Source organism: Micromonospora sp. DT228, assembly GCF_049841595.1.
Lineage (GTDB): Bacteria > Actinomycetota > Actinomycetes > Mycobacteriales > Micromonosporaceae > Micromonospora.
Genome location: NZ_JBNCKO010000010.1, coordinates 166,480 through 223,181 on the forward strand (window position 1 = coordinate 166,480; position 56,702 = coordinate 223,181).

The 56,702-nt window shown below is 71.4% G+C and carries 48 protein-coding genes and 1 pseudogene (1 of these 49 running past the window's edge); 29 read left to right on the forward strand and 20 right to left on the reverse strand.

Annotated features, from left to right (window positions below; translation table 11 throughout):
• On the forward strand, positions 1-20 hold the final stretch of the coding sequence (locus ACLQ29_RS21305; RefSeq protein WP_425773247.1) for an MFS transporter. 1,270 nt of this gene lie to the left of the window's left edge; the window shows 20 of its 1,290 coding nt (coding positions 1,271-1,290); the start codon falls outside the window, past its left edge; the stop codon is at positions 18-20.
• Between the two features lie 29 nt (positions 21-49).
• Here ACLQ29_RS21305 and ACLQ29_RS21310 read toward each other — a convergent pair whose 3' ends face one another.
• Positions 50-955, reverse strand: coding sequence for a S41 family peptidase (locus ACLQ29_RS21310; RefSeq protein ID WP_425773248.1), 906 nt, complete (start codon positions 953-955; stop codon positions 50-52).
• A gap of 333 nt (positions 956-1,288) precedes the next feature.
• On the opposite strand from ACLQ29_RS21310, the gene ACLQ29_RS21315 reads away from it, so the two are divergent.
• Both ACLQ29_RS21315 and ACLQ29_RS21320 read left to right on the forward strand, forming a co-directional pair.
• Positions 1,289-1,798 carry a hypothetical protein gene (locus ACLQ29_RS21315; protein ID WP_425773249.1) on the forward strand — a complete coding sequence of 170 codons (510 nt, stop codon included), beginning with the start codon at positions 1,289-1,291 and terminating at the stop codon, positions 1,796-1,798.
• 212 nt (positions 1,799-2,010) lie between these two features.
• On the forward strand, positions 2,011-3,003 hold the full coding sequence (locus ACLQ29_RS21320; RefSeq protein ID WP_425773250.1) for a hypothetical protein: 993 nt from the start codon (positions 2,011-2,013) through the stop codon (positions 3,001-3,003).
• A 20-nt stretch (positions 3,004-3,023) separates the two neighbouring features.
• Here the strand turns inward: ACLQ29_RS21320 and ACLQ29_RS21325 are convergent, their stop codons facing one another.
• Entirely contained in the window at positions 3,024-4,226 is a 1,203-nt protein-coding gene (locus ACLQ29_RS21325) for an MFS transporter (protein ID WP_425773251.1), read from the reverse strand.
• 208 nt (positions 4,227-4,434) lie between these two features.
• Positions 4,435-5,754, reverse strand: coding sequence for a HEAT repeat domain-containing protein (locus ACLQ29_RS21330; protein ID WP_425773252.1), 1,320 nt, complete (start codon positions 5,752-5,754; stop codon positions 4,435-4,437).
• Between the two features lie 176 nt (positions 5,755-5,930).
• On the opposite strand from ACLQ29_RS21330, the gene ACLQ29_RS21335 reads away from it, so the two are divergent.
• Positions 5,931-6,914 (forward strand): RNA polymerase subunit sigma-70, encoded by a 984-nt coding sequence (locus tag ACLQ29_RS21335; protein WP_425773253.1) that lies wholly within the window; start codon positions 5,931-5,933, stop codon positions 6,912-6,914.
• A 64-nt stretch (positions 6,915-6,978) separates the two neighbouring features.
• Here ACLQ29_RS21335 and bla read toward each other — a convergent pair whose 3' ends face one another.
• Together bla and ACLQ29_RS21345 are read right to left on the reverse strand one after the other, a co-directional pair.
• On the reverse strand, positions 6,979-7,911 hold the full coding sequence (gene bla, locus ACLQ29_RS21340; RefSeq protein ID WP_425773344.1) for a class A beta-lactamase: 933 nt from the start codon (positions 7,909-7,911) through the stop codon (positions 6,979-6,981).
• 74 nt (positions 7,912-7,985) lie between these two features.
• Complete coding sequence (locus ACLQ29_RS21345) at positions 7,986-8,687, reverse strand: DUF4396 domain-containing protein (protein ID WP_425773254.1); 702 nt, start codon at positions 8,685-8,687, stop codon at positions 7,986-7,988.
• 145 nt (positions 8,688-8,832) lie between these two features.
• Between ACLQ29_RS21345 and ACLQ29_RS21350 the strand changes: the two are divergent.
• Positions 8,833-8,964: pseudogene (locus ACLQ29_RS21350) on the forward strand (winged helix-turn-helix transcriptional regulator); the annotation flags it as partial.
• On the opposite strand, the gene ACLQ29_RS21355 reads toward ACLQ29_RS21350, so the two are convergent.
• Both ACLQ29_RS21355 and ACLQ29_RS21360 read right to left on the reverse strand, forming a co-directional pair.
• Entirely contained in the window at positions 8,964-10,373 is a 1,410-nt protein-coding gene (locus ACLQ29_RS21355) for an RNA-guided endonuclease InsQ/TnpB family protein (protein WP_425773255.1), read from the reverse strand. The pseudogene ACLQ29_RS21350 and the gene ACLQ29_RS21355 overlap by 1 nt on opposite strands.
• A gap of 57 nt (positions 10,374-10,430) precedes the next feature.
• Positions 10,431-11,522: a winged helix DNA-binding domain-containing protein gene (locus ACLQ29_RS21360; RefSeq protein WP_425773256.1), complete on the reverse strand. Its 1,092-nt coding sequence runs from the start codon at positions 11,520-11,522 to the stop codon at positions 10,431-10,433.
• Between the two features lie 245 nt (positions 11,523-11,767).
• Between ACLQ29_RS21360 and ACLQ29_RS21365 the strand changes: the two genes are divergently transcribed.
• The 3 genes from ACLQ29_RS21365 to ACLQ29_RS21375 all read left to right on the forward strand — a co-directional run bounded on the left by ACLQ29_RS21365 (position 11,768) and on the right by ACLQ29_RS21375 (position 17,079).
• Positions 11,768-15,154, forward strand: a complete 3,387-nt coding sequence (locus ACLQ29_RS21365; protein WP_425773257.1) for an SIS domain-containing protein — start codon at positions 11,768-11,770, stop codon at positions 15,152-15,154.
• A gap of 169 nt (positions 15,155-15,323) precedes the next feature.
• Positions 15,324-15,992: a HEAT repeat domain-containing protein gene (locus ACLQ29_RS21370; RefSeq protein WP_425773258.1), complete on the forward strand. Its 669-nt coding sequence runs from the start codon at positions 15,324-15,326 to the stop codon at positions 15,990-15,992.
• Positions 15,993-15,999: 7 nt separating this feature from the next.
• The gene (locus ACLQ29_RS21375; RefSeq protein WP_425773259.1) at positions 16,000-17,079 is read left to right on the forward strand and encodes a MerR family transcriptional regulator; all 1,080 of its coding nucleotides are present in this window, start codon (positions 16,000-16,002) and stop codon (positions 17,077-17,079) included.
• Between the two features lie 40 nt (positions 17,080-17,119).
• Here ACLQ29_RS21375 and ACLQ29_RS21380 read toward each other — a convergent pair whose 3' ends face one another.
• Complete coding sequence (locus tag ACLQ29_RS21380; protein ID WP_425773260.1) at positions 17,120-18,628, reverse strand: DUF1996 domain-containing protein; 1,509 nt, start codon at positions 18,626-18,628, stop codon at positions 17,120-17,122.
• A 483-nt stretch (positions 18,629-19,111) separates the two neighbouring features.
• Between ACLQ29_RS21380 and ACLQ29_RS21385 the strand changes: the two genes are divergently transcribed.
• The gene (locus ACLQ29_RS21385; protein ID WP_425773261.1) at positions 19,112-19,447 is read left to right on the forward strand and encodes a cold-shock protein; all 336 of its coding nucleotides are present in this window, start codon (positions 19,112-19,114) and stop codon (positions 19,445-19,447) included.
• 75 nt (positions 19,448-19,522) lie between these two features.
• Here ACLQ29_RS21385 and ACLQ29_RS21390 read toward each other — a convergent pair whose 3' ends face one another.
• From ACLQ29_RS21390 to ACLQ29_RS21400, 3 genes are all read right to left on the reverse strand, one after another.
• Positions 19,523-21,574 carry a glycogen debranching N-terminal domain-containing protein gene (locus ACLQ29_RS21390; protein WP_425773262.1) on the reverse strand — a complete coding sequence of 684 codons (2,052 nt, stop codon included), beginning with the start codon at positions 21,572-21,574 and terminating at the stop codon, positions 19,523-19,525.
• Between the two features lie 3 nt (positions 21,575-21,577).
• Positions 21,578-21,940 (reverse strand): SCP2 sterol-binding domain-containing protein, encoded by a 363-nt coding sequence (locus ACLQ29_RS21395; RefSeq protein WP_425773263.1) that lies wholly within the window; start codon positions 21,938-21,940, stop codon positions 21,578-21,580.
• Positions 21,941-22,025: 85 nt separating this feature from the next.
• Positions 22,026-23,042: a carboxypeptidase regulatory-like domain-containing protein gene (locus ACLQ29_RS21400; protein ID WP_425773264.1), complete on the reverse strand. Its 1,017-nt coding sequence runs from the start codon at positions 23,040-23,042 to the stop codon at positions 22,026-22,028.
• A gap of 229 nt (positions 23,043-23,271) precedes the next feature.
• On the opposite strand from ACLQ29_RS21400, the gene ACLQ29_RS21405 reads away from it, so the two are divergent.
• Together ACLQ29_RS21405 and ACLQ29_RS21410 are read left to right on the forward strand one after the other, a co-directional pair.
• Positions 23,272-24,222, forward strand: a complete 951-nt coding sequence (locus tag ACLQ29_RS21405) for an SRPBCC family protein (RefSeq protein ID WP_425773265.1) — start codon at positions 23,272-23,274, stop codon at positions 24,220-24,222.
• A 25-nt stretch (positions 24,223-24,247) separates the two neighbouring features.
• Entirely contained in the window at positions 24,248-25,420 is a 1,173-nt protein-coding gene (locus tag ACLQ29_RS21410; RefSeq protein ID WP_425773266.1) for a zinc-dependent alcohol dehydrogenase, read from the forward strand.
• Positions 25,421-25,441: 21 nt separating this feature from the next.
• Here the strand turns inward: ACLQ29_RS21410 and ACLQ29_RS21415 are convergent, their stop codons facing one another.
• Positions 25,442-26,482, reverse strand: a complete 1,041-nt coding sequence (locus ACLQ29_RS21415; RefSeq protein ID WP_425773267.1) for a S66 peptidase family protein — start codon at positions 26,480-26,482, stop codon at positions 25,442-25,444.
• Positions 26,483-26,856: 374 nt separating this feature from the next.
• Here ACLQ29_RS21415 and ACLQ29_RS21420 point away from each other — a divergent pair, with 374 nt between their 5' ends.
• Positions 26,857-27,243: a DUF2267 domain-containing protein gene (locus tag ACLQ29_RS21420; protein WP_425773268.1), complete on the forward strand. Its 387-nt coding sequence runs from the start codon at positions 26,857-26,859 to the stop codon at positions 27,241-27,243.
• A gap of 54 nt (positions 27,244-27,297) precedes the next feature.
• On the opposite strand, the gene ACLQ29_RS21425 is transcribed toward ACLQ29_RS21420, so the two are convergent.
• On the reverse strand, positions 27,298-28,776 hold the full coding sequence (locus ACLQ29_RS21425) for a glutamate--cysteine ligase (protein WP_425773269.1): 1,479 nt from the start codon (positions 28,774-28,776) through the stop codon (positions 27,298-27,300).
• A gap of 171 nt (positions 28,777-28,947) precedes the next feature.
• On the opposite strand from ACLQ29_RS21425, the gene ACLQ29_RS21430 reads away from it, so the two are divergent.
• The gene (locus ACLQ29_RS21430; protein ID WP_425773345.1) at positions 28,948-29,292 is read left to right on the forward strand and encodes a DUF3817 domain-containing protein; all 345 of its coding nucleotides are present in this window, start codon (positions 28,948-28,950) and stop codon (positions 29,290-29,292) included.
• A gap of 88 nt (positions 29,293-29,380) precedes the next feature.
• On the opposite strand, the gene ACLQ29_RS21435 is transcribed toward ACLQ29_RS21430, so the two are convergent.
• Positions 29,381-29,929, reverse strand: coding sequence for a hypothetical protein (locus ACLQ29_RS21435; RefSeq protein WP_425773270.1), 549 nt, complete (start codon positions 29,927-29,929; stop codon positions 29,381-29,383).
• A gap of 142 nt (positions 29,930-30,071) precedes the next feature.
• Between ACLQ29_RS21435 and ACLQ29_RS21440 the strand changes: the two genes are divergently transcribed.
• The 6 genes from ACLQ29_RS21440 (at position 30,072) to ACLQ29_RS21465 (ending at position 37,675) form a co-directional block, all read left to right on the forward strand.
• Entirely contained in the window at positions 30,072-31,196 is a 1,125-nt protein-coding gene (locus ACLQ29_RS21440) for a Vms1/Ankzf1 family peptidyl-tRNA hydrolase (RefSeq protein ID WP_425773271.1), read from the forward strand.
• The gene (locus tag ACLQ29_RS21445) at positions 31,189-32,943 is read left to right on the forward strand and encodes a thiamine pyrophosphate-binding protein (RefSeq protein WP_425773272.1); all 1,755 of its coding nucleotides are present in this window, start codon (positions 31,189-31,191) and stop codon (positions 32,941-32,943) included. The genes ACLQ29_RS21440 and ACLQ29_RS21445 overlap by 8 nt, the downstream gene beginning before the upstream one ends.
• A 49-nt stretch (positions 32,944-32,992) precedes the next feature.
• A complete protein-coding gene (locus ACLQ29_RS21450; protein ID WP_425773273.1) occupies positions 32,993-34,090 on the forward strand; it encodes an iron-containing redox enzyme family protein in 1,098 nt (365 codons plus the stop codon).
• A gap of 193 nt (positions 34,091-34,283) precedes the next feature.
• Positions 34,284-36,398 carry a toll/interleukin-1 receptor domain-containing protein gene (locus ACLQ29_RS21455; protein WP_425773346.1) on the forward strand — a complete coding sequence of 705 codons (2,115 nt, stop codon included), beginning with the start codon at positions 34,284-34,286 and terminating at the stop codon, positions 36,396-36,398.
• A complete protein-coding gene (locus tag ACLQ29_RS21460) occupies positions 36,395-37,072 on the forward strand; it encodes a class I SAM-dependent methyltransferase (RefSeq protein WP_425773274.1) in 678 nt (225 codons plus the stop codon). The genes ACLQ29_RS21455 and ACLQ29_RS21460 overlap by 4 nt, the downstream gene beginning before the upstream one ends.
• 129 nt (positions 37,073-37,201) lie before the next feature.
• A complete protein-coding gene (locus ACLQ29_RS21465; RefSeq protein ID WP_425773275.1) occupies positions 37,202-37,675 on the forward strand; it encodes an NUDIX hydrolase in 474 nt (157 codons plus the stop codon).
• Positions 37,676-37,739: 64 nt separating this feature from the next.
• On the opposite strand, the gene ACLQ29_RS21470 is transcribed toward ACLQ29_RS21465, so the two are convergent.
• Positions 37,740-37,979 carry a CDGSH iron-sulfur domain-containing protein gene (locus ACLQ29_RS21470; RefSeq protein ID WP_425773276.1) on the reverse strand — a complete coding sequence of 80 codons (240 nt, stop codon included), beginning with the start codon at positions 37,977-37,979 and terminating at the stop codon, positions 37,740-37,742.
• Positions 37,980-38,249: 270 nt separating this feature from the next.
• Here ACLQ29_RS21470 and ACLQ29_RS21475 point away from each other — a divergent pair, with 270 nt between their 5' ends.
• Positions 38,250-39,692 (forward strand): hypothetical protein, encoded by a 1,443-nt coding sequence (locus ACLQ29_RS21475; protein ID WP_425773277.1) that lies wholly within the window; start codon positions 38,250-38,252, stop codon positions 39,690-39,692.
• 223 nt (positions 39,693-39,915) lie between these two features.
• Positions 39,916-41,061: a SigB/SigF/SigG family RNA polymerase sigma factor gene (locus tag ACLQ29_RS21480; protein ID WP_425773278.1), complete on the forward strand. Its 1,146-nt coding sequence runs from the start codon at positions 39,916-39,918 to the stop codon at positions 41,059-41,061.
• Between the two features lie 117 nt (positions 41,062-41,178).
• On the opposite strand, the gene ctaD is transcribed toward ACLQ29_RS21480, so the two are convergent.
• The 5 genes from ctaD to ACLQ29_RS21505 form a co-directional block, all read right to left on the reverse strand.
• Positions 41,179-43,170: a cytochrome c oxidase subunit I gene (gene ctaD, locus ACLQ29_RS21485; protein ID WP_425773279.1), complete on the reverse strand. Its 1,992-nt coding sequence runs from the start codon at positions 43,168-43,170 to the stop codon at positions 41,179-41,181.
• A 124-nt stretch (positions 43,171-43,294) separates the two neighbouring features.
• On the reverse strand, positions 43,295-44,023 hold the full coding sequence (locus ACLQ29_RS21490) for an STAS domain-containing protein (protein ID WP_425773280.1): 729 nt from the start codon (positions 44,021-44,023) through the stop codon (positions 43,295-43,297).
• 111 nt (positions 44,024-44,134) lie between these two features.
• A complete protein-coding gene (locus ACLQ29_RS21495; RefSeq protein ID WP_425773281.1) occupies positions 44,135-44,593 on the reverse strand; it encodes a DUF4383 domain-containing protein in 459 nt (152 codons plus the stop codon).
• Between the two features lie 144 nt (positions 44,594-44,737).
• Positions 44,738-45,895, reverse strand: a complete 1,158-nt coding sequence (locus ACLQ29_RS21500; RefSeq protein WP_425773282.1) for a glycosyltransferase — start codon at positions 45,893-45,895, stop codon at positions 44,738-44,740.
• Positions 45,896-46,028: 133 nt separating this feature from the next.
• Positions 46,029-47,012, reverse strand: coding sequence for a glucosyl-3-phosphoglycerate synthase (locus ACLQ29_RS21505; protein WP_425773347.1), 984 nt, complete (start codon positions 47,010-47,012; stop codon positions 46,029-46,031).
• Between the two features lie 227 nt (positions 47,013-47,239).
• Between ACLQ29_RS21505 and ACLQ29_RS21510 the strand changes: the two genes are divergently transcribed.
• From ACLQ29_RS21510 to ACLQ29_RS21545, 8 genes are all read left to right on the forward strand, one after another.
• Positions 47,240-48,250 (forward strand): Gfo/Idh/MocA family protein, encoded by a 1,011-nt coding sequence (locus ACLQ29_RS21510; protein WP_425773283.1) that lies wholly within the window; start codon positions 47,240-47,242, stop codon positions 48,248-48,250.
• Complete coding sequence (locus ACLQ29_RS21515; RefSeq protein WP_425773284.1) at positions 48,243-49,331, forward strand: zinc-binding dehydrogenase; 1,089 nt, start codon at positions 48,243-48,245, stop codon at positions 49,329-49,331. Before ACLQ29_RS21510 ends, ACLQ29_RS21515 begins: the two co-directional genes overlap by 8 nt.
• Before the next feature lie 55 nt (positions 49,332-49,386).
• Positions 49,387-51,192, forward strand: a complete 1,806-nt coding sequence (locus tag ACLQ29_RS21520; RefSeq protein ID WP_425773285.1) for an ABC transporter ATP-binding protein — start codon at positions 49,387-49,389, stop codon at positions 51,190-51,192.
• A gap of 74 nt (positions 51,193-51,266) precedes the next feature.
• Complete coding sequence (secA2, locus tag ACLQ29_RS21525; RefSeq protein WP_425773286.1) at positions 51,267-53,558, forward strand: accessory Sec system translocase SecA2; 2,292 nt, start codon at positions 51,267-51,269, stop codon at positions 53,556-53,558.
• A gap of 179 nt (positions 53,559-53,737) precedes the next feature.
• A complete protein-coding gene (locus ACLQ29_RS21530) occupies positions 53,738-54,478 on the forward strand; it encodes a GAF and ANTAR domain-containing protein (protein ID WP_425773287.1) in 741 nt (246 codons plus the stop codon).
• A gap of 318 nt (positions 54,479-54,796) precedes the next feature.
• Complete coding sequence (locus ACLQ29_RS21535) at positions 54,797-55,288, forward strand: DUF2231 domain-containing protein (protein WP_425773288.1); 492 nt, start codon at positions 54,797-54,799, stop codon at positions 55,286-55,288.
• Between the two features lie 85 nt (positions 55,289-55,373).
• Positions 55,374-55,568, forward strand: a complete 195-nt coding sequence (locus ACLQ29_RS21540) for a DNA-binding protein (protein WP_425773289.1) — start codon at positions 55,374-55,376, stop codon at positions 55,566-55,568.
• 324 nt (positions 55,569-55,892) lie between these two features.
• The gene (locus ACLQ29_RS21545; RefSeq protein ID WP_425773290.1) at positions 55,893-56,651 is read left to right on the forward strand and encodes a class I SAM-dependent methyltransferase; all 759 of its coding nucleotides are present in this window, start codon (positions 55,893-55,895) and stop codon (positions 56,649-56,651) included.
• Positions 56,652-56,702: the final 51 nt, after the last annotated feature.

Consider the following 56,702-nt stretch of genomic DNA (forward strand, 5'->3'; position numbering starts at 1 on the left):
AAGACACGCCACAGATGTAGGCCCTCGCGCTTCGAGACGGCCGCCGCGTCTACGCGTCCCCAATTGCCGTGAGTGCCGTGTCGAGCGCCTGGTCCGTCGGGACGGGCACGTCGGGGAGCACCCCGACGCCCTCCCAGTTGGTGCCGGTGACGCTGTTGATGGTCCGGGCGGTTGGCACGGTCACGAGGATGTGTTCGGTGACCGGGTGGCGGGCCGTCGGATGCGCGCCGCCACGTGTCGTCTCACCGACGACGACAGCCCGGCCGTGCGCCTGCAGGGTGTACGCCACGTCCTCGCCCCCGGAGAACGTCATCGCGCTGGTGAGCACGTAGACCGGTCGGTCCGCGTAGCGCGGCGCGGGAAGGTGCGGGATCGTCCAGAACTGGCGGGTGGCGCCGGTGGACCGCTCGTAGAAGTCGTTGAGGTGCACCTGGTCGTCGCGGAAGAAGTAGCTGCACCACATCGCGGCGCCCTCGGGTGTCCCGCCGGAGCAGGCGCGCAGGTCGAGGACGAGCGCGGAGCTGAGGGCGACAAGTTGCATGGCCGCGCCGATCGCGGCGGCGCCCTCGTCGGCGTACGCGATGCGCCGCACGTCGATGAGCCCGACGTTGCCGTCCAGGTGCTCGACCCGACGAATGCCCTGGTTCTCCGCCCTGAGCAGCGCGAGGAACGCGGCCCGTCCTCCGTCCGCGTCCGCTGGATCCAGTGACTGCGGCTGGTCTGACCACAGCAGCCGCAGATGCTTGTCCGGGCACACCTGCTGAAGGTGCGCGGTCACCCTCGCGCAGAGCGCCGGCCCGTCCAGGTCGTCGTACTCGCCGGCCGCGAGACGACGCCTGATCGCGGCGTCGATGTCCGCGACCTGTGCGGGAAAGACGTACCCTGCCTCGATCCGGTCCAGGGCCTGTCCGACTATCTGTTCGTTGGAGAGCACGGCGGCATGGTAGACCGTCATCAACCCGTGGCCATTCTCTCGCCCATGTCTGACTTCCGCGGGGACACCTCAGGTGTCTCGTCAAGGTCATCTATTCGCCGGACGCCCCGCCGGAGGGCCGGCTGTGGGTGAGCCGAGGGTGCCTGGAGTTTCTGCCGGCGGCTGGCGGGACAGCGCTCACTCTCGGCGCGCTCCGAGTCGTCATCCGCGAGCTGCTCAAACGGCGTCGCCGACGGCAGGCGCCCGCCCGCGCGTAGGTCGTGCCGTGCCGATGGCGTTCGTGCGGCCTCAGGGGGGTCGACATCAGTCCGTGCGAATTGATCGTGTCTTACCCGTCGATTAGTGTCCGCGTCCGTGAATCACTCTCGAATTGCTTCCGCAGTGTTGATCCTCGCCGCTGCCACCGCGCTGAGCGCCTGCGGTGACGGGGACAAGGCGACGACCGCCGGATCGACGTCGTCCGCCAGCACGTCCGCCGCCGCGACCTCGGCGGCTGCCTCCCCAACCGCGGCACCGGCGTCGTCGGCCGCGACGGGCGCCGTGGGCGACAAGCAACTCTGCACGTCGTTGAAGAAGGCCAGCGACCAGATGAAGGCCGAGCTGGTGAAGGTCGCCATGGCTGGTGAGCCGTCGGCGGCGGACTTCAAGAAGGTCCTGACGGCGTTGTCGACGGAGTTGGGCGCGTTGGCCACGGCCGGCGGAGACGGCAAGGTGGCCGCTGCCCTCCGGCCGTTCGGCGCCGAGGTGGCGAAGGCCGCGGCTGCCGCCGACCCGGCGTCCGCTGCCGACAACCCGGCCTTCATGAAGGCCGGCACCGAGGTCAACGCCGCGTGCACGGCGGCCGGAGTCCCTCTGGGCCTCTGAGCACGATCGTCTCCACGCTGTTGGGGTGACGGTGGTCCGCGGTGGTGACATCCGGGCCACCGTCGCCCGCCGAACGTGCGCGGCCCGCGCCGGTTGTCGACGAGCGCGGGGACGGAATTCCGACGCAGGGAGTTCGCCGGCCCTCGCGTGTCCCACTCTTGTAGTCGGCTCACCGCCGAGGTGACCGAACACAAGGGACAGTGGAGGTTGGCATGCTGATCATCGCCGCGGACAGGGCGACGTACCCGCCCAACGGCCAGATCCCCAACCTCGAAGACGACGAGAAGGCCTACGCCGAGATCGCCGAACGAATCGCGTCACTCCTGCCGGAGGGATTCGAGGAGAACGCCTTCGGGCAGCTGGTCACCTGGTCGGCGAGCGCCCTGGGACGCCCCCAGAGCTTCGCGACGTGGGCCGAGGCCGTCACGGCCGCGACCGCCTACGCGCGGGGCGAGTTCGCCGGCAACACCGACCAGCGCCAGCGCGACCAGCCCTTGGAGGGCAACGCACTGGACCGGCTCGGGACGGCGCTGCTGAGCGCGGGGCAGACCGACGACCCGCAGATCAAGCTGCGCGAGAAGAGCCGCAGGTGGGCCAACTGCGGGCTGGCCGCGTTCCAGATCCGCGAGCAGTTGCAGGCCAAGGGTGGCAAACTGGCCAGCAAGTCCCGCGAGGCCTACGGCGTCGGCAAAGATGCGGATCTGAAGAGTGACCTGCTCGTCCTGCCCAGCGCGACCACAGTCCTGCTGCTCGACTGTCAGTTCCCGCAGGTGCACAACTTCGTCATCGAGGTACACCACGACGGGTCGCGCTTCCTCGCCCAGGGCTACCAGGGCTTCTACTTCGCGCAGTGGTGGCTCGGACTGGACCAGAGCTATTCCGGCACGCCCAGCGCCGAGATCCTCGCCCTGCGCGAGCGATACGGGTTGGGCCGGCAAATCACCACGCCAAACTACGAGAGCCTGCTCGACGGCCTGGTCGCGGCCGTCGCGTCCGGCTGGCCGGAGACCGCGGACCAGTGGAGGACGTTGCCGTTCAACCCGGACCCGCAGGAGATCGACGGGATCCGCCACCGGTCCGGCTCGCCGACGTTTCTCGTAGAGGCGTTCGAGGTGGGCCAGCCGGCGGCGGCTCGCGCGAAGCTCGGCGGTGACGCCCGCGCGTCGCTCAGCGAGCTGGCGACGCGCAGTCTGACCACCGACTGACGGCTGAACCGGCGCCGGAGTCAGCGTGACCCCTCAACGCTGGTGTGTGAGGCGGCGGCGACATGCGGGCCTGTCGTGCGTCTGGCGACGGCCACCATGATGATGGTGCTGACCAGCGCGGCGACGGGGGCGAGGGCCAGGCCGTGGCGGACGCCGTTCGCCACCACCAGACCGGTGACCGCCGAGCCGGCGGCGCTGCCGATGGTGAACGCGGTGGCGACCCAGGCGAACGCCTCGGCCACGGTGCCCGGCGCTGCGAGCTGATCCACCAAGAGGAAGATGGCGGTCAGCGCCGGCGGCAGAGCCAGACCGCTGACCGCCAGCAACACCGCCATCAGGCTGGGGCGCGGTGTCAGCAGCAGCGGCACGAAGCCGAGGGTCAGCCCGGCGGTGAGCAGCGGCAGCCGCCCTGCTCCCGCCGGCGCGGCCCGGGTGTAGAGCAGGCCGCCGACCAGGGCGCCGGTTGCCTGCGCGGCGAGCAACCAGCCGGCCAGGCGCCGGTCGCCGGCCTCCTCCGCGTACGCGGTGATCGCCACCGCGATGCCGCCGACCGCCATCCCCGTGCCGGCCACCCCCACCAGCAGGGCCGTGAACCGGGGCACCCGCAGCGGGCCGGCCCAGTGCCGGGCCGCCGGGACTCCCCGCCAGGCCCGCACGGCGGGCGCGCGGACGAACGCGGCGGTGCCGGCGAGCTGCAGCAGCGCGGCCACCACCAACCCGGCGACCGGCCCGCCGAGCGCCACCGCGAGCAGCGTCGTGAGCGGGCCCACCACGAAGATCACTTCCTGTACGGCGACATCCAACGCGTACGCGGCCGGCACCGCAGCCGGGGGCAGCAGATCCGGCCACAGCGAGCGAAGGCACGCCTCCAACGGGGGAGCGCCGAGCCCGGCGACCACGGCGCCGACGGCCGCACCTGTCGCGCCGAAGGCGCCGGTGGCCACGAAGCCGAACCCGGCCCCGGACAGCACCGCCGCCAGGCACAGCACCGGTGGTTGACGCCAGCGGTCCACCGCTCGGGCGAGCAGCGGCGTACCCACCGCCACCCCTGCGGTGTACGCGGCGACGAGCAACCCGGCCGCGGCCAGGCTGAACGACTCCCGCGCGAACAGCAGGAGGGCGAGCGGCCCGGAGGCCGACGGCAGCCGGCCCACCTGGGCGGCGAGCAGGACCCAGAGCACCTGCGGGGCACGCAGGACCACCCGGATACCGGATGAGGACATGAGACATCGCTCCCGATGCGATGGAAGGAACCACAAGGACCCACGGGCACCAGCCGGCGTGGGTCAGGGAGCGAAGTCGGACCGCTCGTGGTCGTTGCCGTACAACGGCAGAGCGGGCGTGGTCCACCGGGCGTACGACGCCGCGACCGCCTCAACCGGAACCACGAACTGACCGTATCGCACGCCGGCGGTCCACGGGGGGCGCGCCCTACCCGTTCCGTGCGGCCCGATATTCCAGGATCCTCTCTACTTCATCGACCCGCCACCGAAGCACATCCGTGGGACTCAGTTCGGAACCTGTCTCGCGCAGCACCTCGAGGCCGTGCTGATCCTCGCGTAGGGCGAGGCCAGCGGCAGCGTTGAGCCTCGCGTACAGGTAGTCGTCGGTCAGGTGCGCGGTCAACAGGTTACGAACCGTCGGGGTGTCCAGGCCCGATTCCGCCAGGCTGAGCAGGGCGTTGGCGCGGACTCGGCCGTCGCGGTCAGCCGCGAGGTGAATCAGCGCCGCCACCACGCCCGGCGGCGTGTCGAACGGGTGGGGAGGCAGATTCATATACATACCCAGGCGTGGGTGCTCGCCGATGGCGTAGCCGAGCACGCCAGCGACGTGCCCGCGGATGTCCGGGTCAGGATGAACGGCATGGTGCAGGATGTCCGTCAGGTCACCACGACCGGTGTACTCGGCGAACGCGCCGATCACATTGCCCAGCGCGATCGGATCGTCCTCGGCGCGCAACCGTGGCCTGAGCACCTCCAGCGCCTGCGCCTTCAGGGGTTGCTCATCGCAGCCCAGGTAGTGCAACAACTGGGTCGCGAACCTCCTGGTGTCGACCGAAGGGTGTGCCACCAGGTTGGCAGCCCACCGGAACTGGTCCTCGGCGGACAGGTGATACGCCATGCCGACCTCGGCCTGGCCCCAGTCGCACGACTGCGGGTCTGCGTGGAACAGGGCGCGTGCCAACAACTCGTCCGGGGAGACGGGTATGTCGAATTGGTGTTCCAGATAGGTGACGATCGCCCGATGATCGAGCTGCGTCTCGGCCTGCCGCCCGTCGGCCAGGGTCAACCGGATCCTCGTCGCGTGTTCCGACTCCTGCTCCCTGGTCAGGATCCGTATCCGCTCGACGGCGGCCGGCTCGTCCGGGTGCGCACCGAGCCGACGACGCAGTTCGACCTCCGGGTCGAGACCCAGCCACAGCCGTGCGATGTCCAGCGCACCGCGCCTCAGGTGCTGCGGCACCTGCTTCCGCCACCATGGGACCTTGTGCACCATCTCCCACAGGACCTCGTACGCCCCGAAGTCGGCCGCCCAGGACACCGGATCGACACCGTCGTCCCACGGGCGGGCCGGATCGGCTCCGGCCTGGAGCAGGCTGGCGACGACATCGGCGTTACCCCCGAACACCGCCGCACGCAGCAGCCCGCTGCCCTCGTCACCCGCGAGCGCGTCCGCCGACGCCGTCCGTAACAGCCGGTCGAGAGACGACGTGTCACCGGCCCGCACCGCCGCGAGCAACTGCGCATCCACCCGGCCACCCTGCCCGAGCGAAGGCCGGCGGTCGAGCGGTTATCGAGGCGCCACCTGATCGACGCCGACGTCACCCGCGCCCGTTCCGCCTGGCGATCGCCGACGTCGGTGATGAGTTTTCGCGCCGGCGCCCGTCACACCTACGACAGGACGTGCCGAGGCGGAAGGATGACGCGATGAGTGCGGACACACGGCTGGACGGGTTGGGCGAGGTCGACGAGCTGACGTTCTCGGGGCTGGCGGCTCGGCACCGGCGGGAGTTGCACGTGCACTGCTACCGGATGCTCGGGTCGTTCGAGGACGCCGAGGACGCCGTGCAGGAGACGTTGCTGCGTGCCTGGCGGCGGCGGGAGACCTTCGAGGGGCGGTCGACGTTCCGGGCCTGGCTGTACCGGATCGCCACGAACGCCTGCCTGGACCTGCTGGCCAAACGCCGCCCGGAACCCGCGACCGGCGGTGAGGTGCGTTGGCTGCAGCCGTACCCGGATCGGTTGCTCGACGAGCTGCCCGCCGGTGGCGCGGACGAGCCGGAGGCGCTCGCCGTCGCGCGGGAGACGATCGAGCTGGCGTACGTGGTCGCGGTCCAACACCTCGCGCCGCGCCCACGGGCGGCGCTGATCCTGCGTGACGTGCTCGGGTGGCCGGCGAAGGACGTCGCGGACCTCCTCGGGGACTCCGTCAACTCGGTGAACAGCGCGCTGCAACGGGCCCGTGCCGGCATGCGGGAGCACCTGCCCGCCGAGCGGCAGGACTGGACCGGTGGCGAGGAGGACCCCGACACCCGCGAGTTGGTACGCCGCTTCACCGACGCCGCCGTGGCCACCGACGTCGACGTGCTCGCGGCCATGCTGCGCGACGACGTCCGCTGCTCGATGCCGCCCACGCCGGGCCTGTCCGTCGGCCGCGCCGCGGTGGTCAACGGCTGGGTCCAGGACGGGTTCGCCGACCTTCGGGGCCTGCGCGCGGTCCCCACCTCGGTCAACCGGCAGCCGGCCGTCGCCTTCTATCTGTGGCGCGCGCCGGAGGGCGTATACCTGCCGCTGACGATCGACGTCCTGCGCGTCACCGGCGGAGCGATCACCGAGATCGTCACCTTCCACGACGACCAGTTCCCGCGGCTCGGGCTGCCCGAGCGCCTGCCGGCCGACGACGCCGAATAGGCACGCCGCCCGGCGGCGCACGTCGCGCTGGCCGCACCCCTGTCGAAGAGTGGAGGAACGTCGCTCAGAGTTGGGCGACGACCACCCTGGTGGCCTGGGCGATGAGGGCGTCGTCGGGGGTGGCGTCCCTCGTGCCGCGACTGGACAGCACGGCGAGCACGATGGGGGCGCGGTCGGGGGGCCAGAGCACGGCGATGTCGTTGCGGGTGCCGTACCCTCCGGTCCCGGTCTTGTCCCCGACCACCCAGCCGGCGGGCACCCCAGCGCGCACCAGCGCCGCGCCCGTGGTGTTGCCGCGCAGCCAGCCGCGCAGGACGTCACGGTCCGCGGGCGTCAGGGCGTCCCCCACGGTGTACGCGCGCAGGTCGCCCACCAGGGCCCGCGCGGTGCTGGTGTCCCGCGGGTCGCCGGGTGTCGCCTCGTTGAGCGCGGTCTCGTAGCGGGTGGCGTCGGTGACCGTGTCGCCGAGGGCACGCAGCTTCGCCTCGAAACCCTGCGGTCCGCCGAGATGACGGAGCAGCAGGTTGCCGGCGGTGTTGTCGCTGTAGCGCACGGCGGCGTCGGCGAGAGCGCGCAGGCTCATGCCCTCGGCGACGTGGGTGCCGGTGACGGGGGAGTGGGCCACCAGGTCCCGCGCCGAGAAGCGCACCACCCGGTCCAACTCGGCGTCCGTGGTGGTGTCGAGCACCTCGGCGGCGGCCAGCGCCTTCCACGTCGAGGCGTACGCGAACCGTTCGTCAGGTCGGTGTCGCACGGTGCGGCCGGTGCCCGTGTCGACGGCGTAGATGCCCAACCGCGCGCCGAACGTCTGCTCCAGCCGCTGGAACTCCTGCGCGGCGGCCGGCGACGGCGCGGCGGCCGGCGGCGGGGAGAGGGTGACCTCCGGGCTCGGCGTCGCGCGCGCCTCGGGTGCGTCGCTGGCGCGGCACGCCGACGACGACACCAGGGCCGACGTCGCGGCCACCGCGGCCACCAGGCGTCGGACAGCGGCACCCATCATCGTTCCTCCTGATCAGCCGGCGGGTCATCCGCGACGACCCTACGGTGGCGGTCACCGAGGTCGTGTCGCGGTCAGTCGTGGGGGAGCCGGCGTGGCTCGATCCGCAGCCCCCGCCCGAGCTGCCAGGAGGCGGTGGGCCACGCCGCGATGAAGCCGGCGATCAGCCCCAACTGGCCCGCGAACCAGAAGATGGGGCTGTCCGGGCGCAGGGGTGGCTCCGGAAAGACCACCCGGTGCGCGAGCGTCAGCCAAACGAACAGCGCCAACTCGAACGCGGTGATCGTCAGCAGTTCGACCTTGGCGACCGTGGACAGGGCGTGCCAGATCTTCGTGACGCCGCGGCCCGGTGCGCCGACGTACCGGAAGAGCACCGCTATCGTCACCGCCGCCAGGTAGTCCCCGGCGTAGTCGACCCAGAGCGTCTCCTGGGCCGGGTCGGACCTGACGACGTACAGGGCGACCTCGGCGACGACGAAACCGAGCGCGCAGTGGGCGCCGCAGCGGGACACGCGGGTGACGACGACGCCGCGCCGGGGCCGTCGCGGCTTGTCCTCCCGCCGCCGTCGGGAGTACGTCTCGGGCCTACCCCAGTTCCAGTAGAGGCGGACGGCGGCCGGGCCGACGTAGAGGACTGTCACCAGCCAGACGATCTCCATGACCCGGACCGGCTGACGGTGCCCACGAAGATAGGTGTCGGCGACGACGATCGCGCAGCTGACGACCCCGACCGTGAGCGAGACCCAGGACAGCGTCAGGAGCCAGGTGGGTTGCATCCTCGCCCCTTCCCCGCGCGGGACGCCGAGGCGCCTCCCGCTGCCGTATTCGAAGGGGGGCGGCACCGACCGAGGGCACCTCGCAGTGTTCCATGCCCCACCCGCAGGCAGCGGGAGATCGGGTGTTCCCGCCGACCGCGGCACCCTCTGGGACGGCAGCGCCCGCTTCTCCGAGTTGCGCCGACGCGTCGAGGGCGTCTCGCAGAAGATGCTCACCCAGACCCTTCGCGGTCTCGAACGCGACGGTCTCGTGACTAGTGCTGTGACCACTAACGTTCACCGGGTTGTCGGTGGTGTTGTGGTTCCTCGCCCAGACGTTGTCGGAAGCGAGCGACTCCCCACCGATGGTGGGGCGGGCCTCAGCCGGCCAACTGACCCTGACACCGCTGGTGGGCGGCGTGGGTCACGCCGGGACAGCCCGGCACCGGGAAGGTGTCGGCCTGCTCGACGGTGCGTGATGACCGCACCCATGTCGGGTGCGGTGGTGGTGACGCCGCCCGGGGTCCGGGTGGCGATGGTGAACGCCGCGGCAACATCACGATGCCCGACGAACCCGCAACTCCTGCACATCATGGTCCGCCCGCGGGGCTTGACCACTGTGCGCCGGCACACCGGGCAGGTCGACGACGTACCCCGCTCATCGACCAGATGCACGGTGATCCCGGCCAGCTCCGCCTTGTCCTTCAGGACCGCGATCGCCCGGCCGAGTCGCCACTGCCGCAACCGCAGGTTGTGCCGCCGACCCGCCGGCAGATCGAGGACACCACGCGGGTCACCGACGGTCAGCGTCCCGACCCGGTGCTGCACTGCCCAGCCGATCACGGTCTTCGCGGCCTCGTGCCCGGCCTGCCGTACCCGACGCCGATGCCGACCCTCCATCAGCCGAGCCCGCCGGCGGGTCTTGCGCCACCGCCGCGAACCCCGCTGGCCCTTCTTCGGCGCACGGGCGGCGGTCGCCCGGCGGCGGCCTTTCGTGTCGGCCAGGTGCTGACGGTGCTCGGCGCGGATCGCCCGGCCGGACACCAGCAACATCTGCCCGTCACCGGCTGCCACCGCGTACGGGTGAATGATGCCCAGGTCGACCCCGGCGATCCGCCCCCGCTGCGGCTCCTGACCCGCAGGGTAGGTCGCGACCGGAAGTTCCGCGGTGACCTCGACCCACAACCGCCCCTGATCGAACACCAGCGTCACCGACCGCACCGCATCATGAGGGTAGGGAACCGCCCGGTCCAGGCGCACCACCAGCGGCGGGCTCCCGGCCGAGGTCGGCAACCGCAGCCGCCGTTGACTCAGACCGAACGTGCCGTGATACCAGCGGACCGGCATCAACGACCGTCGCCGCCGCGGATACCGCACCTCACCATGCCCCGCCCCGCGGCGGGCGGCAGCGCTAAACCACGCATCAGAATAGCGACGCAACACCGACCGGGCGCCGGTCGAGTCGAGCTCACCGAACGTGCCCGGACCAGACGCGGCGAGCAGTCGACACAACTCCTGATAGCTCGCGACCGGCCGATCGTGACGACGATGCCGCCAGCTGTTGTATTCCAAGACACACGCCCAAAGATCCCCGGCCGCGCGGAGCAGGCCGAAGCAGCGTCGCCGCTGCGCCCGGGTCAGACGCAGGCCGACCCGGGCGGTGCGATGCACCACCCGCGGCGCTCCCGAATCCCTACGTCTGGGCATACCCGAAGCCAACCACGAGGATCTGACACAACCCGGCCAACGTTAGTGGACACAGCACTAGCTGGCGAAGTCGACGCCGCTGAGGGAGACGCCGCGGTGCGCGGCGAGGTGTTCGGCCTGCGCGGTGATGGCCTTGCGGGCGGCGTCCGACAGCCGGTGCCAGGGCTGGACGGTGACCGTCATCGTGCGGCCGGACTTGCGGGGACGCCAGGCGCCGACCAGGTCGCCGTCGACCAGGACGCCGCCGGGGCGACCCAACACCGGCCACATCTGCTTGGCGTGGGCGGCGTCCGGCGCCAGCGTCGCCCGGTCCTTGGCCTGGAGGAAGAGGTCGAACGGGCCGAGCAGGCGGGTGCCGCGGCCGTCGGCCGACTCCAGCGCCTCCTCGTCGTCGGCCAGCAGCGAGCGCGCCTCGCCGTCGACCGTCACCTCGATCACGTCGTCGGGCCAGTGTGCCTTCACGTCCTTCACCGGGGCGTCGAGATAGTCCGCCACGTGCTTCGGTGTGGCCGGGCCGAGCAGGCGGAGATAGGCGCGGACGAGGTCGAAGCGATCGCCCGGCGCGGCGGCCCTCCGGAACCCGGCGATGCGCCGCAGGACCGGGGGCGAGGTGCCGAGCTGCAACTCCAGCCCGGCCCGCGCGGCGGCGAGCCGGAAGGGCATCTCGTAGACGTGCGTGGCGTCGCACGGCCGGCAGAACCGCAGGTACGGCTCGGGCAGCACCGCGGCCAGGCGGCCGGAGACGTCTCCCTTGACCGTCGGCGTGGTGACGATGGCCCGCATGCGGGCGGCCACCTCGTCCAGGGCGGCGAGGTTGTCGATGCCGGCGGCCTTCAACGGCTTGGCGGCGTCGTAGATGCGCTTGCCCGCGTCGGCGTCGGAGAAGGGTTCGACCGCGGCCACCACGTTGCCGACGTCGGCCCGGCGGTAGAGGTGGGGAGCGCCGCGCACGGTCCACAGCACGATCACCTCCGTGTCGGACAACGCGGTCACGTCGACGCCGCGCGCGGCCAGCGCCCACCGGGCGCCGTCCGGGCCGGTGTTCTGCACTCCGATGTCCAGGATGGCGGTGTCGGCGAGCGTGCCCTGAGCCCGGTCGAGTTGCTGGGCGCGGACGCGGAAGTTGAGCACCTGGCGTCGGTCGACCATTCCCGCACCCTAGACGAGTAGGCCCGGACGGCCCGGGAGCCGCGTCGGTCCGCAAGAGTGACATTACGCAGAGCGTTGACTCTGTCGCGTACAGCAATGATACTGCCCTGAGTGCGCAGTCGCGAACATTTCGGCTGCGCGAATCGGTTGGTAATGCGCACGCCCCTTGCGCGATGAGATATCGTCGGGCTTTCTGGCCGACCGAGGCCGTCCGACTCGACGGCCGTCCGACGTGAGGGGTATGCATGTGCGGGATCGCCGCAGCGCTGCCGGACTATGACTGCGACCTGGCAGCGGTTTCCGATCGGCAACTGCTGGACGTGCTGCCGGAACTGCCGCACGTCGACCTGACCGCCGACCGGCCCAGCGGAATGGACCTGCACCCCGCGTTCGACGGTCTGGTCAAGGAACTCGCGGCCGCGTTGGATCTGTACACCGCGCCCACCGCTGTGCACCGGTTGGCGTGCGAGAAGAGCCTGCGCGAGGCCGTCGTGGCGCGGACGTCGGCGCTGGACTCGTGGCTCACCGTCGCCGAGCGCGCACTCGACGACCCCGGCGCCGGCTGGGACGCCGACCTCCTGGAGCAGGTCCAGCAGCGCGCGGTGGCCGCTCGGGACCTGCTCTGGTCGATCGAGCAGGACAGGATCGGCGCCGCGGTGCGGATCGCCGAGCTCGCGCGGCAACAGATGATCACCCTGAACCAGGCGCGCAGCTACCTCGCCGTCGACGCGGTTCTGGACGCGATCGATCGGCTGGAGGTGCGCGGCCGGGACTCGGCGGGCATCCAGGTGTGGGTCACGCTCGATGACGCCGACCTCGCGCGGGTGCCGGCCACGCTGCGGGACCGGGTGGACGGCGAGTTCCGCCACTGCGCGGCGGCGCAGTTCCGGGGCGGCATCTCACTCGTGTACAAGCGCGCCTCGGTCATCGGCCGGCTCGGTGACAACGTCGCGTACCTGCGCGCGGCGATGACCGCCGACGACGACCTGCACACAGTCCTCGATCTGCCCAGCGCCCGCGTCGTGATCGTCGCGCACACCCGCTGGGCCAGCGTCGGCCGGATCAGCGAGGCCAACGCCCACCCGCTGGACAGCACCACGCCGGCCGGCGACGATCCGTGCTTCGCGATCGCCGCTCTCAACGGCGACATCGACAACCACGTCGCGCTGCGCGACCAGTTGAACCTGCCGGCCTCGTCCACCGGAATCAGCACCGACGCCAAGCTGATCCCGGTGATGCTCGCCCAGCAGATGGCCGCCGGTCACTCGCCCGAACAGGCGATGGCCGCCTCCGCGCGCAACTATCACGGTTCGTTCGCGATCGCGGCACAGGGCGACCTCGCCGCCGACCAACTGATGCTCGTCGTCAAGGGCAGCGGCCAGGGCCTGTACGTCGGGTTCGCCCTCGGCTGCTTCCTGGTCGCCAGTGAGGTGTACGGCCTGGTCGGCTGGACCGATCGGTACCTGCGGTTGGACGGCAGGCACTCCGACGACGGTGAGGTCGGCACGGTGGTCGTCCTCGACCGGAAGCACGCCGGTACCCTCGCCGGCCTGCGCCGGACGACGATGCGCGGCCGGTCCCTGCCGGTCACCGAGGCGGACATCGCCACCGCGGAGATCACCACACGGGATGTCGCGCGCGGCGAGTTCGACCACTACCTGGTGAAGGAGATCACCGAGGCGCCGTCCTCGTTCCGCAAGAGCCTGCGGGGTCGCATCGCCGACGACGGCCAGCGGCTCTCCGTCGCGCTCGGCGAATCCGCACTGCCGCAGAGCATCCGGGAGCGCTTCGTCGACCGGGACATCCGCGAGATCCTCTTCGTCGGTCAGGGCACGGCCGCGGTCGCCTGCGAGGGCATCGCCAAGGTGGCCGACGATCTGCTGCACCCGCACATCACCGTTGCCGCGATGCCGGCCACCGAGCTGTCCGCCTGGAAGCTGCGGGCGGACATGTCGTCGGTCTGTGTCGTCGCGGTCAGCCAGTCCGGCTCGACCACCGACACGAACCGCGCCATCGACATGGCCCGCGCGCGGGGCGCCGCCGTGCTGGCCATCGTCAACCGCCGGGACAGCGATCTGAGCCACAAGGCCGACGGTGTGCTGTACACGTCGGACGGCCGCGACGTGGAGATGGCGGTCGCCTCGACGAAGGCGTTCTACTCGCAGGCGGCCACCGGTACGCTGCTCGCGCTGCAGATCGCGAGGCTGTGCGACCTGCTCTCGCCGGAGCTGGAAGACCTGATGCTGCACGCGTTGCAGGAGATGCCGCAACAGCTGCAGACGCTGCGCGACCTCGGCCCGAGGATGGCCGAGATCGCGCAGGTGGCGATCCGGCACCCGCACTGGGCGGTGGTCGGCTCCGGCCCGAACCGCGTCGCGGCCGACGAGACCCGCATCAAACTCTCCGAGCTGTGCTACAAGACCGTCTCCACCGACGCCGTCGAGGACAAGAAGCACGTCGACCTGTCGGCGGAGGCGTTCGTCCTGGTCTGCGCGGCCGGCACCCCGCCGGGGCAGCTGCGCGACCTCACCAAAGAGGTCGACATCTTCGCCGCCCACCGCAACCAACCGGTAGTCATCGTCGACGAGGGCATCGAGCTGCCGTGGGCTACCGACTGGGTGATCCGGGTGCCGGCGGCGCACCCCGCCTTCGCCTGGATCCTCAGCACGGCTGCCGGGCACCTCTTCTCCTACCACGCCGCCCGGGCGATCGACGCTACCGCCGATCCGCTGCGCGAGGCGCTCGCGGGGCTGGAGGCGTCGGTCGACGCCGGTCGCGTCGCGCGTGACGAGCTGGACGCCGCGTGTGGCGGCATCCACCAGTTCCTCGCCGAGGCGGCCCAGGGCAGCGTTCGCGGCGTTCTTCCCAGCGACGTCGCGCTGCGACTGCACCAGGCCGCGTCGCTGCTGCGGCACGGCGCAGCGGTCGTGCCGGAGCTGCCGGTAGCGGTCGCCGATCCGGTCGACTTCGTGCGTACCCAGCTCACGGCCTCCGCCGACGAGCTGACGCGCTCGATCGACTCGGTCAAGCACCAGGCGAAGACGGTGACCGTCGGCACCTCGCGGGGCGACTCCGACCTGCTGGACAACGCGCTCGCCACGGCCGTCGTCGAGGCCGGTGGCGATCTGTCCGTGCTGAGCTATCCCGTCCTGCTGGCGCTCCGCGCGTTCGCCCGGGTGACCGGGGGCGTCACCGGCACGATCCGGTACCAGCTCAGTCAGTCGCCGGGCCACGCCACCCTGCGCGTTCTGCGCAAGACCGGCGTCGCCGAGGACCTGGCCAGCCGCGCGGACAGCGGTGCCGAGCTGAGCGGCTCGAAGCAGCTCGCCGTCGCCTCGCGCATGGTGCGGCTGGTCCGCGGCGTACGCGACGGCCGGCTGGTGCTCATGGTGCCGGAGCAGACCGGGGCGCGCGTGCACTCGCTCACGCTCGCGCACGTGACACTTGTCGAGCGGGCCGAGCCCGCGCACCTGACCGAGGTGCTCGAGCTGACCGGCACGCGACTGGCGGAGATCAGGGCTGCGGTCACCGAGACCGACACGCCGTTCGCCGTGGAGAGCCTCACGCAGGTGCCGGTGGAGACGGTTCTTCTGGGTTCGGTGGACGACGTGGTCCGGCTCCTGAGCCGGTAGCCGGTCGATGGGTTTCGCGGTGCTGCCGGCGGCTGTGTCGCCGGCAGCACCGCTCGCCAGCCCTCCGCGCCGCGGGCTGACACGTGCGGTGCGCGACGCTGCCCAGTGCGGTCCCCCTTGACCTTGACACGGTGACAAGGTCTTCGGTGGGGTCGAGGAGGTGGTCTCGATGACCGGACCGGAAAAGGACGCGAACACCATGCGGGCGCTCCGGGCGTTGGAAAGCGGCGACTCGTCGGTACGGCTGCGCGCGGCGCTGGCGGTCGGCACAGCCCCGGACCCGCGGTTCGTCGACATGCTCGTCGAACGATGCGCGATCGAGCCCGAGTTCTTCGTACGCGAGATGGTCACCTGGGCGCTGATCCGCCACCCACCCGCACTGACCGTCGCGAAGCTCACCGACCAACTCCGCTCGGAGCGGGCGCAGGCCCGGAGCCAGGCGTTGCACACGTTGTCCAAGATCGGCGATCGGCGGGCCTGGCCGGCGATGACACGGGCGCTCCTGACCGACCCGGACGAGGAGGTGGCGCGAAGCGCCTGGCGAGCCGCGGTCGCCCTGGTGCCTCCGGGTGACGAGCCTGAGTTGGCCGAGGTGTTGGCGACGCAGCTCGGGCGCGGCACGCGGGACACGCGGTTGAGCCTCAGCCGGGCGTTCGTCGCGCTCGGTGCGGTGGCGATGCCGATCCTGCGCGTCGCGATGCAGGCTCCCGACCCACAGGTACGCGCGCACGCGATCGCGACGGAACGGCTGGCGCGGGACCCGGATGTGGGTGTCGAGTCCTCGATCGAGGAGGCGAAGCGTGTGCTGGCCCTCGGCGCGATCGGCGAGAAGGGATGATGCGCAGGTGTTGATCGGTGACGTGGCGCGCCGGTCCGGGGTCAGCGCCCGCATGCTCCGGCACTACGACTCGCTCGGCCTGGTCCGGCCGACCGGCCGTAGCGGCGCCGGCTACCGGGAGTACTCCGACGAGGACATCCGGCTGATCTTCCAGGTCGAGAGCCTGCGGTCCCTGGGCCTGTCGCTGCGTGACGTCCGGCGGGCGCTCGACGATCCCGGCTTCACCCCCTCCGGCCTCGTCGACGACCTGATCCAGCGGACACGACAGCGCATCGCGGATGAGCGGGACCTGCTCACCCGACTGCGTCGGATCGCTGCCGCCGACCCCGCCGACTGGGAGGACGTGCTCCAGGTCGTCGCGCTCCTGCAGGCCCTGGACTCACCGAGCGCGGGCAGGCGTCAGCGCGCGGCCCTGTCCTCGGCCGACGGGGCTCCGGTGCCCGTGGAGGCGCTCGTCGAGGCGGCGCTCGACGAGACCGACCCGAACGTCGCCGGAGCCCTGCGATGGGCGCTGGCGCAGTCGGGGGACGACGGTCTGGCGCTGCTCGCGGACGGCCTACGCTCACCACGGGCCGAGGTACGCGAGCGTGCCGTCCGGACCATCGCCGAGATCCCGCACGACGCGGCGACCGACGTGCTGCGCGACGCCCTCGCGAACTCCGACGTCGTGGTCCGCGGGCACGCGGCGCTGGCGCTCGGGGCGCGGCGGGTGGCGGACGCGGTCCCGATGCTTGTCGACATGGTCGTCGAGGCCACGAAGGACGCCGAGGCAGCCGACGTGTTGGGCGTGCTGGCGACCGAACCCGAGGTGGCGGCACTGATCGCCACCAGGCTCGTCGGCTGCCTCGCCCGGGGGACCGTGGCGTCGTCGGCGCGTCGGCGACTGACCGAGGCGCTGGCGGACATCCCGGGTGACACCGCGGCACGGGCCCTGGTGGACCTGTCCCGAGACGACGACCGCGCCGTCGCGCTGACGGCGACATCCATCCTCACGCTCCGCGGTGGGGCCGGAAAGCCCCGCACCGGGATCGGAGTGCCGCGCGACGGGATCGGGCCGGGCACGATGCCGGACGACCCCCTCGCCTGAGCGAGAGGGTCGTCCGGTGGCAACTGGGGGGACGCGCCGGTCAGCCGCCGGCGAACGTGACCTCGGTGCCGCACTTGGCGTTCTGGTTGAGGCAGGACCTCACCAGGGCGCCGAGGCGTGCCGGCTCCCAGGCGTTCATGAAGTCGCCGTGCATGGAGGACGGCTTGCCGGAGGAGAGCGTGAGACCGTCACCGCCCAGCGACTGGTAGTTGACCATGAAGGACAGGTCCGGCACGGCCACCGGGTACTTGCCGGTGCAGACGCCGTTCACCGGGTCACCCATGTGCGACTTGTGGTCGGGGGAGTCGATGTTCTTGCCGTCCCAGCAGTCCTTGAACACCAGCTGGAAGATCAGGTTGCCGCCGGGTGCGCAGACCGGCCAGTTGCCGTCGGCGCTGCGGCCGACCTCGGCGCTGCCGGCACACCAGAACTGGTTGCTGCCGGCGTTCTTCGGGGTGTCCACCTGCCGCTTGGCGTCGCCTTCGACGACCCGCAGGCCCGGCGGGAAGGGCTTGACCGTCGACGGGTCCTTGACCCGCGAGCCGTAGTAGACGCGCATGCTCTTGATCGGGACCGGCTGGCCGTCCTTGCGCAGCTCCGGGGTCCAGTAGGCGCTGTTGTCACCCGGGGCGTTGCAGTTGGTCGTCGCGGAGAGCAGCTTGTCGGTCGTGGTGAAGGCGTCGATCTTCGGACCGAAGAAGGTGTGCATGTGCGAGGCGCCCGGCAGGGCGGGCACGACGATCGGGTCGTCCGGCGCCGAGTTGGCGACCTCGCAGTCGGTGTGGAACTCGGGCACCCGGGTGGTCCCCGGTGGCACCGCCTTCGGCGTGAGGGCGTCGAAGGCGGCCAGTTCCCTGCTCCACCGGGCCTGGTCGACCGGGACCCAACCGCCGGCGGGTGCGCTCGGCGGGACGGACGTGGAGGCGGACGCCGACGGGGTGGGGCTCGGCGCGGACGATGCGGTGGGCGTCGGCGAGGCGCTCGCCGGCGCGCTCGGCGACGAGCCCGCCGCGGGGCCGAACGTGAACCAGTTCAGGTTCACGAAGTCCGCCGTCGAGGTGCTCTTCAGGACGGCGAAGACGGTCTGCGGGCCGGCCGGCACGGCGGACGCCTTCGCCGTGACCGTCGTCCACTTCTGCCAGCCGCCGGTCTGCGCGATCGGGAAGGTGGCGAGCAGGTGACCGTCCGGCGCGGCGAGGTGCAGCTCGACGGTGCCGCCGGTGGCGTTGTGCGAGGAGACCCGGGCCGTGAGGTTGGCCCCGGTGATCGACACGCCGTCGTAGCGCAGCCAGTCGCCGCTGGCCAGCCAGCCGACGTTCCGGCCGCCGTCGGCATCGCCGGTGTCCTCGGTCTGCGCCCCGGAGTGTGCCGCGAAGGCCTCGGCCTGGATTCGGCCGGGCACGGAGACCTCTTCGGCCTGGGCGCCGGCGATGTAGATGCCGCTGGCGCCCAGTGCGGCCACGACGGCGGCGGCGAGCGAGATGCGGGTGCGGCGGCGACGCTTTCGCGCCCGGTCCGCCGGTGCGACGTGCGCGGGGGTGGTCCGCATTACCAGTGTTGTCCTTTGCGTCGGCGACAAAGCTTTTGACGAAAGGAATTATGGGCGTACGCAGAGCTGACAACAACTCGCGGAAGAAGAATTAAGAACAGTGCTCGGAAGGTCTCCTGGTCGCCGTCTTCGCCGTGCCGGATAACGGTTTTTCGGTCGCGCAGTCTTAAGTCTTCGTTAAGTGTCCGAGGTGCTGGGCGCGTGTCTCCGGCGATTGCAAGATTACATTTTTTGGAGAAAAGTTTGTTCCGATTCGCCGTGGTGGGCCGCGTGGCGTCGCTGGTGGGGGAGCGGTGCCGTGGAGCCGTCGCGCAGCGGACGCGACACGCCGGGCGCCGGGCTATCGGAGCGGCCGACGGTTGACCGTGACCCTAAGCGATGTCTCGTAACGTGGTGAAGGCGTTGCCTGCTAACGGTTGGCGGATCAGCCGGCCACAAGCAACTGAGCAGCACGTCACCACGACCAGGTGCAACACTGTTTCGGTGATTACGGTCGGAACCGTCCGGGAATGGCACACCGACGACGGTTGGGGAGTCCTCGACTCCGACGCCACCCCCGGCGGATGCTGGGCCCACTTCAGCAACGTCCTGATGAGCGGTTACCGCTTCCTCAGCCCAGGTCAACCGGTCTCGTTCGAGTTCGAGACCGGCTGGCAGGACGGATACGACTATCGGGCCCTCGCCGTCTGGACCGGCAACGACCGCCCACCGGCACCCGTCCCTCAGCAACCGTCAGCGGCCTACAGCAGCATCCTGCGCCTGGAGTTCGATGCACCGACAGAGGGCGACACTCCGAACCGTGCAGATCAACCGCAGTAGGACTTGCCTGGAGTTTTCACAGCTCGGCGCGCTACACCCGCTCGTCTGAACGCTGCAGGAGTTACGAGACGTCCCTTAAGGTTGGTCGGGGCGGTGCCGGGCGAAGGCGTCGGCCATGCCCCAGCGGCCCGGGATGTCCAGCAGCGCGACCCGTCCGAAGGCCGACGGCAGCGAGGGGTCGACGGCCAGGTGGTCCTCGTGCGGGTTGAGGCCGAGCATGGTGCGCAGGAGCAGGATTGACGCTCCGCTGGACCAGGCCTGTGGGCTGCCGGCGGTGGGATACCGGACCGGGTAGCGGGTGGTGTTGCGGTCGAACCCGCCGAAGGCCTCGGGCAGCCGACCATCGAAGAAGGTGGCGGCGGACAGGATGCTCTCCGCGATGCGGCCCGCCTCGCTGGCGAACCCGTACCGGCGCAGACCCCAGGCGATGAACGAGTTGTCGAACGGCCAGACCGTGCCGTTGTGGTAGCCGAGGGGGTTGTAGCGGCGCTGCCCCTCGGCGAAGGTCCGCACGCCCCAACCGGAGAAGAGCGCCCGGCCCATCAGGTGTTCGACGACCTGCGGGGCCCGCTCCGGCGGCACGATGCCGCTCCACAGCAGATGCCCGATGTTCGACGACAGGCTGTCGACGGGTGTGCCGTCGTGGTCCAGCGCGAGGGCGTAGTAGCCGCGGTCGGCCAGCCAGAAGTCCCGGTTGAACCGGTCGTACAGCGCCGCCGCGTCGCGTTCCAGCCGCTCGGCGTAGTCGGGGTCACCCCAGACGGTACGGGCCAGCCGAGCCCCGCGGATCTTCGCGTCGTAGGCGTACCCCTGGGTTTCGCAGGTGGCCCTCGGGAAGCCCGGCAGCCTCCCGTCGGCGTAGGAGATGCTGTCCCAGGAGTCCTTCCAGCACTGGTTCTCCAGGCCGGTGGCGCGGTTGCGTCGCTCGTACCAGACGTAGCCGGTGGACGTGAGGTCCGCGTAGTTGTCGATCCACGCCAGGGCGGCGCGAGCCTCCTGCTCCAACTCCCGCACCAACGCGGTGTCGCCGCTCCACCGCTCGTACTCGTCGAGCAGCACCACGAACAGTGGTGAGGCGTCCACGGTGCCGTAGTAGGGGGAGTGCGGCTGTTCCTCGAACGCGGCCGACTCCCCGTAGCGCAGCTCGTGCAGGATCCGGCCGGGATCCTCCTCCAGCACGTCGTCGGTGCGGACGCCCTGCAGGGAGGCGAGGATCCGCAACGTGGGCGGGGTCAACGACGGGGTGACGGGCAGGGTCTGCAGGCAGGTCAGCAGGCTGTCGCGGCCGAACAGGGTCATGAACCAGGGCAACCCGGCGGCGGGTACGGCCGCGCCGCTGAGCGAGAGCGGGGCGAAGCGCAGCGCCGCCAGGTCCACCAGGCTGCGGTGGTACACCTGCTGCAGCGCGGCGCTCTCGGTGTCCAGGGTCGGGGCCGCCGCGACCCAGGCCCGCAGGCTGGTGGGCAGCGTGGAGTCGTCGGGCCGCTGGGCCCGCAGCGCGGAGCGCAGGTCGACGCCGTCGGGACGCAGCGCCAGCATGGCGACCTGCAACCGCGTCGACCACTGTTGTCCGGGGCCCAGTCGGATCGTGAAGCGCAGGCCGTCCGGGTCGAACTCGGCGGGCTCACTCGCCGACAGGACGACCTCACGTCGGTAGGTGCCGCGCCGGTAGCCCAGGCGCAACTCGTCGGGGCCCACGTGTGTGTAGTGCGTGCCGGTCTTCGCGCCGATGTCGAACTTGATCTCGAAGATGTCGGCGAAGTCGGCCGCCACCTCCAGCCGGATGTCGAGATCCCGGTCCTGCTCGCCGTAGTTGAAGATCGTCAGGGACTCGGTCAGGTCCGGACCGATGCGCCGGCGCCGGATGGCCGACACGTCGGCCTGCACGTAGTCGACCGCCGCGCCCGGCACCACGAAGAACGTGACCTCGTAGTACTGGCTGTCGTCCACCGACAGGGCGGTCATGCACTCGCCGTTGACGAAGAGCATCCAGCGGGACAGGAAGCGGGTGTCGGCGGCGAACAGCCCGACCGGCGTGGCGGGGGACGAGTCGACGTCACCGCTGGCGTCGGACACCATGAAGGTGTTCCCGTCGATACACGACACGGTGTCCGCGATGTCCCTCATCGGCTACGTCCCACTGGCCGGGCCGCCCCTCTGCAACGGCCCCGGCTCACGCGGAAACAGCCGTCCGAGCCGCAACGCCAGGCCGAGGTCGCCGTCGACCATGATCTCGCCCCGGGTGATCGCCGCCAGGCCGTTCACCTCACCGCGCGCCATCGCCTCCGCGACAGGCGCCGAGACCGTGATCACGGTGGTGGCGGGGTCGGCGCCGCGCCGCACCCGCATCCGGCCATGGTCGATCTCCAGGAGCCACTGCTCCAGGTCGCCGCCGTCCCCGATGTCGAACCGCACGGTCCCGCACACCTTGCTGAACCGCGGATCCTGGCCGGCGACGGTCAACCGCTCGAAAAAGGCACTTGTCGCCGTCATCCCACCTCCCCGGGTGCTTGTAGAAGCGGATGCCGGCTACCCGGTGCGGCCCGCCGTTAACTCCCGGCGGCCCGTCTCGTTCGGGTCATCCCAGGTCGAAGTCCACCACCGTCGGCGTCCGCCGGACCCGCACCGCTGTCGCGGTGTCGAAGCCCGCCGCGTCCCGGTGCCACGTCGGCTGGGCGTACGTGCAGTCGCAGCGCAGCTTCACCCGCTGCCCGGGGAGCAGGCGCAGGGCATAACCGTCGCCCACGTCCGCCACGCCGGCCAGGTCCCCGGTGGTCGCGTCGAAGGCGACCACCTGGCCGTAGGTGAGCAGCTCGTCGACCCTTACCGCCCCGGTGAGCGGTGTTCCGGCGGGCAGCGCCTGATTCAGCGTCGCCGTCTGCTGGGCGCGCACGCGCACCGGCCGCGCCTGCGGCCGACCACCCACCCCACCGGACCACACCGTGGCCAGCCCGGCGGCGGCGAACTGCACCGGCCAGTGGTACGGGCCGAGACCGGTGATCGTGTAGCGGCCGTTGTCGTCGGTGGTCGGGCCGTGGTCGTCGTACTTCGGGTGCGGCACGTAGGGCACCACCATCACCAGCGCACCGCGGATCGGCGCGCCCGTCGCCGCGTTGGTCACCACTCCGACGACGGTGCCCGGCGGGTCGAGCCGGATGGTCGGCGCGCTGGTCACCACGCCGGGCCGCACCTGAATCACCTGTGCCCGCTCGCGTTCACCGGTGCCGCCGTGCCGGCCGACCCACTGCATGCCGTACGCCGTCGCGTCGTAGGCGCTCACCAGCAGCCGGTACCTGCCCGGGGCGACGTCGCCGGTCACCAGGTTGCCCTGCTCGTCGGCGCAGCCCCCGTACCGCCCGTCTTGGTCCTCGCCGAGGCCGACCGCCGACAACGCCGCGGCGTCCACCGGGACGAGCGCGGCGCAGGCCCGAGGCACCGGAGTGCCGGTCGCCGCGTCGCGTACCACGGTGCGGACCATGCCGGGCGCGGGCGGCACCGACCCGGGGGTACGCGCGGCGGCCGGTTCGGCGGCCCCGACGACGAGCAGTGCGACGGCGACGGCGGCGGTCAGGTGGCGCGGGAGCGAGCGGCGCATGGGGGTCGTCCTCTCGGTGGCGCGACGGATTGCGCCGACGGTATCGGCCTGTCAGTGATCCAAATCGGTCAATGTCGCCATGTCGACTGTTGCGGGACGCGCGCTGCCCGGAACGGACCTTCTGCCGCGAACCAGGCGCGGGAGCCGCGTTCAGGACATAGCGTCAGGGCGGCGGCTGCGCCGCTGCGCCGGTCCGCCGCCGGCCACGCCGACCGGAGGGGGACCGGACATGGACCGGGTCGACAGTGTGCTCCTGCCGGAGCTGGACGGACCCGTGCCGGCGACGCTGCCGAGCGCGCTCGGCCTGCTGAGCCTGGCCCTGGGCGTCGGCGCCCTGGTCGCGCCCGGCCGCCTCGCGCGACTGGCCGGGGTGGACGACTCCCCGGCCGCGCGCGCGGTGCTCCCGGCCGTCGGGGTGCGGGAGTTGGGCAGCGCCGCCGGCCTGCTCGGCGGTCGTCGCCCGGCGGGCTGGGCGTGGAGCCGGGTGGCCAGCGACGCCATGGACCTGACCCTGCTCGTCCGCGCCCTCGCCGACCGCAGCGGTGAGCGACGACGCCGCGTCGCCCTGACCACAGTCGCGATCGCCGGCATCGCGGCCGTCGACGTGCTCTCCGCCGTACGGATCAGCCGAGCGCGACGCGCACGGGCGCGGATGATCCGGATGGAGATCGCGGTGACCGTGAACCGGTCACCGGCCGAGGCGTACCGGTTCTGGCGCGACGTGGAGAACCTGCCCCGGTTCATGACGCACCTGGAGTCGGTGCGCGCCGACGACCTGCGCCGCTCGCACTGGGTCGCTCGCGGCCCGGCCGGCCATCGCGTCGAGTGGGACGCCGAGATCATCCACGACCAGCCGAACACGTCGATCACCTGGCGATCGCTGGCGGGGACCGGGGTGCCCAACGCCGGCCGGGTCCGCTTCGTGCCCGCGCCCGGCGACCGGGGCACCGAGGTCCGGGTGGAGTTGCGCTACGCGCCGCCGGCCGGCGCGCTCGGCCGGGCGGTGGCGAAGCTCTTCGGCGAGGAACCCGAGCAGCAGGTCCGTGACGACCTGCGCCGGTTCAAGCAGGTGCTGGAGACCGGCGAGGTGGTCCGCTCCGAGGGCAGCCCCAACGGCATCTCCGTACGCCAGCAGGCCATGCAGCGTCCCGCCCAGCCGCTGCCGCCGTCGCGCCGATGACCGCCCGCTTCGAAAGGGACCGAGGATGAAGGCCACCGCCTGGATGGGCACCGACACGGTCAAGGTCATCGACGTGCCCGACCCGAAGATCATGAACGCCCGGGACGCGATCGTCCGGATCAGCACCACCGCGATCTGCGGCTCCGACCTGCACCTCTACCACGGCTATATCCCCGCGATGCGCAAGGGCGACATCCTCGGTCACGAGTTCATGGGTGAGGTGGTCGAGGTCGGCCCGCAGGTGCGCAACCTCAAGCCCGGCGACCGGGTGGTGGTGCCCTTCCCGATCGCCTGCGGGCACTGCTCGTCGTGCCAACGCGGCCTCTACTCGGTCTGCGAGAACTCCAACCCGAACGCCGGCATCGCCGAGAAGATCATGGGCCACTCGCCGGCCGGCATCTTCGGCTACTCCCACCTCCTCGGCGGGTACGCCGGCGGCCAGGCCGAGTACGCCCGGGTGCCGTTCGCCGACATCGGCCCGCTCAAGGTGCCCGACGAGGTCCGCGACGACCAGGCGGTCATGCTCGCCGACGTGTTCCCCACCGGCTACATGGGCGCCGAGATGTGCGACATCAAACCCGGACAGGTGATCGCCGTCTGGGGCGCCGGGCCGGTCGGACTGCTCGCCGCGGCCAGCGCCCGGTTGCTCGGCGCGGAACGGGTGATCGTCATCGACCGGTACCCGTACCGGCTGCGGCTCGCCGAGGAGCACGTCGACGCCGAGACGATCAACTACGAGGAGGCGGACGTGTTGGACACCCTCAACGAGCTGACCGCCGGCCGGGGGCCCGACGCGTGCATCGACGCGGTCGGCCTGGAGGGCCACCACGGCAACGCCGCCATGTACGCGTACGACCGGGTGAAGCAGGCCGCCCGGGTCGAGACGGAGCGGCCGTTCGCGCTGCGCCAGGCGATCCTCGCCTGCCGCTCGGGTGGGGTGGTCTCGGTCGTCGGCGCGTACGGCGGCTTCGTCGACAAGTTCCCCATGGGCGCGTTCATGAACCGGTCGCTCGTCATGCGGACCGGTCAGTGTCACGTCCAGCGCTACACCCGGCCGCTGCTGGAGCGGATCCAGCGTGGCGAGATCGACCCGAGCTTCATCGTCAGCCACCGGATGCCGCTGCGCGACGCCCCGAAGGGCTACAAGATCTTCCAGAAGAAGCAGGACGACTGTACGAAGGTGCTGCTCACGGTCTGACCGACACGCGGGGACCACCGGCTAACGCGGCCGGACCCCGGGCTCCACCGTCAGGGTCCCCGCCTCGGCGTCGATCGTGGCCCGCGCGCCGAGCGGCACGGTGAGCTGCCCGTTGCCGTGCCCCAGGCGCAGACCACCCAGGACCGGCACGCCAAGGTCGTACAGGCGGTCCTTGAGGACCGCCGCCGCATCCCACTCGCCGGGTTCGCCGACACTGTTGGTGATCTGGCCGATGACCACCCCGGCAACCCTGGACAGCACGCCCACCCGGCGCAGCTCGGTCAGCATCATGTCGATGCTGTACGGGGCCTCGTCCACGTCCTCGAAGAACAGGATCGCGCCGTTGAACCTCGGGGCGTCGCTCGCGCCGAGCGAGGTGGAGAGCAGGGTGAGGCAGCCGCCCAGCAGCGGCCCCGACGCCCGGCCGGGCACCAGCACGGGGGCGGCCGTCTCGGCCGGATCCCGCACGATCGTGACGGGTGCGGTCGTCATCACGGCCCGGCGCAGGGCTTCGGCCGACTCGGGGCCGGTGCGGCTGTCGCTCCAGTTGACCATCGGTCCGTAGAAGGTGGCCAGGCCAACCTCGCGCCAGAGCTTGCCGTGGATGCTGGTGATGTCACTGAAGCCGACGACCACCCGCGGATCCCGGCGCAGACCGGAGACGTCGAGATCGTCGACGATCCGCTGGGTGCCGTAACCGCCACGGGCGGCGAAGACCGCACGGATCCCCGGGTCGTTGAGCGCGGCGTTGAGGTCGGCCAGCCGCTGCGCGTCGGTGCCGGCCAGATAGCCGTACTTGGCGAAGACGTGCGCGCCCAGCTCGACCTCCAGGCCCCAACCGCGCAGGATCTCGATGCCGCGGGCCATGTTCGTGGGGTCGGGGGTGCTGCCGGGCGACACGACCCGGACCCGATCGCCGGGCGCCAGCGCCGGTGCCCGCAGCAGGCGCTTCGCGGCCTCCGGCGCGGCCTGCGCGGGTCCGGCCTCCAACCCGCCGGCGAGCACCGCGCCGCCGACGGCCGCCGCTCCCGCCCGCAGCATGTGCCGACGGGTCAGGGGCACCCGCGGGGACCGCTGCGTCGAAGCTGGGTCTGGTCCAGTAGTGGCCACCTGCATCCCCCGTCGTGATCAGACGATATGCGAGCTGCCACAGCCTACGACACTCATGTATGCCGTGCGGGGTCCACAAGGGACGCCGTCCATCGCGGTGAACCGCGGCGCCCCGGTGCCAGCGGACGGGCTTTCCGCACGGCCCGACCCGGCTCGGCTGGCAACCCGAGTGACGGGACTGGGGGCTTTCTGAGGCCGCGCCCGCCGATGGCGGGAAAGTCCGGATCCGCGCGTGACCCCGTTTGTGGCCAGGGAGCCTGGGAACTCGCCCCGTTCGTCCGCACGCAGCCCTGACGGCAGGTCGGGCAGAAGCGAAGGAGCGGGTCATGGAGTACGAGCAGATGATTTCCACGGTACGACAGCGAGCGGGCCTCGGTGAGAACGAGGCCGTGCGGTCCGTACAGGCCGTCCTGTCCGTGCTCGGTGAACGGCTCGCCGGGCAGGAGGCCGACAATCTGGCGGCACAGCTACCGGAGCGGTTGAACGGGTCGGTCACCCGCAATCCGCAGGGCCGCCGTTGGGACGTCGGCGAGTTCCTGAAGAACGTCGGGGACCGCGAACAGGTCGCGAACGCGGACCACGTGCGTCAACACGCCCAGGCGGTGTTGCGTACCGTCGCCGAGGCGCTCGACGACGACGAGCGACACGACCTGCTCGCCCAGCTTCCCGGCGGTATCACCGATCTCTTCGGTGTGCCCACCCCGCGAGGCTGAGCCCCGGCGGATCACCGGGTCGTCGAGCCCGGCGGTCGGGTCGACCCGGGGCGCCTACGGGATCGGCCACTCGTGCACCGGCCGGTTGGTGTGCATCAGGTCGACGTAGTGGCGGACCACCTCCCGTAGTGCCGCCGGCCGGTCCAGGTGGTCGGCGGACTCCAACCGGTGCAGCGTCTCCACCTGCCAGGTCGCGCCGTTGCGGCTGGTCAGGCAGCGCTGCTCGATGATGCCGAGCAGCCGGTCGCGTTCGCCCGGGTCGAGCCCCCACCGGTCCAGGCCGTGGTGTGCCATCGGCAGCAGCCGGCGCAGCACCAACTCGGTGACGGGCAGATAGCCCAGGCCGGGCCAGAAGACCTGCGCGTCGATGCCGTGCCGGGCGCAGTTGGTGAAGTTCTCCTCGGCGGCGCTGAACGACATCTGCGACCACAGTGGCCGGTCGGACTCGGCCAGGGCGCGGACCAGTCCGAAGTAGAAGGCCCCGTTGGCGATGGTGTCCAGCACGGTCGGGCCGGCGGGTAGCACCCGGTTCTCCACCCGAAGATGCGGTCGGCCACGGGACACGTCGTACACCGGGCGGTTCCACCGGTAGACGGTGCCGTTGTGCAGGCGCAGCTCGGCGAGATTGGGCACCTCACCGGCCGCGAGGGCCTGCGCCGGGTCCTCCGGGTCGCAGACCGGCAGCAGCGCCGGGAAGTAGCGCACGTTCTCCTCGAACAGGTCGAACACGCTCGTGATCCAGCGTTCGCCGAACCAGACCCGGGGTCGTACCCCCTGGGCTTTGATCTCTTCCGACCGGGTGTCGGTGGCCTGCTGGAACAGTGGGATGCGGGTCTCGCGCCACAGCTCCCGGCCGAAGAACAGCGGCGAGTTCGCGCCGACGGCGACCTGGATGCCGGCGACCGCCTGGGCGGCGTTCCAGTAGTCGGCGAACTGGGGCGGGCTGACCTGCAGGTGGAACTGGGTGCTGGTGCAGGCCGCCTCCGGGGTGATCGTGTCGGCGGTGACCGCCAGGCGTTCGACGCCGCTGATGGCGATCGGCAGATCCTCACCGCGTGCCGCGAAGATCTGCTCGTTGAGCAACGTGTAGCGGGGGTTGGCGGAGAGCGTCTCGGCGGTCAGGTGCTCGGGGCGCAGCGTCGGCAGGATCCCGATCATGACCATGTGCGCGCCGATCGCCCGCGCCTTGACCTCGGCGGCGTTCAGGCTGGCCCGGACGTACTCCTCGAAGTCCGCAGTGCCGGTGCCGGTCAGTCGCCGCGGTGGCACGTTGATCTCGACGTTGAACTGGCCCAGCTCGGTCTGGAAGCTCTCATCGGCGATGGCCGCCAGCACGTCGGCGTTGCGCATCGCCGGGTTCGACGCCTCGTCGACCAGGTTCAGCTCGATCTCCACACCGGTCATCGGCCGGTCGACGTCGAAGCGCGACTCGCGCAGCATCTCGGCGAAGACATCCAGGCAGCGGCGGACCTTGTCGCGGTAGCGGGCCCGATCCTCTCGACTGAAGGTTCGTACGCCGACGTCCTCGCCCATCGTCACCACCCTGTCACCGCTGGTTCCCCTAACCTCGCACGTCCTCGTCGGGCAGGGGAATACCTGAGGCTCCCTTCCTACCCACTGACGGGTCCGGTGATCCCTGTCCCGGTGAAAGTGGCGGCGTGCCCGCACCGCTACCATTGCCGCCCGAGAGGTGGAGGCGTGGCGATGCGCGACAAGGTGACCCGGCTGTTCGTTGCGGCGGCGATCGCCGAGGCCTGCTCCTGGCTGGCCCTGCTGATCGGCATGCTCGTCAAGTACGGGCCGCCGGAGAACGAGCTGGGTGTCAAGATCTTCGGGCCGATCCACGGCGGCCTGTTCGTCGCGTACGGCCTGCTGGTGCTCGCGGTGGCCCGCCTGCGCCGGTGGAGCCTGCTGGCCACCGTCGTGGCGCTGGCCTGCGCCGTGCCGCCGTTCGCCACCCTGGTCTTCGAGCGCTGGGCCCGCCGCCGGGGCATGCTCGCCACCGTCGCCGCCGGCCGGCCGACCCGCGACGCCGCCCCGGTCGGCTGAACCGCGCCCCCGCCCGGGCCGGCTGAACCGCGCCCCCGCCCGGGCCGGCTGAACCGCCGACCGGTCCCGAGGGCCCGCCGACTCGCCGTCAGGTCAGTGCGGAGCAGGCCGTGATGCCGGCGACCAGCAGCGCGCCCAGGAACGCCTGCAACAGCAGCGGCGGACCGAGATGCGACCAGAGCGTCGCGGTACGCGGGGTGAGCAACTGCCCGGTGGTGAGGTTGACGATCCGCTCGATGCGCGGCGGCAGCTCCGGGTCGCGTTGCGGGCGCAGGGTGAGCTGCACCTGGTCCGCCGGGTGCAGGGCGCTCTGCGGCAGGTGCCCGTGCAGCTCCACCTCGCAGAGCTGGCCGGCGGTGTCGCGCAGGCGCACCGGGACGACCAGGTACTCCGGGCCCTGTTTCAGCTCCTTCCACCGCCGGCGGGTGCCGCCACCGCCGAAGGAGAACAGCGAGCGCAGCAGCAGGGCGGGCAGGCGGGCGACCGCCGCCGCGGCGAGCACCGCCACCAGCACCGGCTGACCGATGCGGACCTCACGGGTGTAGCCGTCGAGCAGGCGTACCAACCGCCCGGTAACGATCTTCTCCGTCGGGTGCACGATCCGTCGGCTTTCGAGTCCGCTGTCCATTCCCACCACCGAGAGTCCGCTTGTGTGCACAGATCGTATCGACGTCCTGGGTTGAACGACGTGAATGAAACCTGGTCACGGGCTCACGGCTGCGAGGTGACATCCCGGGCGAGGAGGGTAAGCGGGGGGCCGAGCTGGAAAGGGGTCGAGCATGCAGCTGTCCTTCCTGCGCCCGCTCTACGACCGTCCCGGGCCGTGGTGCTCGGTGTACCTGGACGCCTCCGCCGACACGGAGGACGCCCATCCCGCGCTGGACCTGCGCTGGCGTGCCCTGGAACGTCGCCTGACCGAACAGGGCGCGGACCAGGCGAGCATCGCCGCGTTGGACCGGGTGATCCGTGGCCACGACCCGATGGTCGGGGACTACGGCCTCGCGGTCTTCGCGAGTCACGGGCGGGTGGTGCTCTCCGAGTACCTGTCCGCGCCACCACTGCGTGACCTGGCCAGTTTCGCGCCGCTGCCGCACGTGATGCCGCTGCTCGCCCAACGGGGCGAACAGGTGGCCTGGGTACGGGTGATCGCCGACCGGCTGGGCGCGGACGCGATGGCGGTCAGCGCCGGCGGGGTGCCCCGACGGGCGCACGTCGCCGGGCGGGACGAGTTTCCGCTGCGGCGGACGAAGCCCGGCGGCTGGTCCCAGTCGCGCTACCAGCGGGCCGCCATGGAGGCCTGGCACCAGAACGCCGGTGACGTCACCGCCGCGACGGTGGAGCTGGCCGACCGGGTCGGCGCGGACGTGGTGGTGGTCGCCGGTGACGTCCGGGCCACCGGAATGATCGCTGCCCAGATGCCGGAGCGCTGGCAGGACCTGGTGGTCCGTACCGATGCCGGGTCGCGGGCCGGCGGCGCCGACCAGACGATGCTCGACGACCTCACCGTGCAGACCATCGCCGAGGTCGCCGACCAGCGGATCAGCGCCGCCCTGGACCGGTTCGGGGTGCAGGAGGACGTGGGCGCCGGCCTCGACGCGGTCGTCTCGGCCCTGCAGCGCAACCAGGTCGACACGATGATCATCGTGGACGACCCGTCGGCCGACGGCGAGCTGTGGATCGGCGCGGAGCCCACCGAGATCGCCGTGGACGCGGGGCAGTTGGCCGCGATGTCGGTGGCCGAACCCCAGCGGGTACGCGCCGACGCCGCGCTGGTCCGCGCCCTGGTCGGCACCGACGCGGCACTGACCGTGCTGGGCCCGGAGGAGGCTCCCGAGCTCACCGACGGCGTCGGCGCGGTGCTGCGCTATGTCGACCCCAGCACACCGGGGCGCGGCAATGGCTGAGCGCCGCGTGGCGGATCTCGTGGTGGAGCGGCTCCTGGCCTGGCGGGTGCCCCGCGCCTTCGGCTATCCGGGCGAGGCGATCGCCCCGCTTGTCGAGGCGTTGGACCGCGCCGGCGGCGAGCCGGCGTTCGTCCCGGCCCGGCACGAGGAGACCGCCTCGTTCATGGCCACCGGGCATGCCAAGTTCACCGGCGGCATCGGGGTCTGCCTCGCCACCCAGGGGCCCAGCGCCGTCCAACTGCTCAACGGCCTCTACGACGCGAAGCTGGACAGCAAGCCGGTGGTGGCGATCGTCGGGGAGGACATCTCCGGGCCGCTCGGCGGCGCGCACCAGGAGATCGGGTTGAGTCGGCTCTTCGGCGACGTGTGCAACCAGTTCGTCCGCTATGGCCGCAACCCCGAGGACGTGGCCGCGCTGCTGGACCAGGCGTTCCGGACGGCGGCGGCGACCCGCAGCCCGACCTGTGTCGTGCTGCCCCGGGAGTTGCAGGAGACACTGGTGCCCGACGTGCAGGCGTCCGCCGTCGGAGTGGTCTCGACCACCCCCGGTGAGCCGCTGGCGCGGGTGCTGCCGCACGAGGCGGACCTCGACGCCGCCGCGCAACTGCTCGGTGGCGGCCAGCGCGTCGCGATTCTGGTGGGCCAGGGCGGGCGGGACGCGGCCACCGAGATCATCGAGGTGGCCGACCGGCTCGGCGCCGGGGTGGCCAGCTCACTGCTGGGCAAGCCGGTGCTCGACGAGCGGCTGCCGTTTCACACCGGGGTTCTCGGCGAGGTCGGCACCCCGGCCGCCGCCGAGCTGATGGGTGGCTGCGACACCCTGCTGATGGTCGGCACCAACGACCCGTGGACCGACTACTTCCCGATGCCCGAACAGGCCCGTACGGTGCAGATCGACATCGACGGCCGCCGGATCGGCACCCGCTACCCGGCCGACGTGCCGCTGGTCGGCGACGCCGCGGAGACGTTGCGGGCGTTGCTGACCCGGCTGCGTGGTCGATCCGAGCAGGGGTGGCGCGCCACCGTCGAGAGTTCGGTGGACCGGTGGCGGCAGGTCGCCGCCGAGCGGGTGGCCGCGCCCGCCGACCCGGTCAACCCGCAACTCGTCCTCCAGGAGCTGTCGGCCCGCCTGCCGAGCGTCGGGGCGGTCGCGGTCGACGTCGGCTCGGTCCTCTACTGGTACGCCCGGCACCTCACCCTGCCACCCGGGGTGAACGCGCAGCTCTGCGGCACCCTGGGCTCGATGGGCTGTGCGCTGCCGTACGCGGTGGCCGCCAAGCTCGCCGCCCCCGACCAACCGGTGATCGCGCTTGTCGGCGACGGGGCGATGCAGCTCAACGGGCTGGCCGAGCTGATCACCGTGTCGCACCACTGGCAGCGGTGGGCCGACCCTCGGCTGGTGGTGCTGGTGCTCAACAACCGGGATCAGAACGGCATGGGTGGCGGGCGGCAGCCGTCGTCCGACCCGGCCAACCGCCGCCCGGACGTGCCGTACGCCGGCTGGGCCCGCCTGCTGGGGCTGCACGGTGTGCGGGTGGACCGCCCGGAGTTGGTCGGCGCGGCCTGGGACGAGGCCCTCGCCGCGGACCGTCCCTGCGTCCTGGAGGCGGTCGTCGACCCGATGGTGTCTCTGGCGCCGCCGGAGCCGGCGTTCGCCGACCTGCGGGGCCTGTACGCCGACGGCGCTCCGGCCCGGAAGGTGCGGGAGCAGGTGGAGGTCACCGCGAACGCCGATGACCTCGTTTAACCGCTCTCGACCAGGGCATCAGTAGCGGCCCGACGACGCTGGAGGTCCCATGTCCGAGCCCGCTGACCGCCGTTACGGTCCGGCGACCCTGCCCCGGTCGCGCGGCCCGGTCTCCGCCGCGGTGCTCGACGCCTTCCGCCGCCCGCCGCACGACCTGCCGGCGGGGCTCGGCGCCGACCTCGACCCCGTCGACGCGATCACCGACGAGGACCTTCAGCTCACCCTGTTCCTCTGCTACGAGCTGCACTACCGGGGTTGGTGCGGGGTGGACGAGGCGTGGGAGTGGCAGCCGACGCTGCTCGCGCTGCGAGCCGAAGCCGAACGGCCCTTCGAGGCGGCGCTGCGCCTGCTGGTCGGCGCGCCGCGGGTGCCGGCCGCCGGGGTAGCGGCCGGCCTGGCCGAGGTGGTCGCGGCCGACGACGGCCCGCCGCTGGCCGCGACGCTGCAACGCCGCGCCGACCTGTCCCAGTTCCGCGAGTTCGTCGCCCACCGCTCCGTCTACCACCTGCGCGAGGCGGACCCGCACAGTTGGGCGCTGCCCCGCCTCGGCGGGCCGGCCAAGGCCGCTCTGGTGGAGATCCAGACCGACGAGTACGGCAACGGCCGGCTGGACCGGATGCACGCCGAGCTGTTCCGGGGCACCCTCGAACGACTGGGGCTGAACACCGCGTACGGCGCACACCTGGACGCGGTACCCGCGGTGACGCTGGCGACCAACAACCTGATGTCGCTGTTCGGGCTGCACCGGCGGTGGCGCGGCGCGCTGCTGGGGCACCTGGCCGCGTTCGAGATGACCTCCTCGCTGCCGAACCGCCGCTACGGCAGCGGGCTGCGCCGGCTCGGCCTCGACGAGGTGGCCACCCGCTTCTACGACGAGCACGTCGAGGCCGACGCGGTCCACGAGCAGATCGCCGCCAACGACATGTGCGGAGGCCTGGTCCGCGTCGAACCGGCCCTCGCCCCCGACGTGCTCTTCGGGGCGGCGGCCGGGCTCGCGGTGGACCGGTTGTTCGCCGGACACCTGCTGGACAGCTGGTCCGCCGGCCGCAGCTCGCTGCGCACACCCGCTGCGCCGACCGTGCCGCCGACCGTCTCGCTCACCGCGAGCGCGTCGGCCGCTGTGACGCCCCTGCCCGCCATCGCCTGATCCTGCCTTCTCCGGGCAAGCGGTCGGCGCTGCGGGTGACCGCGGCTTCGGCAGACCTGGACCCGCCGGTTCGCGCACTGCTGTCGGGAACAGGCAGTCTGATTTCGCTAGCATCCATTGCAAACCATGCCTTACGCTTTTACGGCAATCGTCCCACGGGTTCGCAGAGACGCGTAGGGGGATCGATAGCGTGATGCAGGGGCCAGTCCGCAATGAGTGGCAGTACGACGTTTTCGTCAGCTATGCCCGCACCGATGAGCACTTCAGTGGGAGAATTTCGGACATTACGCTCAGAATTCGCGAGGTTTTCCGGTCGCTCACCGGACGTGAACTCCGGCTCTTTCTCGACAGGGAAGCGATTTCGACGGCCTCGTTGTGGGAGCAGCGAATCATGACTGCCGTCGAGAACAGCGCAGTCTTGATTGCCATCCAGACTCCTTCGTATTTCACGTCGGAGTGGTGTGGTCGAGAGTGGGACGTCTTCACGATGCTAGAGGCGGAGCGCCGAGATCGACACAAATTGCTGCCCTACGAGTCGCTCATCTTTCCGATCTTGCTGACCGACGCGGCGTTGATGATGACAAAGTCGCCCGACACCCACCGTCGGGTGGCTGAGATGCGCAAGCGGCAGTCCATCAACATCAGCCGACTGAGCCCGCAGGCCGACGAGTTCACCGAACTCGTCACCCGGTTGGTGCGGGACCTTGTCGTGATGCTCGACAAAGTGTCGGGAAGCGGAACCACCGACGTCTTCTCGACCGACGAGCAACGTCTCGGTGCGAGCGCACGGGCGCCTGGTCGAATGATCCCACTGGTGGCCACCTATTCGGGAGCCGATCAGCAGAGGTTCACCCGACTCCTCACCGAGGCTCGCGCTGCCACGATCGTGGGAGTCGCCAACGGCTGGGTCGCCGACTGCCTGGAAGCTGCGCTGACTGCCAAACGCACGCGCGCCGGCCCGGACACTTTCTGGGATCATTTGCACGTAGTCTTTCTCGCGGATGATCTGCTCCCGTTTATTCACGACGAGTTTTCGATTGGGTTCCCGAGCCGTGCGGACGCGCTTCGGGAGCGGGTCCGACGATATGGCCAGACCAAGCGAAGAGTGATGTCGCTGCTGCTGCGATTCGGTACGGCAGGCCGCTGGACTCTCTACACCTATCCCTACCTGCTCCCGTTTGTTGGCAACATTTTTTACCTGTCCGACGACAAACGCATTGTCCAGTTGGCGATACCTCGGCCGTCGCGCGGCGAGGACGAGAACTTGTATATCGATTTCCTCGACAGAGTGGACCAGTATTTCGAATCGGCCTTCCGAGAAGTGGTGGAGGTGAGCCGAGAAGAGCATGAGGTGGTGCTGGTCGGTAGCCCAGGATGGCGGCCAGACACCTTCATCTGTCGCTCGGCCCGTTTCCGGAGAAGCGTGCTCGTGGAAGGAAGGAATAGCGAAGATTGGCTGGCGGCAGTGCTGGTTCTGACGTGGCGCCAGGGCGGCGAGGGGCCAGAACCGCTGCTTCAGGTGAACACGCCGCACAACTCGACGCGCGAGATGAGTAAGGCGTCTCATGTCAGTGGGTACGTGAATCAGCGCGATTGCTCACAGCGGCGCGGCCCGGATCACGAGTGGCTTGGTGAGTTCGAGATAGCCCCGGAGTCGATCGAGGCGGCGGTACGGAGGGAACTTGCCGCCGATTTCAGCATCGTGGAGCTTCCGCATGAACCACGTCTGACGGGAACCGTGCGCTTCTTCTACCCGGACAAGGAGAATTTATTCTTCTACGTCGTGGAGCAGGAACTTCCTCGCGCGCACCGCTTCACCGCAAATGTTCAAATGTTTCCGTGGACTGTCTCGGAACTCTTGACCGTGCGCCGAAACCAGGTCTTCTCGAACGTGCTACGGATGTTCGACGCGACGATGAGTGACAACCAGCGCGACCGAGCAGCCCGCATCGTCGGCCTCAATTTGCGCGCCCATGGTGAGCCGGGACTTGCCCTGTCCGTGGCAGATGCCATAAGTCAGAGGCAGGTGCCGTCGTCGTTGGTCGAAAGAATCCAGGCAGATCTTACCGCAACCACGGTCTACAGATACGCCGCAGGAAGAGAGCTGCACATAGACGGGCTCGCGGGCCTGCAGTACCGGGCGTTCTTCTCGCACCTTGTACCAGCCTACGCCGGCATCGGAATACCTGACTCCGCAGCCCTGCTGGCCGCGATCTCGAATGATCCTTCGCGAGCGGAGGCGGTTCAGGAACTAGGGGTCCTGTACAACGACGGCGAGTTCATGGTTTCAATTCCTATCGAGGTGTGAAGACCTTGGATCAAATCAGAGAGTTTTTCAATGATCGCTACCGATCGACGTCCAGGTATTGGTGGAACTATCCGCACGCCTACTCGGTCTCCCCTGAGGAGCATGCGGGGTCGTTGATGGCGCAGCAGATCCTCAGATTCGCGATCTCGCACGGACCGGGGCGAGTCGTGGATCTCGGCAGCGGTGAAGGGGCTGACGCGATACGACTCGCGCGGCTCGGCTGGGAGGTCGAGGCGGTCGAGCTCAGCGAGGTGGGTGCGGACAAAATCAGTAAGTTCGCCTCGGAAGTCGGCGTCTCGGTCAAGGTGCATCGCGTAGCCCTGGCGGACTTCGTTGCTGACGGATTGTTCGACCTGGTCATTTGCAATGGCGTTCTGCACTACGTCGAAGACAAGCAGGCCGCCTGCCGGCGAATACAGGATATGACAACGCCGGGCGGTGTGAACGCGGTGTCGTTGTGGAGCGACTACACGCCCGTTCCTGAATGCCACCGCGTGGTCCCGACGTTTCCGGACGCGGAAAGGGGTGTGGTGGTGGCCGAGTACGCCGAATGGCCGAAGTCGCTCATGTACTTCGAGCGCTTCCGGGGCGAGTCGGGGCATAATGACATGCCAGCGCACTTCCACAGCTATATCAAGATGATTGCCAACAAGCCGCTTGGCGAGAGTGGTTAGGGTGGGCGGGTTGACGGGGGAGTGCGGCGTGCGGCGTGCCGCTGTGAGGCCGCGCCGTTTCTGTTGTAACGTCGAGCATCTTGGTCACCCGGCGTCTCCCCTCGGCTTAGCCCAACTGGAGTGTGGATCATGCGTGACGTTGTGAACGAGCAGGACGAAATAATCGGTCGAGCCGCGAAGGAAGAATTCGGCACGCAGAACCTCATCTGCCGGGTGGCATTCATAATGCTGGCCAACAGTCGGGGCGAATTGCTACTGCACCAGCGTTCCTCGAACAAGAAAGCCTACCCCCTCTACTGGTCTGGCTCAGCGGCCGGGCACCTAGTGAGTGGGGAGGGCTATGAAGAGGGTGCGCGACGAGAACTCAAGGAGGAGTTGGGCATCGAAGTATCTCTCGAATTCCTCGGAAAGTTCTATTCCGCTCCGGATCGAGAGATGGTCGGCGTATTCCTGGGGTTCTATGACGGGCCATTGAAGATCGAGTGGCACGAAGTGGAGAGGGTTGAGCACTTCAGTCCGGCTGACCTGGAGAAGCGGCGGCCGACGATGCAGATCACGAGCTTCGTGGAACGGTCCCTGCCGATGGTCCTGCCGCGACTGTGAGGCGTTGACGTCCTTCCGCGTCGTGGCCCGGTGGTTTTCTGTGGTCTCCCTCGGTAATGGGTCTTTAGGCGGGTCTACCGTCGCGATCGGTGCCGGCGCGGAAGTTGATCGCCTTGTGGGTGCCGTCGCAGAACGGCTTGAGCGCCGACCTGCCGCACCTGCACAACGCCACTGTGCCCCGGCGCGCGTCGATGTGCTCGCCGTCCGGGGTGACGAGCGTGAAGTCGCCGCGGACCAGCAGCGGTCCGTCCTCGTACGGGGTGATCGTGGCGGCGGCTGATTCGCCTGTGTCGTCGGTGCGCATGGCCCCGGAAGTGCCCCTCCTGCGGCCGGCGAAACCGGGCCGTCCGTCGAGGTCGACCCGGGTTTGGCGGAACCGCGCTATCCCGCCCCGGTGGACACCCCGAGGTCACGGAATCCGAGTCGATCTGCCCTCGGCCGACCCGCTCCCGCCGTCCTCGGCCGATCGTCGCCGAACGGCGGTGATGACCGGCGCACCCCGCTGACCAGCGGAATGTGCCGCCGGGTGGGTGATGCCCCGTTTGAACCCCATCGGTACGGGAAGCCGGGCCGCGTGGTGAGCGAACGAGGCAAGGTGGGGCCGGTGCACAAGGTGCACAAGGGGCTCACGGCCGATGGCGCCGGTCTCGCCGGCGACCGGGTCGTGGCCGAGGGCAGCGCCGCCCGGGTGTTGGTCGCCGCCACCGCCCGGGCGCTGCGCGGGGTGGACTGTGCCGACCTCGGGCACACCGGGCCGACCTCGCGCTTCCCCGGCGCACCGGAGCCGGTACGCCGCGCCGCGGTCACCCGCGCCGCCGGTCGGGTCGCGCTCACCGTGGCCCAGGTCGACGAGGTGGACGCCGCCCGGGTGGCCCGCTGGTTCGTCGACCAGTATCCCCGCCGGCGCTACCCCGGAGTGCTGATCGGCTCGCCGCACGGCGCGACGGCACACCTCGCGGTGGCCCTCGGCGTGCCGTGGTTGCCGGCCGGCTTCGAGATGTCCGTGCACTGGTCCGACGGCGCGGTGGACCGCCCGGCGGACGCGCTCGCGCACGGCGCGACACTCGCCGCCCGGCTGCTCGCCGGCAACGCCGACCTGCACCTGCGCCAGGTGCACTGCCCGGCCAGCCGGGGCCCGCTGACCGGGGCCACGGTGTCGCTGACCGCCGCGTGGCGGGCCCTGCCGGCCGCGTACGCGCAGTTTCTGGCCGACCGGCTGCTCCCGGGCGCCCCCGTGCTGCTGATCCGTGACGCGCGCACCTGGCCGGTGCTGGAGCGCGGTCCCGGCCACAGCTTCCAGGTCGGCTGCCCGGCCAGCGGGCTGGACCCGGTCGACTTCCACCCGGACAGCCACGCGCTGCGGCAGGTGCTGCGCTCCGTCGGCGGCGACGCGGCCCGCTGGGAGCCACCGGCGGTCTCCGTCCCGTCGGGCTACGCCGAGTACGACGTCGACCCGGGCTTCGAACCGGCCGTGCGGAACTGGACCGCCCAGCACCAACACCCGCTGCACCGGGTGTTGGCGCCCCGGCCGGGGGCACTGAGCGCGGGCGTGGCCGACCTGTACCGGCGGTGGCTGCGCGGCGCCGGCAAGACCGGTGACCGGTTGGTGGTGGAGTGCGGTCGGCTGCTCGACCCGTGGCAGGTGGTGCGGGCGGGGCTGGTGCCGTACTGGTGTGAGAACGCCACCCGGCGCAGCGTGGACGAGGCCGAGTGGTGGCTGGCCGGCAGTGAGGCGTTCACCTCCGTGGACGTGCTGCCCGAGCCTCCCGGGATGCGCTCACCGGCGCTGGCCGGGCTGCCGCAGTGGCTGGCGGTGGCCGGGTTCGGGCGGCGCCGTCGGGCGTTGGACCGGACCGCCGCCCGGGGCTACCCGGTCACCTCGGTGCCGACCCGCCGAGCCACCGAGGTGCTGCGGGCCCAGCCGTACGACCTGCCCGTGCCGCCCCCGCTGGGGGCCGCAGAGGCGCTGGCCGTGCTCCGCGACAGCGGGGGCCACCAGGGGTTGCTGGTCTCCTGAGGCGGAGCACGCCGAAACTTCCTCGCGAACCCGGGGTCCCGTGATTGAGTACCTACGGAGCGGGAACATCGCTGGCTGCGACGTCCTGATTGCGCTGCGTAGACGCGGTGTCGCCCGCTGGCATCCCAGTCACTTACCCACTTTTCCGGCCCGGTGCGTGGCTCGACCACGCGCACGACCGGTTTCCCGATCCGGGCGGGGGACCTTCCTGAGGGAGGCGCGGATGTTCGGACAGACGAGCACGACCACGACCACACCACCACCACCCAACGACCGAGGTCTGGAGGACCTCGACGCGGCGGCACTGGCGTACGCGGCCCGGATCGCCGGGCTTCCGCCGGAGCGGCGGGGGGAGGCACGCGACGACCTGGTGCGCTTCGCGCTGCCGTTCGCCGGGCGGCTGGCCCGCCGGTACCGGGGTCGTGGTGAGCCGCTGGAGGACCTGGAACAGGTGGCCCGGCTGGGGCTGGTCAACGCCGTCGACAGGTATGACCCGGAACGGGGCTCGTTCACGGCGTACGCCGCGATCACCATCGTGGGGGAGATCAAACGCCATTTCCGGGACCGCACCTGGGGCGTGCACGTGCCCCGCCGACTGCGGGACCTGATCCTCGAGGTCGGACAGGCCACCGCCGCGCTGACAAGCGAACTGTCCCGGGCGCCGTCGGTGGCCGAACTGTCGGCCCGACTGGAGACACCGCAGGAGGAGATCCTCGCCGCGCTGGAGTCGGCGGCCGGCTACAGCCCGGCCTCGCTCAACGCCCCGGTGGGTGGTGAGAGCTCCGCGGAGTTCGGCGACCTGGTCGGCGAGTCGGACAACGCCCTGGAGTCGGTCGACGACCGGGTCACGGTGAGCGGCCTGCTGCACCGACTGCCCTGGCGTGAGCGGCGCATCCTGGCGATGCGCTTCTACGGCAACCAGACCCAGGCCGAGATCGCCGCCCGGTTCGGCATCTCGCAGATGCACGTGTCCCGGCTGCTGTCGCGGGCGCTGACCTGGCTGCGTCAGGCGATGCTCGCCGACGCGCCGCCGCCCTGGCAGAACGGCGCCGCCGAACCCGACCCGGGCAAGACCCGCATCTCGGTGAAGCAGAACGGCGACCGCGTGGTGGTCGAGGTCGGCGGCGAGATCGACCGCGACGGCGCGGACCAGTTGCGCCGGGCCATGCTGGAGGCGGTCACCGGCCAACCCAGCGAGGTGGTCGTCGACCTGGTCGGCGCGGGTGGGTTCGACGCCGGGGGGATCGCCGCGCTGATGGCGGGGCGCGACGCCGCGGAGCGGACCGGCGTGCCGCTGCGGCTGACCCGGGTCCAACCCGCGGTACGCCGCTCGCTCACCGCCGCCGGCCTGGCTCCCGTCCGGGACTGAGCCACCGCCCCTGGCCGGTGCTTACTCCCGTCCCGCGAGATCGGGGCGGCGCGCACACACCGACCGACACGACGAGGGCCGACACCACCGGGTGTCGGCCCTGCGCGCGTACGCCGATCAGTGGTCTTCGGGGTTGCCGTCGCTGTGCGGGTGCCGCCAGCGTTCGTGCGGCTTCGGCGCGTCGTCGGCGTCCTTGGGCGCGTCGCTCTGCTCGAAGCTCGGCCGACGGACGCCCTCGGGCTCCGGCACGTCCACCGGCCGGGCACCGGACCGCGGCGCCGGCTGGAAGTCGGTCGCCTCCCGGGCGCCGTGCGCGCCCTCGGCGGCCGGCGACTCCGGCGTGTGGTGCTCCGTCCGCAGCTCCTCGGCGAAGTGCTGCGGCGGCTTCGTGGTGCGCTGCGGCAGGTCCCGGCCCAGATCGGCGACGAGCGGGCCGTACTTCAGGTCGAAGGCGGGGCGCTCGGAGCGGATCCGGGGCATCCGGTCGAAGTTGCGCAGCGGCGGCGGGCAGCTTGTCGCCCATTCGAGGGAGTTGCCGAAGCCCCACGGGTCGTCGACCGTCACCACCGCCCCGTACCGCCAGGACTTCCACGCGTTGTAGATGAAGAACAACGTGGACAGGCCGAGGATGAACGCGAAGATGCTGGAGACCGTGTTCAGCGTGGTGAAGCCGTCGCTGGGCAGGTAGTCGGCGTACCGGCGCGGCATGCCCTCGCTGCCCAGCCAGTGGTGCACCAGGAAGGTGCCGTGGAAGCCGATGAACATCGTCCAGAAGTGCGCCTTGCCGAGCCGCTCGTCGAGCAGTCGTCCGGTCATCTTGGGCCACCAGAAGTAGTAGCCGCCGAAGAGGGCGAAGACCACGGTGCCGAAGACCACGTAGTGGAAGTGCGCGACCACGAAGTAGCTGTCGTGGGTGTGCCAGTCGACCGGCGGGCTGGCCAGCAGCACCCCGGTGAGGCCGCCGAGCAGGAAGGTGACCAGGAAGCCGATGGCGAACAGCATCGGCGTCTCGAAGGTGAGCTGGCCCTTCCACATGGTGCCGATCCAGTTGAAGAACTTCACACCGGTGGGCACGGCGATCAGGTAGCTCAGGATGCTGAAGAACGGCAGCAGCACCTGGCCGGTGGCGAACATGTGGTGCGCCCAGACCGTCATGGACAGCACGGTGATGGCGATGGTGGCCAGCACGATGCCGGTGTAGCCGAAGAGCGGCTTGCGGGAGAAGACCGGGATGATCTCGGTGATGATGCCGAAGAACGGCAACGCGATGATGTAGACCTCGGGGTGGCCGAAGAACCAGAACAGGTGTTGCCAGAGCATCGGGCCGCCGGTGGCCGCGTCGTACACGTGCGCGTTGAGCAGCCGGTCGGCGGAGAGCGCCAGCAGCGCGGCGGCCAGCAGCGGGAAGACGAGGATCACCAGCACGCTCGTGAACAGCATGTTCCAGGTGAAGATCGGCATCCGGAACATGGTCATGCCGGGCGCGCGCAGGGTGAGGATCGTGGTGATCAGGTTGACCGCGCCGAGGATGGTGCCGAGCCCGGAGATGACCAGGCCGAGCACCCACATGTTCGCGCCCACCCCGGGGCTGTTCTCGACGCTGCTCAGCGGGTTGTACGCGGTCCACCCGAAGTCCGCCGAGCCGCCGGGGGCGAGGAACCCGCCGACCACCATCAGCCCACCGAACAGGTACAGCCAGTAGGCCAGCGCGTTGAGGCGGGGGAACGACACGTCCGGCGCGCCGATCTGGATCGGCACGATGAAGTTGGCGAACCCGAACGCCGCCGGCGTGGCGAACAGCAGCAGCATCACCGCGCCGTGCGAGGTGAAGAGCTGGTTGTACTGCTCGGAGGAGAGGAACTGCATCCCCGGGCGGGCCAGCTCGGCGCGCATCAGCATCGCCTGCAGCCCGGCCAGCAGGAAGAACCCGAAGGACGTCAGCAGATACAGCAGGCCGATCTGTTTGTGGTCGGTGGTCGCGAGAAATTTGATCAACGAGCTGCCGGGGACCGGTGCTCGTACCGCTCCGGGGAACCCCCCGAAGCGGGCCGGCGCCAGGATCGCCGGGCCCCGATCGCGACCGGGTTCCGTGGTTACCCGCTTGGGCATGGCTGCTCACCCCGTCGTGACGGCAGAAAGGACGGGCGTGCCTACCCGACCCTTGCACCATGTAACCAGCCCAGAGCGGGAATTTCGGTCAGATCGCCAGTACCGGCGCGAGCACCTCGAACGCTCAGGTCGCCGGCAGCATCGCCCAGACGGCCTTGCCCGGACCGGCCGGCACGCTGCCCCAGCGCTGGGTCAGCTCCCGTACCAGCAGCAGGCCCCGCCCACCCTCGGCGTGCAGATCCGTCCCGCCCGCCCGGGCCTGGGCGCTGCTGCCGTCCACCACGGCGAGGTGCAGGTACGGCCGGCGCAGGGTCACCGTCACCTGCATCGGCGTGCCGGCGTGCCGGACCACGTTGCCGACCAGTTCGCTGAGCACCAGCGCGGCCGGGCCGGACGCGTCCGGCAGGTTCCACCGCGCACACGCGTCGGTCACCAGGTCCCGGGCCCGCCGGCAGGCCCCGGCCACCGGCTCCAGCCGGGCCCGCATCCGCAGCGTGGACGTCGTGCCGGCCAGCCGCGTCGCCTCGGCGCAGTCCGGCGACGTCGGGACCACCCGGCAGGTGGTCGACTCGGCCAGCCACCGCGCGGCCACCGGCGTCGGGGAGCAGAGCACGACCGGCACGGACGGCCACTCTTCGGCCCGGCGCGCGGTCGCGGCGAAGACCGACAGCGCCAGCCGGTCGCGAACGTCGACCTCGGCCATGTCGACCACGAGCGCCTCCGTCTGTTCGACGAGAGCGCCGTTGAGCGCCTGGTGCACCTTGCGCATGGTGCCCAGGTCCAGTGCGCCACTGAGCCGGACGACCGCCACCGGTGCCGTGGTGCGCACGTCGCAGGTGATCCGGCTGGACATCGGCGCCCTCGATTCGCTGCATGGGTCGGGATCTGCCAACTACCCGACGCCGTCCCGCGCCAAACGGGATCGGCCGCGAGGCGAGCCAGGTCACGCCGCGAAACGGGCAGGTCACGAACGGTGCCGGCCGGTGCCGATCCCCAGCGCGATCAGGCCGGCGCCGAGCCCGAGGTGCAGCCAGCCGTCGGCGTCGTTGACCGGTAGGACGTTCGCCCCGGTGTCGTGGTCCACCGCCAGCCCGTACAACCACAACACCAGGTAGACGGCGCCGCCGCCGATCAGGAACGTCCGGGCGCCGCTGACCGTGCGGGCCAGCACCAGACCGGCCACCCCGAAAGCCAGGTGTACGAGGTTGTGCAGCACCGACACCTGGAAGACGCCGAACAGGTACGCGCCCGAGCCGTGGCCGGCGAAGCGTAGGGCGTCCATGCCGCTGGTGATCCCCGGCACGAAGCCGAGCGCCCCGACGAGCAGGAACAGCACCCCCGCCGACGCCGCGGCGCGACGCACCGGCGGCCTGCCGTCGGCCGGGTTGGAGCGCGCCCGGGAGTGCGCCATCGGTCCGACCATCACCGGCTCCTCGCTGCGCGGCGGGCATGAGGCTGCGGGGCTACCCGCTGCCGCCACCGCCAAACCGCGCCACCGGTCCGGTCGCGCCGCTGGTCGGGCCGGGTCGCTGGTCGGGCCGGGTCGCTGGTCGGGCCGGGTCGGCGGTCAGGCGGGGAGCAGCCTCGGTGCGGTGGCCAGCTGGCGGACCCGCTCGTACAGCTCGACGTAGCGCTGCGCCATCACCGCGGGAGTGAACCGCTGCGCGGCGACCCGCCGGCACTCGTCGGGGTCGAGCAGGCCGGCTCCGAGTACGAGGTCGCCCAGCTCCTCCTCGTCGGTGGTGAGCAGCCCGGTACGGCCGTGCTCGATCAGCTCCGGCAGGCAGCCCCGGGCGGTGGCCACCACAGGCGTGCCCAGGGCCAGCGACTCGACGACCGCCGTGCCGCCCGGCTCCTCCCAGCGCAGCGGGAACAGCGACGCGCGGGCGCTGGCGAGCAGGTCGTCCCGCTCCTGACCGGCCACGGTGCCGACCCAGCGGACCAGGTCGCCGTCGACGTGAGGCGCCACCTCGTCGAGGAAGAAGCGCACGTCCGGGTTCTGCCGGGCCTCGTCGCCGGCCGCGGCGAGATCGGCGGGCCGATGATACGGGCCGACCGGCCCCGCCAGGACCAGCGGGAAGCCGACGCGGTGCGCGAGTCGGGCCCCCACGTCCTGCCCCTTGCCCGGGTTGATCCGGCCCAGGATGAGCAGGTGCTCGCCCTTCTCCGGTCGGGGCCGTCGGTCGGCGTCGACGGCGAGCGGGGTGGACAGGTGCACGTGGCCCACCGAGTGCTCCCGCAACGCCAGCGGCGCGCGGGCCAGCTGCGACGCGGAGACGCCGTTGACCCGGACCCGGTCGCCGCCGTCCAGAGCGCCGTAGAGCGCCGGATGCTTCGCCAGGTCCCAGTGCAGAGTGTGCAGGGTCGGCGGGCCGGCCGGTCCCATCGCGGCGAGAGTGGCCAGCCCGACCGCCTCCACGTGGTCGTGCACCAGGTCGATGTCGTCGCGGGAGTGCAGCTCCCGTACCACCCCGGCCAGGTGCGCCTGGGCGATCCCGCAGACCTGGTTGTACGGCCGCTGCAACGCGGCGAACTGCCCGTCGGCGAAGACCGACACCTGTTCGTCCACCGGCAGGGTGCTGCTGCCCACCGAGGCGAGCACCACCCGTACGCCGAGTCGCCGCAGCTCCGGCACCAGCGTGGCGATCACGTTCTCGATGCCGCCGTAACCGGGTGGCGGCACGGACAGCCACGGGCCGGCGTTCATCAGCACGGTCAGGCTCATCGTGCCCGTCCCTTCCCGGCGGCTGTGCCTCCGGTCCGCGACTGCGGGGCTCGCGCGATCGGCTCAGTCCTCGCGCTCACGGTGCCTCCGGTCCGCGACTGCGGGGCTCGCGCGATCGGCTCAGTCCTCGCGCTCACGCGGCGGCCACCCGGCGACGGGGCACCCGGTGGCTCAGCTCGGCCAGTGGTGGGCGCTCCTCGATGGACACGTCGCTGACCACGATCTCGCGGTCGAGGTTGGGCAGCGTGTCGGAGCCACCGCGACGGAACTGGGTCAGCAACGCCTCCGGTGTCAGCCCGGGGGTCGCCCAGCCGCGCCGCTGCAACCGGGACCAGGCGGTCAGCATGATCTGCGCGGACATCCGGCCGAGGGCAGCCGTGTCCTGGTGCCGGTGCTTGCGCTCACCGAGGTCGACCTGCGCCATCGCGTCCAGGCCGACCAGGTCGAGCAGGTCGATCATCATGGCCGTCTCCACCCCGTACCCGGAGACGAACGGCACCCGGGCCAGGACGTCCCGGCGGCCCGCGTACTCCCCGGCGAGCGGCTGCACGAAGCCGGCCAGCTCGGGCCAGAACAGGTTGAGCAGCGGCCGGGCCATCAGCTCGGTCACCCGGCCCCCGCCGTCCTGCTCCACGTTGGCGGCGCCCACGAGCGGGCGGTGGTAGAAGCCCTTCACGAAATCGACCGACGGGTCGGTCAGCAGCGGGCCGAGCAGCCCGCTGACGAAGTGCGGGCGAAACTCCCGCAGATCGGCGTCGATGAATGCCACCACGTCACCCTCGGCGGCGGCCAACCCGGCCCAGAGCGCGTCGCCCTTGCCGGCCAGCCGGGGCAGCCCCCGGGTCATCGCGTCCTGACTGACCACCTCCGCGCCGGCGGCGCGGGCCACCTGCGCGGTCCGGTCGGTCGACCGTGAATCCACCACGATCAACTCGTCGACCAGGGCGACCCGATCCATCAGGTGCTCCCGGATGGTCGACACGATCGCGCCGACGGTGGCCTCCTCGTTGCGGGCCGGCAACACCACACTGACCCGCGTCGCTCCCTTGGCCCGCAGCAGCCGACGTGCCGGCCAGTCCGCCGCCGACGTCGTCCGGTACGTGGCCCAGGCCTCCACCACCGGTGACACGTTCGCTGTCGTATCCCGCACGGGCACCCCTCCGTTCGTGCGTGGAAAAACCGAAAGTAGTTGTTCCCATTCGGCATCACGCTCTAACCGCTTTCCTGGCAACAGCTTGATCACAAAGGTGACATGTCAGCGTTCCCAGGTGATGAACGTTTGATTGCGCGCACCCCAGGGGACTGCTCCCGGCGCAGGATGAAAGGTCTTCGAAGGGATGTCGAATGCGTGTATGCCGGGTGGGTCTGGTCGGAGCCGGCGGAGTGGCACAACGGCACGCGCGGGTGCTGGCCGGCTTCGACGACGTCGAGCTGGTAGCTGTCACCGACGTCACACCGGAGGCGGCCTCCGCGCTGGTCGGGCGGCACGGCGGGCGAGCCTGCGCCGACGTCGCCGAGGTGCTGGCCACCGGCCCGGACGCGGTCTACATCTGTGTGCCGCCGTTCGCGCACGGTCCGGCGGAGGAAGCCGTGATCGAGGCCGGCGTGCCGATGTTCGTGGAAAAACCAGTATCGGTCGACCTGATCACCGCCGAGCGGATCGCCGACCTGGTCGCCCGCAGCGGGCTGCGTACCGCCGTCGGCCACCACTGGCGTTACCTGACGGTGCTCGACGAGGCCCGCGACCTGCTCGCCGACCGTCCGGTGCGGATGGTCAGCGGCGCCTGGCTGGACAAGGTGCCCCCGGTGGCGTGGTGGTCGCGGCGGGACCGCTCCGGTGGCCCGGTGGTCGAACAGGCCGCGCACGTGCTCGACCTGATCCGCGTGCTGGCCGGGGAGGTCACCGAGGTCACCGCGTACGGCAACGGCACCCCGCCGCCTGTCGACGGCGCCGACATCGACTCGGTGACCACCGCCGCCCTGCGCTTCGCCGACGGCGCGGTCGGCACGCTCAGCGCCGCCTGCGTGCTGGGCTGGAAGCACCGCGCCGGGTTGGAGATCCTCGCCGACGGGCTGGCCCTGGCGCTGGGCGAGGACGGCCTGTCGATCCGGGACGCCGACGGGGAACGACACATCCCCGCCGACCCGGACGCCGCCCGGGTGGCGGTGGACCGCGCCTTCGTCGACGCCGTCCGGGGCGTCGGCGACGACGTACGCGTCCCGTACGCCGAGGCGCTGGCCACCCAACGGCTGGCCCTCGCGGTGGCCGACTCGGCCCGTACCGGCGCGACCGTCCGACTCACCGCCCCGGGCCTGCCGGCGGCCCTCGGCACGGGGGTGACCGTCGATGCGTGACACGGTCGTGGTGGTCACCGGCCCGGGCCGCGTGGAACTGGTGGAGCAGGACGCCGCCCCGCTGCGCCCCGGCACGTTCCGGGTCGAGACGCTGTTCAGCGGCGTCTCGGCCGGCACCGAGCTGAGCTACGTCAAGGGCACAAACCCCTACCTCAACGTCACCTGGAACGCCGACCTGGGGCTGTTCCAACCGGGAGCGGCGAGCACGCCGTACCCGGTGACCCGACTGGGTTACATGCAGGTCGGCCGGGTGGTGGAGAGCGAGACCCCGGCGGTCGCGGTGGGCACGGTCGGCGCGATGACCTACGGGCACCGCACCGGCTGGCTGGCCGACCCGGTCGCCGAGCGGTTCGTGGAGCTGCCCGACGACCTGGACCCGCTGCTCGGCGTCTACGTCGCGCACATGGGCCCGATCTGCGCCAACGGCCTGCTGCACGCCGCCGCCGACCTGCACGGCGTCGACGTGCGCGCGCTCGGCGACGGGGTACGCGGCCGGCGGGTCGCCGTGGTCGGTGCGGGAGTCGTGGCGCTGCTGACGGCGCTGTTCGCCCGACGCAACGGCGCTGCCTCGGTGGTGGTGCTCGACCCCACCCCGCACCGCCGGCAGATCGCCGAGGCGCTCGGTCTGGACACCCTCGACCCGGACGCGGACGACCCGGCGGTCGTGCTCAAGACCCGGTGGGCGCACACCGCCGGCGACCGGGGCGCCGACGTGGTGTTCCAGTGCCGGGGGCAGGCGTGGGCGTTGCAGCTCGCCCTGCGGCTGCTGCGGCCCCAGGGCACCGTCATCGACCTCGCCTTCTACCAGGGCGGGGCGGACGCGGTCCGGCTCGGTGAGGAGTTCCACCACAACGGCCTGTCGCTGCGCTGCGCGCAGATCGGCCGGGTGCCGCGCGGACTCGCCCCCACCTGGGACCGGGAGCGGCTCTCCGCCGAGACCGTCGATCTGCTCCGCGCCTACGGAGACGTGATCCGTAAGCACGTCGTCTCCGCTGTGGTGCCGTTCGACGAGGCGCCGACCCTGCTGAACGACCTGGCCGAGCGTCGCCGCCAGGAGCTACAGGTGGTGCTCTCCACCTGAGCGGCCGCGCCGGACCGGGCACCGCGGGGTGACCGGGCCGGTTACCGTTCGCGGGATGAGCGCCTCGACGCACCGGCCGGCCGGTGGCACCTCGACGGACCGGCAAGCCGGTGGCACCGCCGGGGGCCGGCCGGTCGGGCTGACCGCGATGCTGCCGTACCTGCGGGAGCATCGCGGCACCCTGGTCGTGGTGGGCGTGCTGTCGCTCGTCGGCGCGGCGGCGTCGCTGGCCCAACCGCTGCTCACCCGCTCGGTGCTCGACCGGATCAGCGCCGATGAGTCGGTCTCCGACCTGGTGGCGGTGCTGGTGTCCCTCGTGGTGCTCGCCGCGGCGATCGGCGGGCTGCGCGACTATCTCCTGCAACGCACCGCCGAAGGGCTGGTGCTGGGCACCCGGCGGCGGCTGGCCGGGCACCTGCTGCGGTTGCCGATCGCCGAGTACGACAGCCGGCGCACCGGTGACCTGCTCTCCCGGGTCGGCTCGGACACCACCCTGCTGCGGGCGGTCGTCACCGCCGGGCTCTTCGAGACGGTCACCGGGACGGTGATGGTGGTCGGCGCCGGCACCGCCATGGTGCTGCTCGACCCGCTGCTGTTCGGCGTGACCCTGCTCGGGGTGGGGCTCGGGTTGGGCTTCGCGGCCACCTTCGCCCGGCGGGTCCGGGCGTTGGCCCGCACCGCCCAGGAGCGGATCGGCGAGATGACCTCGGCGGTGGAGCGGGCCATCTCGGCGGCCCGGACCATCCGGGCCAGCCGGGCCGAGGCCCGGGAGACGGAGACCGTCACCGGCAGCGCCCGGGAGGCGTACGTGGCGGGGCTGCGGGTGGCCCGGGTGCAGTCGCTGGTCGGGCCGATCGGCTCGCTCACCGTGCAGGGGGCGTTCCTGCTGGTGCTCGCCATCGGCGGCGCTCGGGTGGCCGCCGGGGCGATCACCGTGGGTGACCTGGTCGCTTTCGTCATGTACCTGTTCTTCCTGGCCCTGCCGCTGGCCCAGGTGCTGCGGGCGTACACCCAGTTGCAGTCCGGCCTGGGCGCCCTGCAACGGATCGAGGAGATCCTGGCCGTGCCGGCGGAGGGCGCGGCGGACCGGCCGGCGTCGGCCGTCGTGACGGCGACCCCGCGCGTCCCCGCCCCCATGATCGAGTTCGATCGGGTGGGGTTCGGCTACCCGGGCGGCGAGCCGGTGCTGCGCGAGGTCAGCTTCGCGGTGCCCGCCGGCACCCGTACCGCGCTGGTCGGGCCCTCGGGCGCCGGCAAGTCGACGCTGCTCGCGCTCGTCGAGCGCTTCTACGAGGTGAGCGCCGGGGCGGTCCGGATCGACGGCAGCGACGTGCGGGACCTGCCCCGCGACGCGCTGCGCGCCCGGCTCGGCTACGTGGAGCAGGAGGCCCCCGTGCTGGCCGGCACGCTGCGGGAGAACCTCCTGATCACCACCCCCGACGCCACCGACGACAGGTTGCGCGGGGTCCTCGACGAGGTCAACCTGAGCCACCTGGCGGACCGCACCGCCGAGGGCCTGGACGTCCAGGTGGGCGAGGGCGGGGTGCTGCTCTCCGGGGGTGAGCGGCAGCGGCTGGCCATCGCCCGCGCGCTGCTCGCCAGCCCGCCGGTGCTGCTGCTCGACGAGCCGACGAGCAACCTCGACTCGCGCAACGAGGTCGCGCTGCGCCGCGCCATCGACGCGGTGGCCGTCCGTCGCACCCTGTTGATCGTGGCGCACCGGCTCGCCACCGTGGTCGACGCCGACCAGATCGTCGTCCTCGACGGCGGTCGGGTGGTGGCCGTCGGCACCCACGCCGAGCTGGCCGCCACCGACCCGCTCTACCGGGAATTCGCCGCCCATCAGCTGCTCGTCGGCTGACACCGTCGGATCGGAGTCAACTTGCCGGCGGCCGGGCCGCGCAAGCCGCTTCGAATCGCGTACCGTTGCCGCTCATGGGTGTGTCGCAACGGTTCAAGAGTAAGTTCCGGCGGTTCCTCCAGCGCCCCGGCTCGACCGTGGATCTTGCTCCGCTGGAGAAGCTGCTGCCGGCGATCGAGGCGCGCGAGGATGACCTGGCCGCGCTCGACGACGCCGAGTTGACCGAGGCCGCGGGTGCCGCCGTCGGTTACGAGGCGATCTGCGCCGTCGGCCGCGAGGCCGCCCGCCGGGGCCTCGACCAGCGGCCGTACGACGTGCAGTTGCTCGGCGCGATGGCGCTGCTCTCCGGCAAGGTCGCCGAGATGGCCACCGGTGAGGGCAAGACGCTGACCGCCACGATCGCCGCGTACGGGCACGTCCGGCTCGGCAACGGGCCGGTGCACGTACTCACCATCAACGACTACCTGGCCCGCCGCGACGCCCAGTGGATGGAGCCGGTCTACACCCTGCTCGGCCTCACCGTTGGCTGGGTCAACGAGGCCTCCACCCCGCAGGAGCGGCGCGACGCCTACGCCTGCGACGTCACCTACGTCTCGGTCAGCGAGGCCGGCTTCGACTATCTGCGCGACCAGCTCGTCACCGACGTCGACGACCGGGTGCAGCCGGCGCTGAGCACCGCCATCGTCGACGAGGCCGACTCGATCATGATCGACGAGGCCCGGGTGCCGATGGTCCTCGCCGGCGCGGTGCCGGGCGAGCAGGACCCGGTGCACGCCGCCGCCGCGCTGGTCCGCGGGCTGCGCAAGGGCAAGCACTACACGGTCGCCGAGGACGGGCGCAGCGTGGCGTTCACCTCCGCCGGCCTGGCCGCCGTCGAGGCCAAGCTCGGCATCGACCTGTACGACGAGGAGCACGTCACCCAGCTCTCCGCGGTCCACGTGGCGCTGCACGCGCACGCCCTGCTCAACCGTGACGTGGATTACATCGTCCGGGACGGTTCGGTCGAGCTGGTCGACGAGATGCGCGGCCGGGTGGCCCAGCGCCGCCGCTGGCCGGACGGGCTCCAGGCCGCGGTCGAGGCCAAGGAGGGCCTGGACGCCACCGCCGAGGGCGAGGTGCTCGGCACGATCGCCGTGCAGGCGTACATCGCGCTCTACCCGAAGGTCTGCGGCATGACCGCCACGGCCGTGCTGGTCGGCGACCAGTTGCGGGAGTTCTTCGACCTCGAGGTCGCGGTGATCCCGCCGAACACCCCGTGCATCCGCGAGGACGAGCCGGACCGCATCTACGCCACCCGGGCGGAGCGGGACGAGGCGCTGATCGACGAGATCCAGCGCTGGCACGCCAAGGGGCGTCCGATGCTGATCGGCACGCTTGACGTCAAGGAGTCCGAGAGCCTGGCCGCCGGGCTCAACGCGGCCGGGGTGCCCTGCGTGGTGCTGAACGCCAAGAACGACGACGAGGAAGCGGCGATCATCGCCGAGGCCGGCGCGTACGGTGCGGTGACCGTCTCCACCCAGATGGCCGGCCGCGGCGTCGACATCCGGCTCGGCGGCAGCGACCAGAGCGACCAGGAGCGGGTTACCGAGCTGGGTGGGCTCTACGTGATCGGCAGCGGCCGACACGACAGCCGCCGGGTGGACGACCAGCTGCGCGGTCGGGCCGGCCGGCAGGGCGACCCGGGCGGCTCGGTCTTCCTCGTCAGCCTGGAGGACGACCTGGTCGTCCGGCACGCCGCCGACGCGGTTCCGCCGTCGCCGCGGATGAACGCCGACGGCCTGGTCACCGACGAGCAGGTGGACTACGCGGTGGAGCACGCCCAGCGGGTCGCCGAGGGCGTCAACCACGAGATCCACCGCAACACCTGGCGCTACAGCGTGGTGATCGAGCAGCAGCGCAAGGCCCTCGCCGCACGGCGGGAGCGGCTGCTGACCAGCGACGTGGCCGCGGTGATGTTGCTGGAGAAGGAGCCCGAGAAGGCCGGCGAGATGGACGAGGACCTGCTGGCCAAGGCGGCCCGGTCGATCGCGCTCTACCACCTGGACCGGCTCTGGGCCGAGCACCTGGCCGAGCTGTCGGAGGTCCGCGAGGGCGTGCACCTGCGCGCGCTGGGCCGGCTCGACCCGCTCGACGAGTTCCACCGGGCCGCCGTGCCGGCGTTCAACGACCTCGTCCCGGAGATCGAGGCCCGCACCATCGCCACCTTCAACGAGACCGAATTCGACGAGGACTGGCAGCCCGACGACGGCACCCTGGTCCGGCCCACCGCCACCTGGACCTACCTGGTGCACGACAACCCGTTCGGTTCGGAACTCGACCGGTTGATCGCCTCGATCGGTCGGCGACTCAGTGGCGCCTCGCGCTGACGTCCGCAGTCGGGCCCCTGTCGCCGCGTGTCCGGGTGGCAGGGGCTCCGATTTGCGTCGTTTCGACCCTGGTTTCGCCGGGTAGTAGCACTGATCGGTTGAGGCGGAAGAGAGCAGACGATGACACAGGTGACGATGCCCGCTGGGCAGGCGCGAGGGTGCACGGAGGCTGCGAACCGGTGAACCTCGACACGCGGGAGCCGGTGGTGCAGAGTCTCGGCGTCCTGGAAACCGCCGCCCTGTTGCGGGAGCTGACCGCCGGCCTGATCGCGCTTACCGACTTCGACGAGGCGTTGCTGGCGTTGGTCCGGGTCACCCGGGACGCGGTGGCCGGTGTGCGCTGGTGCGGGTTCACCGCCCTGCGTGCCGGCGAACCGGCCGGCGTGGCCGCCTCCGACGAGCGGCTGGCCGGCCTGGACGACCTGCGGCACGGGCCGGACTCGCCGGCGATGAGCGCGATCCACCGCCGGGAGATGATCCTCGCCGTCGACCTGGCCGGTGAGCGGCGCTGGCCGGTCTGGACGGCGCGCGCCCGCGACCTCGGCGTCCACGGGGTGATCTCGGCCCCGGTCGACATCGACGACCAGGTGATCGGGGCGATCAACCTCTACGCGGGTTCGCCAAACGTGCTCACTCCACAGCACCAGTTGACCGCGATGCTGCTCGCCGAACACGCCGGCCTGCTGCTGGCCGCCGTCCGCGACCGCGGCCGACAAACCGCTCTCGCCGGGGAACGGGACGCCGCGCTGCTCCAGGACGGGGTGGTGGGCCAGGCCATCGGCGTGATCATGACGCAGCGCGGGTGCCCACCGGTCGAGGCCCTGGAGGTGCTGCGTACCGCCGCGTCGTCCTTGGACATCCCGCTGCGCGAGGTGGCCGAGCGACTGATCCGAACGGTATCCCGCCAGCGCGACACCTGACCGCCCACCGCCCGCTTGCTGCGGCCGTCCGCCCGGTTGCCGGCTGCTGCCCGTCGTCTGCCGCCCGGTTGCGGGCTGCTGCCCGTCGTCTGCTTGCGGGCGCTGATCGACTCGGGTTCCTTGACGGCGGGATGTTCGGGGCTCGTCGATGGGCCGGTTTCCCGGAGCCCGAGTCGATCACCCGTTTCGGTCCCGTCGGGGTGGGCCACGGATGCCCGTTCTCCCTGCCAGCGGCGAGTCGGGCGGCATCGTTTCACGGTGCGTGCTCTCAGGTAGCACTCTGGGTCAGGTGCGGTGCGCCGACCCGGGGGAGGACCGATGCAGAGTCGACTACGGGTGCGCGGCCACCCGATCCAACCGATGCTTGTGACGTTCCCGCTCGGGCTCTTCGTGAGCGCCGTCGTCTTCGACCTCATCGACGTTCTCGGCGGGCCGGCGTTCCTGGGTGAGGTCGGCTACTGGACGGCCGTCGCCGCCCTCGTCGCCGCGGCGCTGACCGCGGTGGCCGGCATGGTCGACCTGTGGGACGTACCGGGTGACCGCACCCGCCGCACCGCGGTCGCCTTCAACCTGGTCAACACCGCGATGGCCGCCATGTTCCTCCTCACCTGCCTGGTCCGGTCGCACTCCCCGCAGCGCGGCGCGTCAGCCGCGATCCTGATTACCGAGCTGGTCGCGTTGGCTGTCGGTGGGGTCGGCGTGCACCTGGGCGCCCAGCTGATGCGCCAGTTCGACACCGGCCGCGCCGAGGCCGGCGGCCTGGACACGCTCGCCGGCTCCACGGTGAAGATGACCCGCCCACGCCCCTGATCGGATCGGGGCCTGCCGCACCTGACCGGATCGAGGCCCGCCGCGCCGAGCCGGCCGTGTCGGAGCTGGTCATTATCATCCGCGAATGACCTCGCCGCTGGACACACTTCCGAAGATCGGCGCGCCCGCGACGCGTGCCCTGCACGGTGCCGGCTACACCACCCTGCGCCAGCTCGTCGGCGTCCCCCGGTCGGACCTGGCCAAGCTGCACGGCATGGGGCCGAAGGCGCTCGGCATCCTCCAGGCCGCCCTCGCAGAGCACAACCTCGGGCTCGGCTGAGGCCCGCTCCTGCCAGTCGACACCCGTGACGCCCGCCAACGCCGCGCGACCGCCGGCCCGCCGCGATCGAGAGACATAGCCCGCGCCGGCCCGGCCTCCGTCCGTCCGGCTTCCGCAAGGCCGCCATCGCCGTCGCCCGCTGCGGCTGGGTCGTGACCGCTGAGCCTGCCCGGCCTCCGTCCGGCTTCCGCAAGGCCGCCATCGCCGCAGCCCGCTGCGGCTGCGTAGCGACCGCTGAACCTGCCCGGTCCGGCTGGGCCTGCACTGCCGGGCCGTGAGCAATTGGGTTGCCGGCCGCGTGGCCGGCCGGCGAGGCTGGTCGCCGTGAACGTCAAGGATGATGCCGAGGATTTGATCGCGCAGGGTGCGGCCGCGCCGGTCGACGGCTGGGGGTTCGGGTGGCTTGCCGGCCGGGCCACCGAGGAGCGTCCACCCTGGGGGTACGCGCGGCTGGTCGCTGACCGCATGGCGCGCGCCGACGCGGCACTGGACGTGGACACCGGCGGTGGGGAAGTGCTCGCCGAGGTACCGCGTCCACCGAGGCTGCTGGCGGCCACCGAGGGCTGGCCGCCGAACGTGGACGTTGCCCGGCGGACGCTGCGCCGGGTGGGCGCCACGGTGGTGGCGGTCGCTCAGCAGGGGCCGTTGCCGTTTCGCGACGCCTCCTTCGACCTGGTGGTCAGCCGGCACCCGGTGCGTACCGACTGGGCGCAGACGGCGCGGGTGCTGCGACCCGGCGGCACGTTCCTGTCGCAGCAGATCGGGGCGGGCACCATGCGGGAGTTGAGTGAGGCGATCCTCGGCCCGCTGCCGCCGCCGGCCCTGCGGCACCCCGAGCACGCGGTTGCCGCTGCCGAGGCCGCCGGCCTGCGGGTGGTGGATCTGCGTCGGGCCACCCTGCGCGCGACCTTCGCCGATGTCGGGGCGGTGGTGTGGTTTCTGCGCAAGGTGATCTGGACGGTGCCCGGGTTCACCGTCGACCGCTACCGCGACCAACTGCGCGCCCTGCACGACCGCATCGCCAGCGAGGGCCCCTTCGTGGCTCACGCCCAGCGCTTCCTCATCGAAGCGACCCGCCCCTGACCCCCCAAGCGCCGTCGATCATGGAGTTGTGGTGCCGAACAGAAGCCGCGC

Bases quoted from the DNA above. Each gene is read 5' to 3' on its own strand.
- ACLQ29_RS21310 (WP_425773248.1), bottom strand. From the start codon at position 955: ATGACGGTCTACCATGCCGCCGTGCTCTCCAACGAACAGATAGTCGGA.
- ACLQ29_RS21320 (WP_425773250.1), top strand. From the start codon at position 2,011: ATGCTGATCATCGCCGCGGACAGGGCGACGTACCCGCCCAACGGCCAG.
- ACLQ29_RS21325 (WP_425773251.1), bottom strand. From the start codon at position 4,226: ATGTCCTCATCCGGTATCCGGGTGGTCCTGCGTGCCCCGCAGGTGCTC.
- ACLQ29_RS21335 (WP_425773253.1), top strand. From the start codon at position 5,931: ATGAGTGCGGACACACGGCTGGACGGGTTGGGCGAGGTCGACGAGCTG.
- bla (WP_425773344.1), bottom strand. From the start codon at position 7,911: ATGGGTGCCGCTGTCCGACGCCTGGTGGCCGCGGTGGCCGCGACGTCG.
- ACLQ29_RS21345 (WP_425773254.1), bottom strand. From the start codon at position 8,687: ATGCAACCCACCTGGCTCCTGACGCTGTCCTGGGTCTCGCTCACGGTC.
- ACLQ29_RS21355 (WP_425773255.1), bottom strand. From the start codon at position 10,373: ATGCCCAGACGTAGGGATTCGGGAGCGCCGCGGGTGGTGCATCGCACC.
- ACLQ29_RS21360 (WP_425773256.1), bottom strand. From the start codon at position 11,522: ATGGTCGACCGACGCCAGGTGCTCAACTTCCGCGTCCGCGCCCAGCAA.
- ACLQ29_RS21365 (WP_425773257.1), top strand. From the start codon at position 11,768: ATGTGCGGGATCGCCGCAGCGCTGCCGGACTATGACTGCGACCTGGCA.
- ACLQ29_RS21370 (WP_425773258.1), top strand. From the start codon at position 15,324: ATGACCGGACCGGAAAAGGACGCGAACACCATGCGGGCGCTCCGGGCG.
- ACLQ29_RS21380 (WP_425773260.1), bottom strand. From the start codon at position 18,628: ATGCGGACCACCCCCGCGCACGTCGCACCGGCGGACCGGGCGCGAAAG.
- ACLQ29_RS21390 (WP_425773262.1), bottom strand. From the start codon at position 21,574: ATGAGGGACATCGCGGACACCGTGTCGTGTATCGACGGGAACACCTTC.
- ACLQ29_RS21395 (WP_425773263.1), bottom strand. From the start codon at position 21,940: ATGACGGCGACAAGTGCCTTTTTCGAGCGGTTGACCGTCGCCGGCCAG.
- ACLQ29_RS21400 (WP_425773264.1), bottom strand. From the start codon at position 23,042: ATGCGCCGCTCGCTCCCGCGCCACCTGACCGCCGCCGTCGCCGTCGCA.
- ACLQ29_RS21405 (WP_425773265.1), top strand. From the start codon at position 23,272: ATGGACCGGGTCGACAGTGTGCTCCTGCCGGAGCTGGACGGACCCGTG.
- ACLQ29_RS21410 (WP_425773266.1), top strand. From the start codon at position 24,248: ATGAAGGCCACCGCCTGGATGGGCACCGACACGGTCAAGGTCATCGAC.
- ACLQ29_RS21420 (WP_425773268.1), top strand. From the start codon at position 26,857: ATGGAGTACGAGCAGATGATTTCCACGGTACGACAGCGAGCGGGCCTC.
- ACLQ29_RS21425 (WP_425773269.1), bottom strand. From the start codon at position 28,776: ATGGGCGAGGACGTCGGCGTACGAACCTTCAGTCGAGAGGATCGGGCC.
- ACLQ29_RS21430 (WP_425773345.1), top strand. From the start codon at position 28,948: ATGCGCGACAAGGTGACCCGGCTGTTCGTTGCGGCGGCGATCGCCGAG.
- ACLQ29_RS21440 (WP_425773271.1), top strand. From the start codon at position 30,072: ATGCAGCTGTCCTTCCTGCGCCCGCTCTACGACCGTCCCGGGCCGTGG.
- ACLQ29_RS21445 (WP_425773272.1), top strand. From the start codon at position 31,189: ATGGCTGAGCGCCGCGTGGCGGATCTCGTGGTGGAGCGGCTCCTGGCC.
- ACLQ29_RS21450 (WP_425773273.1), top strand. From the start codon at position 32,993: ATGTCCGAGCCCGCTGACCGCCGTTACGGTCCGGCGACCCTGCCCCGG.
- ACLQ29_RS21455 (WP_425773346.1), top strand. From the start codon at position 34,284: ATGCAGGGGCCAGTCCGCAATGAGTGGCAGTACGACGTTTTCGTCAGC.
- ACLQ29_RS21465 (WP_425773275.1), top strand. From the start codon at position 37,202: ATGCGTGACGTTGTGAACGAGCAGGACGAAATAATCGGTCGAGCCGCG.
- ACLQ29_RS21470 (WP_425773276.1), bottom strand. From the start codon at position 37,979: ATGCGCACCGACGACACAGGCGAATCAGCCGCCGCCACGATCACCCCG.
- ACLQ29_RS21480 (WP_425773278.1), top strand. From the start codon at position 39,916: ATGTTCGGACAGACGAGCACGACCACGACCACACCACCACCACCCAAC.
- ctaD (WP_425773279.1), bottom strand. From the start codon at position 43,170: ATGCCCAAGCGGGTAACCACGGAACCCGGTCGCGATCGGGGCCCGGCG.
- ACLQ29_RS21490 (WP_425773280.1), bottom strand. From the start codon at position 44,023: ATGTCCAGCCGGATCACCTGCGACGTGCGCACCACGGCACCGGTGGCG.
- ACLQ29_RS21495 (WP_425773281.1), bottom strand. From the start codon at position 44,593: ATGGTCGGACCGATGGCGCACTCCCGGGCGCGCTCCAACCCGGCCGAC.
- ACLQ29_RS21500 (WP_425773282.1), bottom strand. From the start codon at position 45,895: ATGAGCCTGACCGTGCTGATGAACGCCGGCCCGTGGCTGTCCGTGCCG.
- ACLQ29_RS21510 (WP_425773283.1), top strand. From the start codon at position 47,240: ATGCGTGTATGCCGGGTGGGTCTGGTCGGAGCCGGCGGAGTGGCACAA.
- ACLQ29_RS21515 (WP_425773284.1), top strand. From the start codon at position 48,243: ATGCGTGACACGGTCGTGGTGGTCACCGGCCCGGGCCGCGTGGAACTG.
- ACLQ29_RS21520 (WP_425773285.1), top strand. From the start codon at position 49,387: ATGAGCGCCTCGACGCACCGGCCGGCCGGTGGCACCTCGACGGACCGG.
- secA2 (WP_425773286.1), top strand. From the start codon at position 51,267: ATGGGTGTGTCGCAACGGTTCAAGAGTAAGTTCCGGCGGTTCCTCCAG.
- ACLQ29_RS21535 (WP_425773288.1), top strand. From the start codon at position 54,797: ATGCAGAGTCGACTACGGGTGCGCGGCCACCCGATCCAACCGATGCTT.
- ACLQ29_RS21540 (WP_425773289.1), top strand. From the start codon at position 55,374: ATGACCTCGCCGCTGGACACACTTCCGAAGATCGGCGCGCCCGCGACG.